This is a genomic window from Labilibaculum manganireducens, assembly GCF_002843385.1.
Lineage (GTDB): Bacteria > Bacteroidota > Bacteroidia > Bacteroidales > Marinifilaceae > Labilibaculum > Labilibaculum manganireducens.
The window spans coordinates 57,672-115,342 of record NZ_MVDE01000002.1 but is presented as its reverse complement, the minus strand read 5'-3'; the positions used below and the strand labels follow the sequence as shown (position 1 = coordinate 115,342).

The following is a 57,671-nucleotide window of genomic DNA, read 5'->3' as shown; positions in this document are numbered from 1 at the left end:
CAATAAAATTTCTGGAAAAATCACCGATTTTGATAATGGAACAGCTCTTCCCGGTGTAAGTATTTTCATTCCCGAACTGCAAAAAGGAACTGTTAGTGATTCTGATGGAAACTATGCCTTAGAAAACTTGCCCAATGGCAAAATTAAAGTGCAATTTTCATTTGTCGGTTACGAAAGTTCAATCAACACCATATCAATAACAAAAGAAAATACAGAACTAAACATTAGCATGCAGTTCACTTCGGTCACTACTCAGGACATTGTTGTTTCGGGGGGGTTTCCTTCTGCACAACACGAAAATGCAATTAAAATTTCGGTGCTTGCACAAGAAGATCTTAAAAGACTGTCGACACCTTCCTTGGGAGAAAAATTAGCAAGTATTCCCGGAGTTGATGTAATCTCCCGGAGTCCAGGAGTCAGCACTCCCGTAATTCGTGGTCTTTCCCTAAATAATATTCTTTTTCTAAACAATGGAGTTCGTTTGGAAAACTTTCAATTCTCAACTGATCATCCATTTTTAATTAACGAAGAAGGAGCTGATCATATCGAAGTAATTAAAGGTCCTGCATCTTTACTTTACGGATCGGATGCCATGGGAGGTGTAATCAATATCGTACGGGAGAAACCTGCACCTGCCAATAGTTTAAAGGCAGATATCTCAAGTGAATACCACAGCGTAACTCAGGGATTGGCAACAACTGTTGGAGTAAAAGCTTCTCAAAAAGATTGGTTCTGGATGCTGCGCGCCAACAAACAATCTCACAAAGATTACAAAGATGGCAATGGTGAATACGTTCCCAATACCCGCTTCAACTCAGATGGATTGCAGTTAGGCATGGGAATGGTTAAAGATTTTGGAAGTTTTAAAATTTACTACGATTACCTGCAGCCCAAACTTGGCATGACCAATGAGGAGTCAATAGATTTAGTGAATGCAGGGAACCGAAAAAATAATCGTTGGTACCAAAACCTGACTCAACATTTAATTTCATCGAGGAACAAATTGTTTTTGGGAAACTATAAATTAGAATTGAATGCAGCTTATCAATTCAACCAACGAAGATTGAACGGAAACCCTGAATCAACTGTTTTCCGATTGGTGGATATGGATTTAAATACCTTTACATATGATAGTAAATTATATTTCCCAAGCTCTGAAACAACCGAATTCCTTATCGGAATTCAGGGAATGCATCAATCCAATACCAATCACGAAGCACCAAATCATATCATTCCAAACGCTCAAATTGATGATTTCTCGACATTTGCTCTTTTAAAGAAGGAGATTAATACTGTAGGAATTCAATTAGGACTAAGATATGATCACCGGTCATTATATGTTCCCGAACAAGAGGCCGGCGGACATTCACATGCTGAACCGGGAGTACATGATGACCATGAAGAAGAAACAGTTCACATCAACCGACAATTTGACAATCTAAATGCATCAGTGGGAGCAACATTTCATCTGTCAGAAAAATTACTTATGCGAACAAACTTTGCGACCGGTTATCGGGTACCAAATTTAGCAGAACTAACTCAACATGGCCTACACGGAAACCGATTTGAGGAAGGAAATGCAAATCTTGATCCACAAAAAAGTCTGGAATCCGATTTGGGAATTCATTACCATACTCGTAATCACAATATCGATTTTTCTGTTTTTTACAACAAGATTTATGATTATATGTATTTGGCACCGACCGATGAACCTGCTCCCGAAGGAACAGGCTTTGTATATTCTTATTCACAACAGGATGCCAAATTATATGGCGGAGAACTTGCAATAAATGCAGCTCCAGCTTCCTTTATGAAATTTCATACCGACTATGCCATGGTAATTGCAAAACAAGATAATGGAGAACGCTTACCATTTATTCCTCAGCACAAGCTAAATACTTCTGTTCGATTATTTGCTAAAGGAAATGAAGTTTTCGATGCTCCTTTTATCAGCTTAAGCTGGAAACATTCTTTCGGGCAAAAACATCCAGCTAAATTCGAAAGCAAAACATCTGCTTATGATTTAATCGCCATTCAAACCGGTACAGATATTAAATTAGGCAAATACCAAACAAGTTTACTATTTAGCGTAAATAATATTTTCAACGAGGTTTACATAGATCATTTATCAAGCTTAAAAGCATTAAACTTCTATAATCCAGGAAGAAATGCCAGTGTAAAATTTACTGTTCATTTTTAGAATAAAAATAAGAGGTGAGCTAATGAATAAAGTTCACCTCTTTAAAATTATAAATCCGCTCTGTACCATTAGCCTTAATTCGCAGCTGCCCATACTCTGTGATGCCAACAATTTGTCCCTCAAACGCACCATTTTCATCCGAAAACCGGTGCATTTCACTCATCCAATACATAGATTGCAGATAATCCTTTTCCAGCAGGTCTGACTTTTGATCCACCAACTGAAAATAACGATTTTCAATGCAGGCTAACAATTTTGTCAGTTCTTCGTCCAAATTGTATTCTTTATTGGTACAAATTGCCAGTGAAGTTGGATTTGGCGCATCTGATACAAATTCTAACTGATTAATATTTAAACCTAAACCACAAATACTGTGACTTAAGGCTGATCCCATAATGGAATGTTCTATTAATATGCCGGCAATCTTCTCATTTCCAACATAAATATCATTAGGCCATTTTATAGAAACATTCTTTAAATATCCACTCAAATAATCGTAAACACCCAAAGAAATAACCATAGAAATTTGGAATTGATGTGGTATTGGTAGAAATTCCGGTGTAAGAATGATACTTATGGTAAGGTTTTTGCCTTCTTCACTTTCCCAAATATTTGCACGCTGTCCTCGGCCTTTTGTCTGACTTAATGTCAAAACGACAGTTCCAGCTGACGGTTTTTGAGTTTTTATCAACTCCAAAGCAAAATCATTTGTTGAATGCATTTCGTTTTTGCGAATTAATAAATGGGGAGAAAATAAACATCTGTTCATGAATGAAAATTATTAGTTTCAACGAGACAATACTGTTCTGTTAACAATTGATATTTTGGTAATCTTTGGTGAAATTAATCATTACCTTGCATAATGAAAGACAAATGTAAAACTTTGAATTCGCTTAATCACTCTTGAAAACTAGGGATACAAGAATCATTTAACAGACATTACAATCGATTAAAACGAAATAAAAAGCAAGATCAATAAAAATAAATGACTGGTTTCTATTGAATTAGATACGAATTAAAGATTTTAAAAGCTTATTTCAATCAAATTGAAAAACAAATTTTATTCATTTGAAAAAAAATTATCTTTGTAATTAAAATAGTAATAATGGCAGAAAAACAAGGAAATACAACAGAAGAACTCGTTGAGTCCTTAATTGAGGGATTGCAAAAAAATAAAGCAGTAGAAATTGTTAAGATTGACTTAAGAAATATTGATAGTTCCGTTTGCAAGTATTTCCTTATTTGCCATGGAACATCATCCACTCACGTAAACGGAATCGCCGCATCGGCAGAAGAATATGTGAGAGAAAAAATCAATGAAAAATTATGGCGAATAGAAGGATATCAAAATTCTCAATGGATTTTATTGGATTATGCTGATGTAGTAGTTCATATTTTTCAAAAAGAATACAGAGATTTTTATCGACTTGAAAGTTTATGGGCAGATGCTGCTGTAACTAAAATTCAGAATGCTTAGCCAATACAATAACCTTTAACTAAAAAGAATGGCAGAAAATAATGATCAAAATAAATCTCCTTACCAAAAAGGAAAGAATGGCAACAGTATGCTTAAACCCCCAAAATTTAACGCATACTGGGTTTACGGATTAATTGCCGTAGCATTTATTGCTCTTAATCTTCTAAACATTGGCCAAAAACCACAGGAAACCAGCTGGCAAAAGGTGAAAAATGATATGATTCGCAACTCTGATGTTGAACGAATTGTTGTGATCCGGAATCTTCTTGCTGTGAATGTTTATCTTAAACAGGAAAGTCTGGACAAATATCCAGCTCTTTTCGAAAGTAGTTTTGATTCTCCTTCAAAAACAGGTCCGCATTATACTTTCCCAATTGGTTCTATTGAGCAATTTGCTGATCAATTAGAAAGTGCTCAGGAAGGGGTTTCTGATTTAAACCGGATTGAACCTGAGTATACAACTCAAGAAAATTATTTCGGTGATTTTATTGGATGGATACTTCCATTTGCCTTAATTATTGGTATTTGGTTTTATGTGTTCCGCCGGATGAGTAAAGGTGCCGGCGGAGGTGGCGGAGGTGGTAACATCTTTAATGTTGGTAAATCGAAAGCCAAAGTATTCGATAAGGAATCTAACATTAGCATCAATTTTAAAGATGTTGCAGGCTTAGCGGAAGCAAAACAGGAAGTGGAAGAAATTGTTGAATTTCTTAAACATCCGCAAAGATACACCAAATTGGGAGGTAAAATCCCTAAAGGAGCTCTACTTGTAGGACCTCCTGGAACTGGTAAAACCTTATTGGCAAAAGCCGTTGCAGGTGAAGCAAATGTTCCTTTCTTTAGCATGTCGGGTTCCGATTTTGTGGAGATGTTTGTTGGTGTTGGAGCGAGTCGTGTTCGTGATTTGTTTAAGCAGGCAAAAGAAAAATCGCCTTGTATTGTATTTATCGATGAGATAGATGCAATTGGTAGAGCACGTGGTAAAAATCCTAACATGGGTTCGAACGACGAACGTGAAAATACATTGAATCAGCTGCTAACTGAAATGGATGGTTTTGACACCAATTCAGGTGTAATTATTTTAGCCGCAACCAACCGCGCTGATATTTTGGACCGCGCCTTGATGCGTGCAGGTCGTTTCGATCGTCAGATTCATGTTGAACTGCCTGATTTAAATGAACGCAGAGAAATTTTTGGTGTTCACTTACGTCCTCTAAAATTAGATCCAAATCTTGATAAGGAATTTTTGGCCAAGCAAACTCCGGGGTTCTCGGGTGCTGATATTGCAAATGTGTGTAATGAATCAGCTTTGATTGCGGCAAGGAAAAAGAAAGAAATTATTGAGAAACAAGATTTCTTAGATGCAATTGACCGTATTATTGGTGGATTGGAAAAGAAAAATAAAATCATATCACTTCAGGAAAAGAAGACCATTGCTTATCACGAAGCTGGTCATGCCACTATTTCCTGGATACTGGAACATGCTCATCCTTTAGTGAAAGTAACAATTGTGCCACGTGGAAAAGCCTTGGGTGCAGCTTGGTATTTACCTGAAGAAAGAAGCATTACAACCAAAGAACAAATGCTGGACGAAATGTGTTCTACATTGGGTGGACGTGCTGCGGAAGAAATAACTTTTGCTAAAATTTCAACTGGTGCTCAAAACGATTTGGAAAAAGTAACCAAGCAAGCAATGGCGATGGTTTCAATATTCGGTATGAGTGAGAAAGTGGGAAATGTTAGTTATTACGACTCATCAGGACAATCAGATTATGGGTTTTCAAAACCATACAGTGAGAAAACTGCTGAACTAATTGATTCTGAAATTAAAATCTTAATCGAAACAAGTTACAAAAGAGCCAAACAAGTTCTTTTAGACAATATGTCGAAACACAAAAAACTTGCAGAATTACTTTTGGAACGTGAAGTTATCTTCAGTGAAGATTTAGAAGCAATTTTTGGCAAACGAAAATTTGGAGAGCCTCAAGGTTTAGGTGAAAAGAAAATTACTCCAACTACTGAAGCTGAAAACACAACTAAAGACAATGAAAGTCAGGCTGTTTAATCAGTCCTTACCATCATAACTTAAATTGCTAAATTATTGAGGAAACTCAATAATTTAGCTTTTTTTTAACCTCTTTTTTTCTTATCCACTCCTAAAAGATTCGCTTAAGATACCCGATTGTAATAAGTGCTGAAAAAACACTATTTTTGGGATCGAATAATTACAAAAGCAAAATCTGCAGGTTAGGGTCAGATTCAACTATATAAAATATATCAAGTGGGGAACTTTATCAAGAGAACATTATCAGCTGCAATTTTTGCAATTGTTTTAATAGCGGGAATTACCCTGCACCCAATTGGCTTTTTAGTCGTTTTTCTTGGAATTACCCTATTAGGTACTTTTGAATTTTACAAATTGGCTAAAAAAGCAAACAGCACACCACAATGTTATACTGGTATGTTTGCTGCTGGAATATTATTTTTAGCCTGTTTCGCGAACACTTACTTAAACAACTCTGGTATTTTTCTTTTGTTCGCAGTAACGGTTGTGATGATCCCCATTATTGAATTGTACCGAAAAAAAGAAAATCCATTTGTGAATATCGCATTTACATTGTTGGGTTTACTATATGTGGCACTACCCTTCTCATTATTGAATTATATGGTTTTTCCATTTAATAGTCACCAATTTCATTACGAAATAATTCTGGGTGTTTTTGTGATGATTTGGGCGAATGATACAGGAGCTTATTTAGTAGGTGTTAATTTTGGAAAACACAGACTTTTTGAGCGCATTTCGCCGAAAAAATCATGGGAAGGAAGCATTGGCGGTGCAATTATAACACTGGGAATTGCTTGGTTATACTCCAATTACTCCAACGACTTAACTCTGATTCAATGGTTGGTAACCGGAGTAATCGTTGTTGTTTTCGGATCAATTGGTGATTTAGTCGAATCTCTTTTCAAGCGGAGTATCAACATTAAAGATTCAGGAAATATCCTGCCTGGACACGGTGGCATTCTTGATCGCTTTGATGCCATTTTGTTAGTATCTCCTATGGTTTTTGTATTCTTGCAAACAATCAAAGAATTTTTTCATTAAATTTGCCAAAATTTAAATTCAAAATATGACAATTCACAAGGAAGGATTCGGAATTATTGCAGTATTTTTTATCGCTATTGCAGTTATAGATGCAATACTGTTTTTCACCATTGGTTCCGGACTTTTATTCGATATCTTCTTAGCGGTAAGCATCGCATTTTTCTTGTTGGTTGTATCTTTTTTCAGGGTTCCTAAACGTACCCCTGTTATTGGAGATAATTTGATTATTGCTCCTGCAGATGGAAAAGTGGTTGTGATAGAAGAAACAGAAGAATCGGAGTATTTTAAAGATAGAAGACTTCAGGTTTCTATCTTTATGTCACCCTTAAACGTTCATATTAACTGGTATCCTGTACAAGGATTGATAAAATATTGCAAACACCATAGTGGCTTATTCTTAAAAGCCTGGTTGCCTAAATCTTCTACCGAAAACGAAAGAACTACAATCGTAATCGAGAAAGACAAGAACATCACCATTTTAATGAGACAAATTGCCGGTGCTGTTGCCCGTAGAATCGTGTCTTACTCGGTAGAAGGCGAAAAAGTAGAGCAATGTGAGCAGGAAGGATTCATTAAATTTGGTTCAAGAGTTGATCTTTACCTTCCCTTGGGAACAAAAATTGATGTGAAATTAAACCAGAAAGTAACTGGTTCTCAAACTATCATTGGCCGTTTCTCCGATTAAATTAACAGTAACATATCCTTATCGCGAATAATATTTCAGGTCTGATCTGTAAAAAGTCGTAACTTCACGTTTGCGAACTTTTAACCAATATATCATGACAAAAATTATTCAGTTTACAGCCATCGCCCTAATTTGCATACAAAGCTCTGCAAGTTTTGGACAGCAAACAGATGTTCCCGCGTTTCTCAGCCCGGAACTTGAATTTGTTTGGGAAAGTGAAAACACTCTTGAAGTTCCTGAATCGGTATTTTTCGATGCTGACAATTCCTGCATATATGTTTCGAATATAAAAGGAACGCCCAGCAATCAGGATGGTAATGGATACATTTCCAAGCTTAACCTAAAAGGTGAAATTACTACACACAAATGGATTACCGGACTTGACGCTCCTAAAGGAATGGCCAAATACGGCAATTTCCTTTTTGTTAGTGATATTAACGATTTGGCAGTAATTGATATTGCAAAAGGTGAAATTGTAAAGAAATATCCTGCCCCAACGGCCATTTTTCTAAATGATGTTGCAGTAAATCCTAAAACCGGAACTGTTTATGTTTCCGATAATATGACAGGGAGTATTCACCGTCTGAAAAATGGAAATTTTACAGTCTGGTTAAAAGACGATCAACTGGATCATGTAAACGGCTTAACCTTTAAGGATGATTATCTTTGTGCCGGTGTTCTCAACAAAATTATTAAAATTGAGACAGACACTAAATCGATTAAAACTCTTGCTGATAACACAGGAAGCATAGATGGATTGATAAGTATTGATGACAACACCTGGATAATATCAGATTGGGTGGGCAACATACAGATGATTAAATCGGGAAAAGCTAAAAAGCTGCTAAGCTCGGCCGAACAGCAAATAAACGCAGCCGATTTAGGCTATATTCCCGAACAAAAAATAATTTTAGTTCCTACATTTCATAACAATAGGGTAATTGCCTATCAGTTAAAAAAATAATTTTATGGATTTACACATTAAAAATCAACTCTTTGTGGTTTGTGGCGCCACATCGGGATTCGGGAGTGCCGTATTAAAAAATTTAGTCGCTGATGGTGCTAATGTAATTGCCATTGCCCGCGGACAAGAGAAACTGGATGAATTGCAACATTCCAATCCAGATCAAATAGAAAGCTTTTGCGGTGATATCACTCAATCGGAAACCGTCCGTCTGTTATTGGAAAAAATAGGCAATAGAAAGCTCTCTGGTGCTTTTGTAAATGCCGGCGGTCCACCGGCAATGAAAACCTTGGAGACAAAACTTGACGATTGGGATAATGCCTATCATCAGCTATTGCGTTGGAAAGTAGAATTGACCCAGACTCTTGTTCCTTTGATGATGAAAGAAGGTTACGGAAGAATGGTTTTTTTAGAAAGTTCGTCGGTAAAACAACCCATTGATAATTTGGTATTGAGTACCTCACTGCGTCTTTCGGTTGTTGGTTTTGTAAAAACCCTTTCGCAGGAAATTGCCGAATCGGGAGTAACACTAAACATTGTTGGCCCGGGATATCATGAAACACCTGCCATTAATAGATTATTAGAGAAAAAAGCTGAACAGGAAAATATCACTTCACAGGAAGCTAAAGATAAAATTGCCTCGGGCATCAGAATGAAACGAATGGGAAATCCTGAAGATTTGGGTCAACTGGCCGCTTGGTTGCTTTCTCCTTCCTCAGGCTACATCACCGGGCAAACCATCAGCGTTGACGGCGGACAAATATTAGGAATTCACGGATAAAAACAAACCCCAAAGAATAAAATTCTTTGGGGTTATTATTTTTTCCTTCGTATGTTATTTCCATATCCCAAGGGGAAAATTTAATGTACTACATTAGCAACAATACTAGACAGCCAGACAATCAAAACTGACAAAACCAAAATAAAGAGTAATTCTTGAAATTGCATAACATAGGGTGTTCTTTTAACACAGGTTATGCTGAATTCCCGCAAACAACATATGGAATTCCAACACTTACATTTTCATTTCCTTGGTCTACATTCAGATTCCCAAAAGAAACATTTACGATCCCTTTATCAACATTCAAATTCCCGGAAGCAACATTGGAAGTGTTTTGACTTACATTTTCGCTCCCGAAGACTACAATCACATTCCCCACAGCTGCAATTCTTACTCATTCATGCAAAATTGACAGTGTGCGTTGCATGTTAGGTCAGGTAAAATCAACATCATATAATGTAGTCAGTAAAATTTTTCTTATCTCTTTCTGCGAAACCACGATCGAACTTTCCTTTTCTGAATAGAAAATTTCAGTTTGGTTATTTTAAAGTATTTATTTGTTCTTCCAACTAATTTTTCTTTGAATGTTAAGCGTTCGGAGAGAATGAACCCATTCAGTATTTTGGAAAATTCGGGCGTACGCAAATAACCATAGGATTTATGAGGATTAGCGACACCATTTATTTCATAGTTGTTTACAACTAAAAAATCGACAGGTTTTACGCCAAATTTATTCTCAGAAAAATCATCAGCCAATTCATAGTTTAAAGCTACTTTATCCAAAATATCAGAAAAGTTGTACCAATTGTTCTTAACACCTTCAGGTGTAATCATGAAACTTTGTCCGTTTAATTTTTGCCTTTGTTCTGCGGCAATTTTACTAACAACTATTGGCAAACCCAGAGGAGAACCAATGGAAATTAAAGTATGAATCTTAATTTGATCAGCTAAAAAAGTCAGAACATCAAAAGCCACTATCGATCCCATTGAATGAGCGATCAACATGATATTATCCTTCTGATATTTTTCGAGTACTTTTAATAATCTCTCTCTTATCAGATCTTTTATTTTGGTGGTGGATGCTGCTTCTACAGTAGTTTCCTCTTTGTAGTAAGTCTCCAGATCTGTAAAGTAATTACTTAAAATACTGTCCGTTATAAAAGAATAATTTAAAGAGAAGTCTTCGTTTAGGAAAATCCGGTTTAGTTGCCGGTTCAAAAATCCAATGATCTTTTTTCTTGTATCATGATTTTCGGGCAAGAGCTCTTTGCTTGGTTTTGCATAAATTTCATCCAGGTAATAAGGACTTTCTTTATCTTTTTCGAACTGATTTAACGGTTTATCGTGCAGAATATCGGCCCAATAAACCATTTCATGTTTTGGTAAATCAGTTTTGTAATTGTTGTTTTTTAAGCCTTCAATCATGGCTCGTTCCCACCAACGTTCCAATAAGTCCTTAGGTGGTTTATTGCCTAAACCATGAATTTGGATAATAACATTTGCCATGCGTTATTGTAATTCTATTAAAATGATTGTAAGTCTTATCTAATCAAAAGCATAAGACAAGGAAAATACGTTGGAATATTTAGCTATTGACTGATCTCCAATATCCGTTAAGGCATAATCCAATCTGAAATTTTTATAACGAATCCCCAAACCTAAATTGGGTTGAAAAGTCCACGACTTAGTTTGGTCAAAATCGGTTTCTTCCTGAAAATTACTTAGTCCGGCACGAAGAAATATAAACTGTTTGTAGGAAGCTTCCAAACCAAAGTGAGGATCGATACTGATTGGATCTCCCTGAATCAAAACATTTCTCTGTCCGTCGAAAGTCATATCCATATCGAGCTCCGTTAACAATGAAAATTTGTCTGAAATGGTAAATTCCCGGCTTACTGCAAGAATCAATCTTGGCAAAGTAATTTCCGTAGAATTCTCAGGTATTTCGTTGCCTGTTAGTTCAAACACTTTTTCAAGATCTCCGGTTTTAAACACCCATGCATTAAAAGTGCTTGTGGCATCTCTAAGAACAGCCCCCATTCGCCATTTCCCTTTTCGGTATGTTCCTGCAATATCAAATCCAAAGCCGTAAGCCGAAGCAAAATCACCAGTGTGCCGATAAATTAATTTCAGATTTCCACCTATGCTCAATCCTTCTATTTCTGTTTTTCGGGAATATGAAAAAAGAAATGCATAATCGGCTGCCGAGAAGGTCGTTACCAAATCGTAGCGGATGTTTCCATCTTTGTCAATTAATTCCAGTGTATTCGGAATATCATCAACCCCGTAACGCAGCAAACTTAAACCAACCGCACTTTTCTCATTTATTTTCATGCCAAAACCCAAATAATCGTATGCTGATAAGCCTCCGAAATATTCGGCATGCATCGCCGAAACATCAAACTTTGTTCTTAACTCCACTAAATTAGCAGGATTCCAATAAGACGATTCAACATCATTTTGAGAAGCAATGGTGGCATTTCCCATTCCAAAAGATCTTGCACCTACTCCAATAGACAGAAATTCATTACTATATGTTGGAGCTGAAGTCTGTCCGAATGCAAGCTCAGCAAGACATAAGCAAATAAAAAATGCAATAATTCTGGACATATAGTTAATTTTCATTGACAGGTAAAAATACTATGCTTTTTTTAAACTTATGCATCGAAGCAAAAGAAATCATAAGTTTCGAAAAAATCCATTATTTTTGTGGCGTACCATACAAAATCAAAATTCATGTCAGAAGCAAAAGGGATTATCAAACACATTCCAAATTCAATTACTTGTTTAAACTTACTATCAGGATGCACTGCGAGCCTTATGGCGATGGAAGGCTATTTAGTAAATGCCGCTTTTCTGATTCTTTTAGCTGCTGTATTCGACTTTTTTGACGGCTTAGCGGCCCGAGTGCTTAAAGCTTATTCTCCTATGGGCAAGGAACTAGACTCACTTGCCGACATGGTTAGTTTTGGTTTTGCTCCGGGGGTTATTGCTTTGGCTTATTTAAAAAATGCTGTTTTAGGCAGTCCTTCTGCCGATTTTGTGCCCGCAGAATTAAGTTATCCGCAAATTGCTCTCTTGTTATCGGCATTTATTATCCCAATATTTTCAGCCCTGCGATTGGCTAAATTTAATATTGACACCCGGCAAACTTCCTCATTTATTGGTGTACCAACTCCGGCAAATGCAATGTTTTGGGCCTCGCTTCCATTGGTGCTATTCTATGGAAATTATCCATTAATTGAGGAATGGCTTTCAAACGAATTCGTTATTATCGGAGCTATCCTTATAACATCATTTTTATTGGTAACAGAAATCCCAATGTTTGCCCTTAAAGTAAAAAGCTTAGCCTGGAAAGAAAATAAAATCCGCTACCTATTTCTGATTACCTTACTTGTTCTTGCTATTCTTTTAAAATCGCTGGTGATTCCAATGATTCTGTTTGTTTACATTATCTTCTCGTTGATTAACAACCTGATCAGTAAAAAATAAACAACTGCTTTTGGCAGTTATAAGGTAAAAAGAAGAGGGTGTTCAAAAATGGATGCCCTCTTTTCTTATTTTTTGATTGGTACTATTTTCGATTCATTACCTCATTCTGTTTCAAAATGGCTTCCTTATGAATCATTCGCAGTAGTTGCGCAACGAATGGCTCAGATAAACCTAAGGATTTCCCCAATTCAATTCCTTTTTCACGCACCTTTTCCCATCGTTGAAGCTGAAGAATTGTCATATTCTTCTCTGCCTTGTATTTCCCAATCCCCTCAACAATATTCATTCGCTGGGCAAGTAATTCTATCAACTGCGAATCCACCGAATCTATTTGATCGCGGTACTTTTCAAGCCGGTTCTCTTCAATATCTTCAACAGAAGGCAATCGGCAAATCAACTTTCTTAAAACTTGATTTAAATCTGAAGGAGTTAATTGTCGCTCCTGATCACTTATCCCTTCAGCTGCATTAAAATGGCTTTCAAACATCAATCCATCCATATTCAGATCCATTGCCTTTTGTGCCATTTCCTGCACATATTTATTTGCTCCGGCGATATGACTAGGATCGCAGATAATAGGAAGGTTATGAAATCGTGATTTTAATTCGATAGGAATTTCCCATTTTGGAATATTATGAAGCCTCGTTTTCTCGAAAGGGTAAAATCCTCTGTGAATTGCAGCCAATCTGGAAATACCAGCTTTATTAATGGTTTCCAAAGCTTCAATCCATAAATTAATATCAGGGTTTATTGGATTCTTTACCATAACAGGAACACTCATTCCTTGAAGAGCACTGGCCAGTTCCTGAACGGAAAATGGGTTGGATGTAGTTCTGGCGCCAATCCATAATATATCAACATTGTGCCTTAAACACATTTCCACATGCTTTGGCGATGCAACCTCCACCATAGTAAGCAAACCAGTTTCGAGCTTAACCTGATTCAGCCATTGCAGAATATCCAAACCACGGTCACCAAAAGACTTTGCAGTTGTCTGTGGTTTCCATGCTCCGGCCTTAAAAATCTTTACCTGTTCTACTTTTTTTAATTCTCTGGCAGTACTCAATAATTGTTCCTCCGACTCTACTATCGAAGGACCACTTATCACTATTGGTCTTGTATCCAACTTCTTAAACCAAGTATTCATTGGTTTACAATTCTCCAATCCGCTCATATCTTCATTTTAAGACTGTCTAATACCAAAACTGATATTAGTCACACAAAAATACACTTTTAAATGACATCGGGAAATGTGCGCAATTAGAATTGGCATCCTAAAACAGGATGCCAATCAAATAATTATTATTCTTTTTCTATTTGAGTTTTCAATTTCTTAAGTGCAAACCGAATGGTTTTGTAACAAATAAAAATCAAAAGTGGCCAGGTTAACAGCCATATTATAGATGATGTGTACATGTCTTACGATTTAAATTAATACAAATGATCTTCCGAACTGATTTCCTGAGCATCAATCTTTTTACTATTCATAGCTCGCCATGCCCAAACAATATAGGCAATTACAAAAGGAACCATCAAAGAAACATAACTCATCGCTGTTAATGTATAGTGCGACGATGATGCATTCTGAATGGTTAATGATGATTGCAAATCAGCCAAAGAAGGATAAAATGAAGTGTTATTTAATCCTGCCAAAAGAAATAAGGAGAAAACTACAAAAACTGTTCCTCCGCCGGCAAACCAGATTCCTTTTGTGTATTTTTCAAGCAAATAAGATTTTGCCAATCCAAACAATACTCCTACTACACCTGCTAAAAATAAAACGGCCACAACAGGCATAGCGATAAGATTATGAAGATATTTAAAGGACTCCATACTTACGATACTTGTTTGTGGATCGACAGCAAATCCATTTATTATCAACAAACGAACAGCGAAAAACAGAAAAAATACCAGGAATGGAATTCCTGAAACCAGCAATTGCTTTTTTGACCGGGCAAATATTTGATCATTTTCTATACTGTTCATAAAATAAAGACTTCCCAATACTCTTGCCAGAAAAAAGACTGTTAATCCCAAGGCTACATTGTGTAAATTAAGTACTGCCTCCAATCCACCGTAAGGTGTTGCCCATTTGGATTGATTGAAATCATTAACTGTAAACTCCGCTCCATTAAAAAAGGTTCCAACGGCTGTTCCAATAAGTATGGTTCCCAATAATCCGTTAATAAACAAGAAAGCCTCGAAAGTTTTAGCTCCCCAAACATTATTGGGTTTACTTCTAAATTCGTAAGCTACGGCCTGAATGATAAAACAAAAAAGAATTGCCATCCAAACCCAATAGGCACCTCCAAACGAGGTAGAATAAAACAGAGGAAAAGATGCAAACATGGCACCACCAAAAGTTACCAAGGTTGTGAAAGTGAATTCCCATTTCCTACCCAGTGCATTAACTACCATGGTTCTTTCCAATTCTGATTTTCCTATTCGATAGATTAGCGTCTGTCCTCCCTGAACAAACATCAGAAATACCAGCAAACTACCTAGTAATGAATCAATAATCCACCAATACTGCTGCAATGCTAAATGCGATAAATTTTCAAACATGATTAGTTTCCTCCGTGATTAGGTCCGATTTTAATTTGCTTTAACATGATTTTGATTTCTGCAATCAATAGTCCGGTAAATACAAGCAAGAAAAGGAAGAATGTAATTATTACAGACATACTATCAATACTTGAAACTGCGGCCATTGTAGGCATCAAATCCTGAATCACCCATGGCTGGCGTCCCATCTCGGCCAGAATCCACCCACACTCAGAAGCTAAATATGCCAGCGGAATACTCCAAATCGCCATACGTAAAAACCATTTTTTATTAACTACGTTTCCTTTATAGATATATACCAAACACAATACAAACAACAAAATAAAATACATTCCCAGTCCAACCATAATATGGAAACTGTAAAAGGATATTGAAACCGGAGGAACCACTTCATACGGATCAGAAAAATAACCGTACCCAAAATATTTAAAATTAGCTTTCAGCTCTTTTTCAGCTTCGTTTGCACCAACTGTATCATCAATTTTCTTCGCCGCTTTATACGCTTTTAACGCGGCAATGGCTTTGCGCCCCATTTCCATCTTTTCAGTTACAGGCGGATGAACTTCACCATCGTTATCGGTATATCCTTTAATGATATCATTCACTCCGGGAACAAAAGCATTTCCATCCAGATAAGCCATATAAGAAAGCATGTTTGGAATTTCAATTTTAAAATTAAAATCCTTCATATTTTCATTGGTTCCATCTCCTTCACTTGTTGACATAATTCCCAATGCAACCAAACCAGCTCCTTTCGATCCATTATACAAACCCTCAAAAGCAGCAAATTTCATTGGTTGATCGCGAACAATTTCTCTCGCCGAATTATCGCCGGTCATAACCGTAAATAAAGAGGTAAGCAATCCAAAAACAGCAGCCACAACAATACTTCTTTTTGCAAAAACCACATTCGTTTTTTTCAAAATATACCAGGCACTTACACCTATCACGAAAACTGACGCAAGAATATAAGCTGAAGAAATTGTATGCAAAAATTTATTAACCGCGGTTGGTGAAAACAGGACATCCCAAAAGTTATCCATTTCGTTGCGTGCCGTGTCCGGATTAAATTTCATCCCAACAGGATTCTGCATCCAGCCATTGGCAACTAAAATCCACAAAGCAGACAGATTGGAACCAATTGCAACTAACCATGTAGAAATTAAATGAAACTTTTTACTTACTTTATTCCAGCCAAAAAACATCACTGCAATAAATGTAGATTCCATAAAAAAGGCCATAATTCCTTCTATAGCAAGAGGTGCTCCAAATATATCACCCACGAACCATGAATAATTCGACCAATTGGTACCAAACTCAAATTCAAGAATAATTCCTGTTGCAACACCAATCGCAAAATTAATTCCAAAAAGAGTCATCCAAAACTTGGTAATCTTTTTCCATGCCGGATCATTGGTTTTCACATAAATGGTTTCCATGATAGCAATAATGAAAGCCATACCTAACGTTAAAGGGACAAAAATCCAGTGATACATCGCAGTAAGTGCAAACTGCGCCCTGGACCAATCCACTAAAGAAAGATCTAAATTTTCGATCATTTTATTGATTTTTTAGGATTAGTTAATTGATCAATCACATAATCACTACGCTCCTGATCGCTGTCATATTTTGTTTTTAAGAAATTTGGAAAGAATAACAACTTTAAAATAAAAAACATAACAAATAGCTTTATCAAAATAATAAGCCAAAGCTGACGACTCCATTTACTTTGATTTCGAAAACCTTCATAATAGAATTCCCAAATAGTTTTTGGCAATTTCACTAATCTGTTGAGGACATTATTCATTGTAATAAGAACTAATGTATTTTATTCTTTGATATTTATTTTGAAATAATAAAAGACTAAGACCTCTTATACTGTTTATCAAAATATCTTACAAAGGTAAGCTTATTTGAGAGCCATTAACTAAATTGTTTATAGATAGATTTTATGTAGCCATATAGAAAATCAATAAATATTTAATTTACAATTAGTTGAAACACCAGCCACCAAACTAAACACCTTCAAACATACTGATTTTAAAGGTATCCGATAATTTACTGCCTCTTGTAATAAATTCCAGTGTTTTATCTCACAAAACATTAGAAACTTAAAAAGAAAGTGTTAAAATTCATATTATCAAGCCATTACACTTCAACAACTCAAAAGAATGATAAAAACACATTGAGATCTGTTTATTAGCTTCTCTATTTGACAGGTCATTACAAATGAAAATATTTATTTATATTTGAGTTAGTTCGTAATCGTTTGTAAAGCATAATACAATTAAACAAACATAGGACAAAAGCCCTGTTAATAAGGAATCTATCTCCTTATTTAGAATTGTTTTAAAAAGTATTTTCAGCTCTTATTTCAATTACTCCCATTTGATAAAATGGACGTACTTAAATAGAAAACTAACCTAATTGCATAATGAAAGAAGAAACATCAAACAACAGCAGACGAAAGTTCCTTAAAAGCGTTGGACTTACCGTTGGCGCAGCAGGTGTTGTTAGTGGATTTTCTCTTCTTGGTGCGGCTAAAGCTGCAGCACAAGAACCTGGAGAAACAGTAAATCTGTTAACACAAGATGGACAACTCGTTCAAGTTGATAAAAATCAATTGCGCCCAACAGTAACAGGACCACTTACCGAATTGCAAAAAAGAGGACGTGAAGGTATTGCCGGAAAGTCGTTTGTAATGGTTATTGATCTTAGTAAATGCAGAAATGCCCGAAAATGTATGGATGCATGTCAAAATCATCACCAATTAAGACCGGATCAACACCATATTAATGTTCTTCAAATGCAGGATGCTGAACATACGGCTCCTTATTTTATGCCCAAACCTTGTCAGCATTGCGACAATCCTCCGTGTACCAAAGTTTGTCCGGTAGATGCAACTTTCAAACGTCAGGATGGAATTGTACTAATAGATAATGAAAGATGTATTGGTTGTCGGTTTTGTATAGCAGCCTGTCCTTACTCTGCACGTATTTTCCAATGGACAGAACCTAAGGATGCAGAAAAATACAAAAATCTCACTTACAATATCGAAGCTAACGTTCCTCAAAAGAAAGGTACAGTAAGTAAATGTTTATTTAGTGCCGACAGACTTCGCGAAAACAAACTTCCTTCCTGCGTTTCTTCTTGTCCGAATGGCGTTTACTATTTTGGAGATCAAAATGAGGATGCTGTTACCAACGGTACAACTCACGAAACAGTTCGTTTTTCGAAGTTGATTGAAGAAAATGCAGGATATACATTAATGCCGGAATTAGGAACAAAACCCCGCGTTTATTACCTGCCTCCAAAAAACAGAGCTTTTGAGTTTAATGGTGATCTTTTAAACGAAGAAAATCTTCATTAAAGCATTGTTTCAATCATCAATAAAAAAATAATAAACAGATTTTATTTGCCCTAAATAATTTAGTCTTATGAAACGTCCATATATAAAGCTTTCTGCACACAAGAAAATGATTGTAAGGTAAGTTCTCCCGAAACAAGTTCGGGACAGGTTATATGGCAAAAACTTAAAATAATAAACATATGAATGACTTACAAGAACAGAAAGAAACGACTCTTTCGTTTGAGAAAATAAAAAAAGACATTCTTCGTCCGATGCAAAACCACAAAGGTCTGGAACTTTGGATTGCGTTTCTAATAACAGTAATAAGTGTTTGTGCTTGGGCCTACTACGTACAATTACGTGACGGATTGGGAGTTACCGGCATGCGCGATTACGTATCCTGGGGACTGTACATTGCCAACTTTGTATTTTTTGTTGCCGTGAGTTTAGTTGGAATGCTTATTTCGTCGATTCTGGGTTTGCTCCGAATCGATTGGATAACACCAATATCGAGAATTGCTGAGATAATAGCAGTTGCCTTTGTTGCCGTTGCCGGTCTGGTAATTATTATGGATATGGGGCGTCCCGACAGAGTAGTTAATGTGCTTATCCATGGTCGTTTTCAATCTCCAATTCTTTGGGATATAACCGTAGTAACAACCTATCTGACAATAAGTCTTCTGTTACTGATTTTACCAATGATTCCAGATTTGGCGATCTGCAAAAATGAATTAAAGAAAGCTTCTCCTATTCTGAAAAAGCTGTACAATATCCTATCATTTGGTTACATCAATACTCCCAGTCAATACAAGCACTTACACAAAATGATCCGGACATTAATGGTTCTTATTGTTCCGGTAGGTTTGGCAATTCATACCGTCACCTCGTGGTTGTTTGCTGCAACCTTGCGAAATGGTTGGGATACTACAATTTTTGGTCCCTACTTCGTTGCAGGAGCATTTGTAGCAGGTTCGGCAGGATTAATCGTAGCTATGTATTTTTTTCGCGTTAGTTATAAACTGAAGGATTACATTACCGACGTCCAGTTCGATAAAATGGGAAAACTGATGGTGGCTGTATGTTTGGTATATTTATATTTCAATTTAAATGAGTTCTTGGTTCCCGGGTACAAAATGAAAACCGGAGATGATATTCATTTAACGGAATTATTCGCCGGCCATTGGGCAATCATGTTCTGGTCGTCTCAATTGTTGGGTAATGTGATTCCAATTATGCTATTGGTTACCAAAAAATTCAGAAAGCCTTTTCCTATCATGATTATTTCATTATTTATTTTAGCAGGAGCCTGGATCAAAAGATATGTAATTGTTATCCCAACATTACTTCATCCTCATTTACCCATTCAGAATGTACCACAAAACTTTGTACACTACTATCCTAGTGCGATAGAAATTTCTGTAACCGTTTTAAGTTTTGCTTTAGCACTCTTAATCATCACCGTTTTATCAAAAATATTCCCGGTAGTTCCCATATGTGAAATTGCCGAACAAAAAGGAATCGAAGTGAAAATTGAAGCTTAAAAACATGCAAACAATGAAAAATGCTATCAAAATAATTGCCAGTTTGTTTCTACTTTTTGTATTCACCGCCTCTGTTGTAAATGCCCAAAAATGGCAGGCACCAGTATCGTCGAAAAAGAAACAAAATCCTTACGAGGCCAGCACAAGAAATATTAGTTCTGGTAAAAAGATTTACAATATTAATTGCAAGTCCTGTCATGGTGATGCTGCCATGGGAAACATGCTGCCTCTTCAACCAGTTGCTCCTTCCGATCTAGGATCGCAGGCATTTTTAATCCAAACAGATGGAGAAATCTATTACAAGGTTAACAAAGGCAATGGCGCAATGCCCACTTTCGAAAAAACTTTAAGTGACGAGGACAAATGGATGGTTATTACCTATCTGCGCTCTTTCGATCAGAATAAAAAGGAAAGCAAGAAAATTGCAGAGGTGAAAAATCCTGAAGTAACTGATGTGAAACTTCTTTTAGACATCAATAATGAGAACAAAAGAATATTAGCTAACCTAACAGGTGTTACTGCAAAAGGTGATCGTGTTGCCTTGCAAGGCATTGAACTAAGCGTTAAGGTGAAAAGAAACTTTGGCTATTTAGATATTTCGGGCGACGATGCATACACAAACGAAAAAGGGGAAGTCAGTGTTCAATTTCCGGAAGATTTACCCGGCGATCGTGAAGGACATGTGAATCTTTTAGCCAAAGTAACCGATGATGCCTACTATGGAGAAGTAATTGTTGATAGAATTGCCAGCCTTGGTATACCGACCAACCCGGTAAATCCTTTGGATGAAAGAGCTATGTGGGGAACCCGGGCAAATGCTCCGATATGGATTATTTTCAGCTATGTTGGTGGAGTCATCTGCATTTGGGGAGTTATCTTTCTGATACTATTTCAACTAATTCAACTACCTAAACTCGCAAAAAACAAAGAATAAAAACTACTCGGAATCATTCTCTTTCTTCTTTTTTGATGGTGCACCTAATTTATACAAAAGGTATCCCATCCCCACTAAAAAGTGAAGAGCTGTAATTCCAGCTATAATGTAAACAAGAGTTGAATCAGATTTCATATCAAATAATCTAAGACTGTAAGGTCTGCAAGTTGGTGAAAATGCAGGAAGAATCAAAAAAACACATTTGTGTACACTGTGGCGACGACTGTGGTTCACATCCCGTAATTTGGGATGAGAAGCCATTTTGCTGCAATGGTTGTTCTACTGTATATCAGATTTTGCACGAAAATGAACTTTGTACCTACTACGATTTTGAATCAAACCCTGGAATTAAAATTGAAGCCGGAAAATACAAAGAGAAATTTGCTTTTTTAGATGACAACGAAATTGCAGAGCAACTTTATGAATTCGCAGAAGGAAATATCAGAAAAATAACTCTTTATATCCCAAGCATACATTGTAGTTCTTGTATTTGGCTGTTGGAACATCTCAATATTTTAAATCAGGGAGTTATTAAGTCGATGGTCAATTTCGTTAAGAAAGAAGTGGCCATTACATTTAATTCCGATGAAATATCAATTAGAGAATTGGCTGAATTACTTTCTTCCATTCATTATATTCCTGAGATTACTCTTGATAAATTACAATTAAAACAAAATGAAGAAGTAAACAAAAGTCTTCTTTACAAAATCGGTATTGCCGGATTTTGTTTTGGAAACATCATGCTTTTAAGCTTGCCCGAATACGTTCCGGGTCATGAGTATTTGGAAACTCATTTCAAAGAATTTTTTGGGATGATGAATTTCTTCCTTGTTTTACCTGTTTTCTTTTACAGCGGAAGTGATTATCTGCTATCTGCCGGAAAGGCAATAAAACACAAATTTATTAATATTGATGTTCCTATTTCGATGGGAATACTGATGCTCTTTATTCAAAGTAGTATTGAGATTTTCAGCGGTTCGGGAGCTGGTTATATGGATTCCCTTACCGGATTAATTTTCTTTCTCTTAATAGGAAAGTGGTATCAAAACAGAACATATCAGGCACTCTCGTTCGAACGGGATTATCGATCTTACTTTCCGGTTGCGGTAAGTAAATTGGAAAACGGAATTGAGATAAGTACTCCTATCGAAAAACTGGAAAAAGGCGACATCATATTAATCCGTAATCAGGAATTGATTCCTGCCGATGGTATTTTAATGAAGGGAGAAGCCCAAATTGATTACAGCTTTGTAACCGGTGAATCGAAACCTGTATTTAAAGAAAGCGGCGACGCCGTTTTTGCAGGGGGAAAACAAATGGGAAGCGCCATTGAACTGACAATCGAAAAAGATGTAATTCAAAGTCGTTTGACCCAATTGTGGAATCAATTTGAAGGTGAGGATTCTTCAAATACCAAACTAAACTCATTAATCGATCAGATCAGCAAATATTTCACCATTGTAATTATTGCAATTGGACTGTTTGCAGGAATCTACTGGCTGATAAATGATTCAGGCAAAGCTGTTTTTGCCTTTACTTCGGTTCTGATTGTTGCCTGTCCGTGCGCACTGGCTCTCTCCGCTCCTTTCGCTATGGGAAACACCATGCGATTGATGGGCAGAATGGGAATCTATCTAAAAAGCTCGGCAGTGGTCGAAAAATTGAATTCAATCACCACCATCGTTTTTGACAAAACAGGAACGATAACACAAGCCGATGAGGTAAAGGTTAAATTTCATGGAGATGCATTAAGTGATGATGACAAAATCGCAGTAAAATCATTAACCAGACATTCTACTCATGTTCTAAGTTCTACTTTGTACGAATTTTACAAAAGTATTCCGCCCGAAACGGTTGCTGACTATACTGAATTGCCATCAATGGGAATTTCGGGTACAATTAATGGCCGGAAAATTAAGTTGGGCTCTGCAAAATTTATTCGGGAAGGAAAAACAGAAACCAGTTCTTTAAACACTGAAGTTTACCTTTCGGCAGATGGAAAAATAAAGGGACATTTCTCTTTGAGTAATCAATACAGAACCGGTTTGTCAGAATTAATAAACGAACTGGCTCCTAAATACGATCTGCACATTTTATCGGGTGATAATGATTCGGAAATGGAAAATCTGAAACAGATATTTCCAACAACATCAATTATCAGGTTCAATCAGTCGCCAAATGATAAATTGGAATACATCAATAATTTAAAAAAACAAAACAAGTGTGTGTTAATGATTGGTGATGGATTAAATGATGCCGGAGCATTAAAAACCAGCGATGTTGGTATTTCAATTGCCGATGACATTTACCATTTTTCGCCTGCATGCGATGCTATTTTGGAAGCTTCAAAATTTCAAGAGTTAAAGTACTTCCTAAAAATATCAGCAAAAAGTGTTTGGATAGTAAAACTAAGTTTCATACTCTCCTTTCTTTACAATTTATTTGGATTGTATTTCGCAGTACAAGGAATCTTATCGCCTATTGTTGCGGCTCTGCTAATGCCAATCAGTTCCATCTCGGTGGTGGCTTTTGCAACTTTTACAACCAATTACATTGCTAAATCGAAAGAGATAAATAATAAAACCAAATCGAATATTAAAGAAGCAAAAACATCTGTTTTTCTAAAAAAATCGGTTCAACTAAATTAAATAGTAAATGAGTGTATTGTTCGTTTTGATAGGTGTTAGCATGCTTGTAGCAGGAGGATTTCTTGTCGGATTCCTTTGGGCTGTAAAGAAAGGACAATATGATGATTCTTATTCCCCATCTGTTCGAATTTTATTCGACGATCAGGAAAATGAAGCGCAAAAAGAAGAAAAAAAACAAATAGAAAAGGATACAACTAAGAAAAACCATAAATCTTAATTTAATGGAAACACAACATTTTTCGTACGATAACAAAATCGTGAAATTTTTCGCCTACGCAACCATTCTTTGGGGAGTAGTTGGAATGCTGGTAGGGCTTTTGGCAGCACTGCAATTGGCATTCCCGATTTTTAATTTCAATCTGGCTTATACCTCTTTTGGTAGAATTCGTCCGATTCACACCAATGCAGTAATTTTTGCATTTGTTGGGAATGGAATATTTACCGCAGTTTATTATTCACTTCAGCGCTTATTGAAAGCCAGAATGTTTAATGACAGACTTAGTTGGATCCATTTCTGGGGATGGCAGGCCATAATTGTTTCGGCGGCTGTCACCTTTGTTTTAGGAATCACTACCAGTAAAGAATATGCTGAGTTGGAATGGCCGATCGATATTGCCATTACTATTATTTGGGTTGTGTTTGGCTGGAACATGTTTGGTACCATTCTAAGAAGAAGAGCCGATCACCTTTATGTTGCCATATGGTTTTATATCGCAACTTTTGTAACAGTTGCCGTTCTTCATATAGGTAATTCAATCTCCCTGCCTTACAGCTGGATTCAGTCATATCCTGTTTATGCCGGTGTGCAGGATGCTTTGGTGCAGTGGTGGTATGGTCACAATGCAGTTGCATTTTTCCTGACTACACCCTATTTAGGTTTAATGTACTATTTCCTGCCCAAAGCAGCCAATCGTCCGGTGTATTCCTACCGACTTTCGATTATTCACTTCTGGGCATTGGTTTTTCTTTATATCTGGGCCGGACCTCATCACTTACTTTATACCTCGTTACCGGATTGGGCGCAATCTTTAGGTGTTGTTTTCTCAATCATGTTACTTGCTCCTTCGTGGGGAGGAATGTTTAACGGACTGCTTACACTTCGCGGTGCCTGGGATAAAGTTCGCGACAGTGCAACTCTAAAATTTATGGTGGTTGCTGTAACTTGTTACGGAATGTCGACCTTTGAAGGCCCGATGATGTCTCTTAAATGGGTAAATTCACTGACACACTATACCGACTGGACGATTGCTCACGTTCACATTGGAGCAATGGGCTGGAATGGCTTCCTTACTTTTGGAATGTTGTACTACTTGTTCCCAAAAATGTGGAATACCAAACTGTACTCTGAAAAATTAGCCAATGCACACTTCTGGGTTGGAACATTAGGAATGATTTTTTATGCGCTTCCATTGTATTGGGGTGCCATTGTTCAAACCCTAATGTGGAAAGAATTCACTCCGGACGGATTGTTGGCTTATCCTAATTTCTTAGAAACTGTCACTCAGATTCTGCCAATGTATCACGTCAGAGTTTTAGGAGGACTTCTTTACTTCTCCGGACTGTTCTTAATGGTTTATAATCTATTAAAAACTGCCGCATCCGGTAAATGCACAGACAATGAAGAAGCTTCGGCTCCTGCTATTGTTACCGACACAAAACGCAGCAATAGTGAAGGTTTACACCGTTGGCTGGAAAGAAAACCTGTTCAGTTTATGATTTTGGCTACAGTTGCGATCTTAATTGGTGGTGCTTTTGAAATTATCCCAACGTACCTGATCAAATCAAATATCCCGACCATCGAGAGTGTAAAACCTTATACTCCTCTTGAGTTGCAGGGTAGAGATATTTATATCCGTGAAGGCTGTAATACTTGTCACTCCCAAATGGTTCGTCCGTTCCGTTCAGAAACAGAACGATATGGTGAGTATTCAAAAGCAGGCGAATCGGTTTACGATCATCCGCACTTGTGGGGATCGAAACGTACTGGTCCGGATTTGGCCCGCGAAGGTGTTCCCGGTGGAAAAATGTACAAAACTAATGTTTGGCATTTTAACCATATGTTGGATCCGCAAAAAATGAATGCTCAATCCATTATGCCTAAATATCCCTGGCTGATAAAAGACGTATTGGATACTTCATCAACTCCGGCAAAAATTCGGGCGATGACCACTTTAGGTGTGCCATATGCTGAAGGATACGATCAAATTGCCAATGACGATTTGAAGAAACAAGCAGAAGAAATTGCTGCCGATCTTAAAAAATCGGGTATTGAAGTAGCTAGTGATAAAGAAATATTAGCTGTAATTGCGTATCTGCAACGCTTGGGCAGAGATATTTCGGTGCAAAAATAGATATCAGATATTAGGTGTGAGAAATGAGAAAAATACTTTTATAGTGATTTTACCTCACTTCTCAGATCACCTATCTAAAAAAAAATAAATGAAACGTCCATGTATAAAGCTTTCTACACACAGGGAAATGATTATAATGGTAAGTTCTCCCGAAACAAGTTCGGGACAGGCTATATGACAAAAACTTAAAATTATAAACACATGAAAATAGTTAGTCATTATTTACAAGGCATTGCTGATGTTGGTTTTTTCCCAAGCATCTCATTACTGATTTTCTTCCTGTTCTTCGCAGGAATGCTTTGGTGGACTTTCAAAAAAAGCAACAAAGAATTCTTTACGGAAATGGAAAGTTATGCTCTTGACGAGGATGGTGTAAATCCATCATCGGAAGCAAAAGAATAAACAGGCCCAAAAATCAAGATAAAATGGAGAAAAAAGATAAATTCTTAGAAGAAAACGAGCATCTGATCAGCGATCATGATTATGATGGGATTAGAGAATTAAACAACCCAATGCCAACTTGGTGGCGTTACTTGTTTTATATCACAATTGTTTTTGCCGCAGTATACATGTTTCGTTATCATGTTTTTGGTGATGATTTACAAATTGCAGAGTACAATAAGGAAATGGCTCTTGCCGAAGCAAATAAACCGAAAACTGCTTTTGACGAGAATGCTCTTGTTTTAATGACTGCGCCGGCAGATTTGGACAATGGAAAAGCCATCTACGACAAAAACTGCATTGCATGTCACGGAGCCTTGGGAGAAGGGAATGCAATTGGACCTAACCTTACCGATAAATATTGGTTGAATGGCGGCAGTCTTAAAGATGTTTATCAAATCATTAAAGTAGGAAAACCTATGAAGGGGATGTTAGCCTGGCAAAATCAATTGGCGCCTGAACAAATGCTGCAGGTTGCCAGTTATATAATGGGACTGCAGGGAACAAATCCTCCTAATGCAAAAGACGCTCAGGGTGAATTGGTTGAATAATATTTAAGCTTCAAGCTGTTAGTTACAAGTTTCAAGTAATTCAGCTTGAGACTTGAAGCTCGTAACTAATCCATAAACAAAACAACAATGGCTCCTAAAAATCCATACACAGGTTATCGTGACCAACTTGCGACTCTTAATGAGACAGGAAAACGCAGATGGGTATACGCACAAAAACCAAAAGGGAAATTATATAACTATCGGAATATTGTTAGCTATACCTTACTATTTTTGTTATTTGCCATTCCTTTTGTGAAGTTAAATGGTGAGCCATTTCTGATGTTGAATATTTTAGAGCGAAAATTCATTTTATTTGGTGTTCATTTTTGGCCCCAGGATTTTCATCTTTTCCTGTATTCCATGATTACTCTTTTTGTATTTGTGGTACTATTTACCGTTAGCTATGGTCGAATATGGTGTGGCTGGACCTGTCCGCAAACTGTTTTTTTAGAATTTATTTTCAGAAGAATTGAGTACTTAATTGAAGGAAATCCAAGCCAACAGCGCAAATTGGATTCCCAACCAATGAATTTCACTAAATTCTGGAAAAAGAGCTTGAAAATCATTCTTTTTTATGCAATATGCTTTTTAATCACCAATGCCTTTTTATCCTACATTATTGGAATTGACCAATTGCTGGAAATAATGAAAGCCCCAATATCCGAACATAGCGTTGGATTTACTGTGGCAGTTTTGTTCTCGGGCGTTATGTTCTTTGTTTTTACAAAATTGCGAGAGCAGGTATGCTCGATGATTTGCCCTTATGGGAGACTACAGGGTGTACTATTAGACTCCAATTCGATAGTTGTTGCTTACGATTACAAACGAGGCGAAGAAAGAGCTCCGCTGGAGGCTGGCGAAGATCGAAAAAAAGATGGCAAAGGAGATTGTATTGACTGTTATCAGTGTGTTGATGTTTGTCCTACCGGAATTGATGTGCGCGATGGGACTCAATTGGAATGCATCAACTGTACTGCATGCATAGATGAATGCAATTCTGTAATGGAGTGGATAGGAAAACCAAAAGGTTTAATTCGATTCGATTCTGAAAAAAATATCGCCGAAGGCAAAAAACAAAAATGGCCTGCCCGTAAAATTGCTTATACCATAGTTCTGTGCATTCTGCTGGGAATTGTTGCTGCTTTATTTGCTTCCAGAAGCGATTTGGAAGCCGTTATCCTGCGAACTCCAGGCTTAATGTATCAACCTCAGGAAGGCGGTATTAGTAATATGTACAGCTTTAAAGTTGTTAACAAAACGGTTGCCGAGGTTCCTATTCATTTTAAGATTATGAATCACGAAGGTGTTATTAGAGTAATTGGAGAAGAATTAAAAGCCAAAGCAAGTTCAATAAAAGAAGGTGTATTCTTCGCAATTTTACCACAAAAAGAAATTACAAGCGATAACATTCCAATTACCATTGGTGTGTATGCCGATAAACGATTAATAGAAGAAGTTAAACTAACTTTTGTAGGACCAAACTAAAGTAAAAGTAATAAGGATAAAGTAGAGAGGATCAAAATGAAAAAGATGAGTTGGGGGACAAAACTAGCAATAGGAGCTTCGATATATGTTATCGGGATTCTTACTTTTGTTGCATTTAGTACAACGCAAAAAATCAATTTAGTATCAAAAGATTACTATCCTAAAGAGGTGGAATATCAACAACAAATTGATAAATTAAATAATGCCAAAAAATTAAATGAGACGATCCTTATCTCGCAGGAAAATGGGAAATTACAATTACAGTTTCCGGCCAATATGCACGATCAGGTAAAAGGCGAAATCATATTTTATCGTCCTGCCGATTATGAATCAGATTTTAAAACTTCAATTGAGCTTGACGAAAACGGATTGCAGGAACTTAATACAGACCAACTTTTAAAAGGCATGTACACCGTCAAAATAGATTGGGAACACGGTGGCAAAGGATATTATAAAGAAGAGGCTGTTTACTTGAATAAATAAGTGTTTAACCACGAAGGTAATGAAGTCCTGCACGAAGTAACACCAAGAAAAAAATAAGATCTTAAAGTAAATGAAAGACTTAGAAATAGTTTACAAGAAAGTATTAGATTGTGCATTTAGGGTGCATACCGAACTCGGCCCAGGACTATTAGAGAGTGCTTATGAAGAATGCCTTTACTATGAACTTTCTCAAGAAGGACTCAAAGTTGAGAAACAAAAAGAACTACCTCTAATTTATAAAGAAATTAGATTAGAATCTGGCTACAGACTTGATCTATTAGTTGAAGATTCAGTAATAGTTGAGATTAAAGCAATAGAAACTTTAAACGATAAGCATCTGGCACAGATTTTAACCTACATGAAACTGTCAAAGTGTAAACTGGGTTTACTGGTTAACTTCAATGTCAAATCACTTAAATATGGCATTAAAAGAGTAATATTTTAAACCTTAGTGTCCTTTGTGAAAATACTTTGTGCACTTTGTGGTTAGATAAAAAAGAAAAACATGGTATATCTATCAGCATTAATACTTGGACTTATGGGCAGTTTTCACTGTGTGGGAATGTGTGGTCCTATTGCACTGGCAATTCCATTAAAAACAACTTCATGGCTGACAAGAATTTCGGGCGGTGTGATTTACAACATCGGACGTGCCCTTACCTATGCAATAATGGGAGCCATATTTGGTTTACTGGGAAGAGGTTTGGTTATGAGTGGATTTCAGCAATGGGTTTCTGTTATCATGGGTGTTATCATGATTCTATCCGTAATTACTCCTTCCATTTATAAGAATCGCTTTAACGCTGAAAAAGGGATATTCTCCTTTGTGGGAAAAGTAAAACTTTCCTTGGGAAAACTGTTCACTCAACGAAGTTATGGTTCTCTTTTTCTGATCGGATTATTAAATGGACTACTTCCGTGCGGATTGGTTTACGTTGCTATCGCAGCAGCAATTGCCACAGGATCATCTGTTGGCGGCGGACTTTTCATGTTCATTTTTGGTTTGGGAACTCTTCCCATGATGTTGGCGATTTCACTAATTGGTAATTTAATCACTCTTGAATTGAGAAAGAAAATTACCCGGTTGATTCCTTATGCCATTGTATTTATCGGTATTCTGTTCGTGCTTCGCGGATTGAGTTTAGGAATTCCTTTCCTAAGTCCACCCGAAAAAGCTATGCATGTTCCAACCGAACAAGTGGATGTAAGCAAACCAAAACCAGATTGCTGTCATTAAAAATTCACTTATTTGCTCAAAACTTTACTCAAATTACACACTAAAAACGAACTCTTCAGCTGATAACTTATTTTAATTGTTTCCAATCAGGATATCTTGTAAATTAAGGGGAACCTAACTTTTACTAAAGATATTCCAGCACTATGAAAAAAATACTTAACAATTTGTTGACATTTTTCAACACTGAAAATGACGATACCTTTTATTATGTAAGAATTGAACGTAACGATAAATGTTTCTGCAACAGCGGTAAAAAATACAAAGCCTGCCATTATCCTGATCATCAGAAAAAAAGTAGAGTTGCCGTTAAAAAAATTAGTGAAACTACCGGAGAAGAACAAATTAAGGTTCTAAGTGTAAAACGCCTTCGTAAAGAATATTATCGTGTAAAATCGAATGTAAATTAAACGATCTGTGCTTTTGGCTCATGGCTTTACCTATTCCCTATAACTCAAATACCATAGCCAAAAGCTCATTTATCTTTCCACTGCCTCAATCTGTTCCAAAGAAACCTGACCGTAATTGTTTCCCCAGGAATTCAGAATATAATTAAACACTGCGACCAATTCCTTATCGGTTAAACCGGATGCTGGCATTAAACTATTGTATTTAATACCATTTACTTTAATGGGTTTATTGCTTCCGAATTTTACCATTTTTATGGCATCTTCCGTATGTTTCTTCAAGTAATCGGAATTAGCCAGGGGTGGATAAAATTTCTCAATACCACTACCCGTTTTCATATGACAGTTCATGCACTTGGCTCTATACAATTGAGCACCATTTTCCATTTCAGATGCTGGTATTTCGGCACTCACAACTTCTTTCTTTGCCGGTTTCTTATCCGATCCTACGCAGGAGGTTAAAAAAAATACAATTATCAAAAATATTACGTTCAATTTATTCATATTCATTATTCTTTTTTAGATCCAGTAAAAATAGTAAACACACAGTGCATTTTCAAAATTATTTCACATTCTAAATAGCTAACTACCGCAAAAAAAGCCAATTAACCATAAGAACCCATCAAATATTTTTATATATTTATAAAGACCTGAGTAATGATTACCATATAATTACCCCAATTATCTCCTTAACTCTAAAACATGGAGGACTATTTATGAAACGACCATGCAAAAAGCCTTACAACGAGAGAATGAGTGTAATTTGGGAGTTCCATATGACAAAAACTTAAAATTATAATCATATGAAATTAAAACTTACTGTTTCTTTTCTGCTAATCTTGATTACTTCATTGTCCTTTAGCCAAGGTGTCAAGGATTTGTATTACGACATGGAAGTTGGAGTTATAGAAAATCTTAACGACACCGTTCCGCAGAACATACAATTAACCAACGAAGCCGGTGAATTGGTCTTTTTAAAAGATCAGATTGATAAACCTACAGCAATTGTATTTGTCTATTTCCGTTGCCCGGGAATCTGCAGCCCTCTTATGGACGGTTTGGCTGATGTCATTCAAAAAAGTGATTTGGAAATCGCCAAAGATTATCAAGTCATCACAATTAGTTTTGATCCTGCAGAAACTTATGATTTGGCAGTTAAAAAGAAAAACAATTACAAGTCCTTAATTAAAGGTAAAAACACGCAAGAGGGCTGGAAATTCTATACCGGCGACAGCCTGAATATTGCTAAAGCAACAAAAGCATTGGGCTTTAGATATAAAAAAGTAGGCAACGAATACACACACGCTGCTACTGTTATTGTGACAAGTCCCGATGGAAAAATCACCCGCTATTTAAATGGCACCTACTTTTTGCCTTTTGAGTTTAAACTGGCTATTATGGAAGCTTCTAAAGGCCAGGCAGGACCAACTATCAACAAAATACTTCAATATTGCTATTCCTACGATCCGGTAGGACAAGCCTACGTTTTAAATATTACCAAAATAACCGGAGCCATTATATTGATAATGGGATTGATTGTTTTTCTATTATTGGTGTTTGTGAAAACAAAAAGAAAACAACAATAATACAAACCACAAATCCTCAGATCAATACAAATACGATCTGTCAGAATTTGTGAAATCTTTGCTTCTAATTAAGATAAAAAATTAACACAATACATATGTCTGATACCGTAATTCAAAACCCTGAACCAAATTACCTTGAATATCAAGGACGGTACAAAGGAATATTTGCATGGATTTTCTCAACAGATCACAAACGAATTGGCTTATTGTATTTATACAGTATGCTGGTGCTTTTTAGTGTTGCAGCTATTCTGGGTCTGTTAATGAAAATAGAGCTGATTGCACCCGGAAAAACCATTATGGATGCCCAGACTTACAACAGCTTTTTTACCCTTCACGGGATAACCATGATTTTTTTAATTGTAGTTCCCGGCTTACCTGCTGTGTTTGGAAATTTTTTTCTGCCTCTGATGATTGGAGCGAAAGATGTGGCATTTCCCAAGCTCAATCTTTTGTCGTGGTGGATCTATATTTTAGGTGCGGCCGTTGCTCTTTCGGCTCAGTTTTTTGGTGATGGACCTCCGGATACCGGCTGGACATTTTACGCTCCCTACAGTTTTAGAACAGGAACAAATATGCTCCCTGCAGTTACCGGAGCGTTTATCCTGGGATTTTCCTCTATTGCTACAGGACTCAACTTTATCGTAACTATTCACAGAATGAGGGCACCAGGTATGGCTTGGATGAAAATGCCTCTTTTCCCATGGGCTATATACGGAACAAGCTGGATTCAAGTACTGGCAACACCAATTGTAGGTATTACATTATTAATGATTGTACTGGAACGTACCCTGCAAATCGGTTTTTTCGATCCTGCTTTGGGTGGCGATCCAATCTTATATCAGCATTTATTCTGGATTTACTCCCACCCTGCCGTTTACATCATGATATTGCCGGCAATGGGCGTCATTTCAGAAATTATTCCAACATTTGCGCGAAAAACTATTTTTGGTTACAAAGCAATTGTTGTATCTACTTTAGCAATTGCATTTGTAGGCTACTTTGTTTGGGGACATCACATGTTTACATCCGGAATGAGTGGAACGGCCTTGTATACATTTTCGATTCTTACATTTTTGGTAGCCATACCCAGTGCTATTAAAATATTCAATTGGGTGGCTACCCTTCATAAAGCGTCCATCGATATTCAAACGCCTTTCTTATGGGCTCTTTGTTTTCTTTTTGTTTTTATGATTGGCGGACTGTCCGGAATGGTGCTTGGTGCTTTATCGGCGAATGTTCATTTGCACGATACTGCATTTGTTGTTGCTCACTTTCACTTTATTGTTTTTGGAGGTACCGGATATGCATTTTTTGGAGCTCTGCACTATTGGTATCCTAAAATGTTTGGAAGAATGTACGACAAAGGCTGGGCAAATATTGGTTTGGCAGTATTCTTTACTGGCTTTAACACTCTTTATCTTCCGATGTTTTATTTAGGAATGATTGGAATGCCCCGCAGGTATTACGACTATGTTGAAGAATTTCACGGACCAAATATTGTATCCTCATTTGGAGCCATGCTCATGATTTCCGGTTTAATCATTATCATCACCAATCTGGTTCGATCGGCCCGAAAAGGAGAAATTGCAGAAGCCGATCCCTGGAAAGGAAAAACACTTGAATGGACAGTTGCCAGTCCTCCGCCTTTAGAGAATTTTGCGGAAATACCAGTAGTAACGAAACGACCATACGACTATGAGTAATCACGCACACATTGATGAACACCGGGACGATGAAGGTGCTAAAACAGGAATGTGGATCTTCATATTTACTGAATTGATCCTTTTTGGCGGACTGTTTATTGTTTATTCGGTATACCGTTACTTAAACCCGGCGGCTTTTCATTTGGCTGCCGAAGAGCTGGATACTTTTATTGGCACAGCAAATACTGTAATTCTACTTATCAGCAGTATGACAATTGCCATGTCTATCAGTGCCATACAATATCAGAATAAAAAACTTACGTTGATATTAATGGGTGTTACCATTTTACTGGCTGTGGCATTTATGGTGAATAAATATTTTGAATGGAGTGGAAAAATATCACATGGAATTTATCCCGGCAGCCCAACACTGATGGAAGCCAGCCAGGGAGAAATCCTCTTTTTTGGTTTGTACTATGCCATGACCGGTCTTCATGCCCTGCACATTATTATTGGCGTAGCTTTTATTGCCTATGTTATGAGACTGGTAGTAAAAGATGAAGTTCAACACGACAATTTCACAATACTTGAAAACAGTGGTTTGTATTGGCATTTGGTCGATTTAATCTGGATTTTCCTTTTCCCCTTATTCTACCTAATCACTTAATTGTACTGCTATGGAAAAAGAACAACACACCCACATTGTAAAATACAAAACCTATGTATTTGTTTTGATTGCTTTGCTTTTCATGACGTTTACATCAGTTGCCATAACCAGTCTTAATTTAGGTCCGTACACAGTTTCAGCAGCTTTACTGCTGGCTGGTTGTAAATCCTTATTGGTATTACTGATTTTCATGCATCTTAAATTCGATAAAAAGTTCTATGCCATAATGGCAGCCAGCGTATTTTTACTGCTGGGCTGTGTTATTTTTATTACATTCTTAGACTACTTATACCGATAGCTTATGACTTCTAAAGCAATACCCGATGCTTCTAATTTTGTGAAAGGTGTAGATACTTCTTTCGAAGTGATATTGGGAATCATTTTCTTTTTCCTCATCGCCATCACAGCTACCATGATTTACTTTGTATTTCGATACCGCAAAGAAAAAAATCCGGTCGCTACTCAAATCCACGGAAGTGTAAGTCTTGAAATAATATGGACCGTGATCCCAACAATATTGGTGATGGTGATGTTCTACTACGGCTGGATGGGTTACAAACCAATGAAGGAAGTTCCTGACGATGCTTTTGTAGTTAAAAGCGTTGGCAGAATGTGGAACTGGCAATTCGAATACGAAAACGGCAAAAGAACAGACACTCTGTATGTTCCTTTAAATCGTGCTGTAAAATTGGATTTGAAGGCTCTGGATGTAATACATAGTTTGTACATTCCTTCGTTTAGACTAAAGCAGGATGTTGTTCCCGGAAAAAAACAAATGATGTGGTTCATACCCGGCCGCGAAGGCGAATACGATTTGTTTTGCACAGAATATTGCGGCTTGAGACATTCCTCTATGCAAACATCTGTGATTGTAATGCCACAGGATAAATTCGACAGCTGGTATATTGACACAACTAAAACCGCTCCTCTTATTTCTGATAAACCCGGGGCTTTAGGCTTAATCATTGTAAAAAAGAATGGTTGTCTGGCCTGTCACTCGCTCGATGGATCGAAGTTGGTTGGCCCCAGCTGGAAAGGTTTATTCGGCAAAACAGAAACGGTTATTACCAACGGACAATCACGAGAAATAAATGTAGACACTGCCTATGTAATCAACTCCGTTTACAATCCTAACGATGATGTTGTAAAGGGTTTTAATAAAGGCTTGATGCTGTCCTATAAAAATGAATTAACAGAAGATGATATCGGCGAAATAATTGAATTTATGAAGACTCTAAGTGATTAACAAAAGCCAGCACATGAACATATCCTCTAAAATATCTACCCTTTTTGAATTAGGAAAAATTAAAATTGCTGTTCCAATAGCCATTTCCTGTTTCACGGGATATTTATTGTATGCGCCGGAATTTTCATTGAATATGGCTTATGTGGTGTTGGGTATTTTTTTGATTGTGGCCGGTGCATCTGCCTTAAATCACATTCAGGAACACAAAAAAGATGCATTAATGAACCGCACCAAATTCCGGCCAATCCCCTCAGGAAAAATCAGCATTTCGGAAGCAGTAAAATGGAGTGTTTTCTTTTTACTTTCGGGTTGCGGTTTACTAGCATTAGGAGGAACTACCGAAAGTTTATGGCTGGCCATTTTCTCCATCTTTTGGTACAATCTGGTATATACTCCATTAAAACAAATTTCGGCATTTGCCGTTGTTCCCGGAGCGTTAAGCGGTGCATTTCCACCAATGATTGGTTACGCAGCAGCAGGCGGTAATTTTTTAGACTGGCCAATTTTAGCCCTGTCGTTTTTCTTCTTTATTGGTCAGATTCCGCACTTTTGGCTCTTGTTGCTGCTCTATGGCGAAGATTATAAAAAAGGAGGCTTTAAAGTACTGACTGATGTGTTTAGCGTAAAACAAATTCACAACATCACATTAATATGGATGCTGGCAACAATAATGGTTGCTTTGCTGCTTCCCATCTTTGATGTTCTCTCATCGAAAATTCTGATTTGGTCTCTACTGGCCCTATCCTTATGGATTATTCCAAACAGTTTTATCCTTTTAAAAAACTACGACAGAATAACGGTTCGAAAATTATTTTTGCGCCTGAATCTATATTTCCTGATCATCATGATCCTAATCAGCATCGATAAACTTTACTTTTAGAACTACTCTTAACACTCAAATATTACATTTCTTGCTCAAAAGTTTTATTGTAAACATAAAGCACCCCTCTGTCCTTCGGACATCTCCCATTAAAATGGGAGAAAACTTCACAACCGAGACCTTCCCATCTTGAGGGGAAGTGCCGATCCCGACACGTCGGGAAAAGGGTGTTAAATCTTGAAATTATTTTTTTCACTCCACTAGATGTAAATTAAAGAGTAGCCTTTTGAGGAGAAACCCGGCAGGGAGAGGGGTGCAATCAGAAACTAAAAACACAGCTATGCAAAACTACAGCCCCATTATTGTTATCGCAACCTATAAACTAGACATTTACATCAATCCTTTTTATATTTACAATTCAACTAAACCCTGTTAAAATGAGAAAAATTCTAATAGTAGTATTTGCAGTTGGTTTTTTAACTGCTTGTCAGTCGAATACTAAAAAAGCAGAGAGTACAAAAACAGAAACAACACAAGTTGTTGACTATGAAACAATGGAACTAACCGTAACCGGGATGACCTGCACGGGCTGCGAAAACACAATTAAAAATGGTTTGAAACAAATTGATGGTGTTGTTGAAGTGGAAGCTTCCCATACAAACAATAAGGTTACCATTAAGGTGGAAAAAGATAAAGTTACCCATGAAGAAATAGCCCAGCAAATTGAAGCCATTGGCTATAGTGTTGAGAAGTAAAATAAGATGCTGCGAATCTGTATTACAAAAACATCTTTGAGGACAAAGATGTTTTTTCTTTTACCCATTTAGGGAAAGCATGAAAAATTGAGTTTTTGCCCCATGCTAATTGTAGCAAAGCCTGAAAACCTCAGTTTTGACACAATGTACTCAGTACAAAGCTTAAAAACCTGGGTTTTGACTCAATGTACTCAGTACAAAGCTTAAAAACTTGGGTTTTGACTCAATGTACTGAGTACAAAGCCTAAAAACTTGGGTTTTGACTCAATGTACTGAGTACAAAGCCTAAAAACTTGAGTTTTCACTCTATAACTATTTAGTGAAAGTACGAAAACTTGAGTTTTAACCCCATGACTATTTAGTGAAAGCATGAAAACTTGAGCTTTCACTCAATAACTATTTAGTGAAAGCATGAAAACTTGAGTTTTCACTCTATAACTATTTAGTGAAAGCACGAAATGAAATTTTGAAAACTCAATAAATACAAAAACAAATCAGTCTCTGGATTATTTTAATTTCAGTGGCCTAAAGCCAAACTGCAATAGATAAAAAAATACAAAGCTTTTGCTGATTAAAAGAGAAAAGTTCAGCATCTATTGCTTTGCTTTTTTCAAATTCAACTCTGACAGGACCTTCGGACTCTGTCAGGATTTCATTTACTTAAAATAACCTGTCAGAGTCGATAGACCTGACAGAGTTTCAGGCAACTGATAATTGAAAATACAAATGATTGAAGAAGTGAAATCAAACAAATGCAAAACATCTATTGCTGTTGCTTTTAAGCAACTGATATTATAAAAGTAATAAACAGGCTTTAGTCACATAAAATAAATAATACCGCAAGATGCTGAAACAACACAAAGCAAATAGGAAAAAGCAGTTCCCTTTTTGATTCTCGCCCCAGATAAAAAAGCCTTTTTTAGGCAATTATTCTTTAGGCCTGCAAGTTGGCAGCTTTGACAGCCTGAATCATCAGTTCGATTTACTACTTTAGTAAAGCTTTTACCGATGAGATGTATTAAGATCGATAAAAGAAATATAAATGTACATAGACATTCAAAAACGTTATGCCTCATTCTAGGGGAAAGGTGAATAAGTATTAATTGTAAATAATATGAGCCAAAATAATGTCATTCACGCAGAATTTGATTGCCATTAGAAATTCAAAATAATAAATGATACCAAAACATATAAAGAAACAAACATTCGATAAAGTATTGAGTCTACCCACCTTTTTGGGTAATTATGATGATAGAATTATAAATTTTCTAGAAAAAATATGGGACTTACGTTCTATGCCTTCAGAAGATTCTCGTTATAAAGACGCTAAGGGTGATGCCTACCAGCATTTAGTAAATAATGATGATTGGACATTGGAAGAAACTTTTATTGACAGATTTCGGTTAATTGATGATGATGAAATGTACTTTATTTCATTTCTAGAATTAGTTGTATCTCCTGAAGTTCGTATTGACAAAGATGATATCGAATTATATGTTGGAAATTTAAATTACATTTTATCTAGAGCAACTCTTAAATTAGTTATATCTGATTATTTTGAGAATCTTCCAGTTTATAAAATTAAAGAAGGCCTAGATACAATAGGTTTACCTGTAGATATTAAGGAGAATTCTATCCCTTTTTATTTATCAAGTTTCCAAAAAGAGAAAACATTTCCTTGTTTTGTATTAGATAATGGTTTTTGGAATGATTATGACTATTATAGTCAATTTTATCTTGATTATTGTGCAGATGATAGATCATCAATTAGGATTGGTGAAGTTAAGATTCACAAAAAAGGTGAAATGATTACTAACGAACATTTATCTGAAAAATTTTATACATTATCTAAAGATTTTTGTTCCTTAGGCCAGTCATTTAATTACTACTCAAATTTACAGAAGACTATAGGTAATCAATATCAAAGTGTATTTCTTGCATTGCGTGATTCAGCATTATTTCCGAAAATTGCTGAAGAGTTTGAAGAAGAGAGAGGTTTTGTTAAATCTTTAATTAGAGTCAACACTGCAGAAAAAATATTACGTACTGTTAGATTTTCAATAGCAGGTATTGATATAAAAGATAGATATAAATTCACTTATGACATTACTCTTCCATATGCAACGAATAGTATTGATTTAAGTTTTCACTTTGAAGATGATAACCCTTGGAATACAAATAGAGTTTACGCACTAATTGGAAAAAATGGTTCCGGTAAAACTACGTTTCTTACCGAGTTAGCAAACGAATTATCACTTACTGAACCTAAAAATATAAGCCCACACAAACCTTTATTTGCTAAAATATTTACAATTTCTTATAGCTTTTTTGATCATTTCAAATTACCAGAAGCTAATCTTGCATACAATTATTCTTACTGTGGACTAAAGAAAAGCGATGGGATTTGGTTAACTGAAGAAGAACTTAAACAACGTTTTTTAGAATCAGTAAATATTATAAATGAAAGAGATTTAGATACAATTTGGTACAGAATATTAAAATCATTTCTTACGGTAGACATGTTAGATTTAGCATTCGAAGATACTCACGAATTCAATGTTTCTAATTTTTCAATATTTTATAGGCAATTAAGTTCTGGTCAGAATATCCTATTATTTGTGTTAACTGAAGTTATTGCACAGATCAGATTAAACTCATTGATTCTTTTTGATGAACCAGAAACACATTTACATCCTAATGCTATAAGTCAATTAATGAATACAATTTTTAAATTGACTGAAAAATTTGAATCATTTTGTATAATAGGAACACATTCACCATTAGTTGTTCAGGAGATACCATCTCGAAATGTAATTATAATTGAAAGAAATGAATCCATAGCTCAAATTAGACATCTTGAACAGGAATCATTTGGTGAGAACCTAACTGTTATAACTGAAGAAGTATTTGGTCGTAGAGAAGTTGATAAATATCATACGTCATTATTAAAAGATATGATCTCAAGTGGTAAGTCATTTGAAGACATTATTTCTCATATAGAATCTGATGATGTGCCTATTAGTCTAAATCTGAGGTTATTTATTAAAGCATTAATTCAACAAAAACATGAAAAATCTTAAATCTTATCCTCATAATTCCATAGATGTTCATTTAAATGCTGTTAAAAGGAAGAATGCTAGTGATTCGAAAGAAAATTTAATCCATATTGAAAATAATGTGCGTAAAGATTATTTAGACTACGATGTACACTTTAGTGAAAATGATATAGAAAATATTCCTAAGCGTCAATTCTATATTCCGTTTAAACTCGATTTACAAAGTCTTTATAATTTTCAAAGCAAAACAATAATCGACGTAAGAGGTCATATTGAGAAATTACAAGAAAGGACTATACGATATACTTGCCAAAACTGTACAATTAATAGCGCTAATACCTTAGATCATGTTCTGCCACAAGGTGAGTTTCCTGAATTCATTGTAAATCCCAAAAATTTATTCCCCTGTTGTTCTCAATGTAATTCATACAAGAATAAATATTTAGAGAGTAATGGTATAAAACTGTTTCTAAACTTGTATTTAGATAATCTTCCCAATGAGCAATACCTTTTTGTAAAGTTTGAATTTGATGATAATAATGAAATTGACTTTGAATATTTTCTTTTTAATAAATATGAGATAAATGTTGACACGTTCGCATTAATAAAAAGTCATTTCGAAAAGCTTTATTTATTGGAGAGAATGAGACTAAAAGCAAATGAAGATTATTCTGAGATTGAAAATTTAATTTTATGTGGTCTCAATAAATTATCAATAGATTTCATTTTTGATGAGATCAAGCAAAACATTATTAACGATCAAAAAGCATATGGTTTCAATCATTGGAAGTGTGTTTTGAAGCTTGCATTAATCAATGATGATAGATTTAAAAAATATATACAAGAAAAAAGAACGAAGGCATAATCGAGTAAATGGTCCCGACTAATATAGTTGGGATGCACCTCTCCCACGACTAAACACTTCGCGTGCTCAGCCTAAACCAAGTGTGCTTATTCCTAAAATAAATCTCAAGCTAATTCATAAGATCCCGCCCTACTTTTGTCCTTGCAGATCCACTTTTATGTACTCAATAATTTTCCATCTGTCGGCTTGCTTAATTTGAGCGCCATGAGCGCCCATAACCCCAAAACCAACGGTTATTACATGGAAAATCTCGCCACGGGGAGTTGTTTTCATCACATCAGTAACCAAGCTTCTGGGCTGAAATGGATATTTGCCGCTCGTAAACAGATATCCTTGTCCATCGCCTTTCTCACCATGACAATGGATGCAGTAAATCCCGAAAAGTTTCTTTCCTCTCTGCACATCATCAGCGGTCATTTCGTTGAGATTAAAGATATTTTCGCCCGCCCAAATTCTTTCTTCCGGCGTTTTTTCAAAATGGTAAGGAATCATTTCTCTGGGAATAGTTCCCTCTGCCGGCAAACGCAAACTCGAACCGTCTTCAAAATTTGGATTCTCGGAATAAGGTTCAAAAGCACGCGATTGTACCATATCCGGGAAATAGGAATAACCCGGATGGTTCCGGTCTTTATCGCAGGATGCCAACAAAACCACAACTACCAATAAAGCACTACAACAGGATACGAATTTTTGCATAACAATTTCTTTTTGGGGTCATGAATCAGGTTTCGTAATGAAAGCTTTCTTCGAGTAAAGGATCATTTTTACTTAACAGCGTCGCTTTGGCTAAAGAGCTTAAGACGACAAACAAGAAGCCTCCCAGATACAAACACACAAATCCAATTTCCGTTAAACCAATTTGAGCAGTTTTACCGATTGTTCCGGGAATTACCAGTAAATAGATATTCAACCATTGCCCAATCAAGACTATCACCGCCATAATCGATAACCACTTTAAATTTCGTTTCGAATTCCGGGTCATTAATCCCAGAAATGGAATTACAAAATTAAGAACCAAAATGGTGAAAAACAGAATGGTATGATCGTGTAGTCGTGGTGCAAAATAGGCCGTTTCTTCAGGAATGTGACTGTACCAGATTAACAGATACTGAGAGAACCACAAATACATCCAAAATATACTAAATGCAAACAGGTATTTTCCCATGTCGTGAATGTGTTCTTTGTTGATAAATTCCAAATGGCCTTTCCATTTCAGAAAACTGATAAAAAGGACAATGGCAGCAATGCCAATCTCAAAAAGACCAATAAAAATAAACCATCCGTAAAGGGTACTGTACCAATGTGCATCAATAGACATTAACCAATCCCAGCTCATGGCAGAACTTGATACGGCAAAGAAAACCATAAATAATGCGCCCAGTAACTTTCCCTTTTTATAGTATTTGATATCTGTAGATAAATCCTGCTGCAAGGAATTTTTTCGCAGCAAGCGCGTCAGCCATATCCAAACACCAAAATAAACCGCCATTCGGATGAAAAAGAACGGGATATTTAAATAGGCAGCTTTCCCCTCCAATACCGGATCGTGTAATCCCTCGTGGGACCAATGATAGATATCATGCATGCCGAAGTACAAAAGGAACATTAAAATTGCTGATACCGGCAGAAATGATGCGAAGGCCTCGGGAATACGCTGCAATGCGGTATGCCATCCGGAATAAGCTATTTTGTGCAATGCCTGAAAAACACCTCCAAACAAAGCAATGAACAGGAAAAACAGGTTGTTAATTAAAATATTTGTCCAAAATCGCTGACCGTTGGGGGCTTCTATTAAATACCCAAGCAGCAACAATAGAATTCCGAATCCTCCTGCTGCAAGCAGTGCAATTTGCGCTTTTCGGGAAAATGTATAATTCTTGTCCATCACCATATGGTTTATGCGGTTTACAATTCAATCTCCTTAACTTGTATGTTCATTGCGTCTTCCTTCTCCAAAATGCCTTTCACAACAGCATCCTGACTGCCTGCCTCATCCAGATCTACTATAATCACAAAACGATCGTTGGTACTTCGTTCGTCGTGAATCACATTGTTCGCTCCGGGTCCGAGTTTCGAACGAATAAAGAATGCTGCTGCCATTCCAAAAGAGGCAAACAAAACCGTCAGTTCAAAAGTGATCGGGATAAAGGAAGGAATCGCGAAATGAGGCTTTCCTCCAATAAATAAGGGATAATCAACCGTAAAAGCCCAGGTTTGAAAGCCAAAAGCTACGGCCAGACCTATTCCCCCGCAAATAAATGCCACAGTTGGCAAATTTGATCGTTTGAATCCCAATGCATGATCCAAGCCATGAACCGGGAAAGGAGTTAAAACATCCTGAATGGAAACATCCTGAGCCCGCAATTCCCTAGTCGCGCGGAGAAGATTCTCCTCATCTTCAAAATAGGCTGAAATATATCTTTTCATCTGTTTATAATTTTTATGCAGTTGTCAGATGGAACTTACCATACAATCATCTCCCTGTGTGTAGAAAGCTTTATAAATGGACGTTTCATCTGTTCATAATTTTAAGTTTTTGCCATATAGCCTGTCCCGAACTTGTTTCGGGAGAACTCGCCAAATAATCATCTCCCTGTGCGGAAAGCTTTATACATGGACGTTTCATGATGATTCGTTTTTATCCATATTTATAAATTTCTCTCCTGAACTTTTCATTACAGTCTTCACCTCGGCAATTGCAATTACCGGGAATACCCGAATAAACAGCAGGAAACAAGTAAAAAACAAACCTAATGTTCCGATAAATATTCCTACTTCCACAATAGTCGGACTGTACATCGACCAACTTGACGGCAGATAATCGCGGTGCAAAGAGGTTACGATAATTACAAACCGTTCGAACCACATACCAATGTTGATGAAAATGGAAAGAACAAAGGTAAATGCCAGATTCCGTCTCAGTTTTTTGAACCAAAGCAGTTGGGGCGAAATCACATTACAGGTCATCATGATTGCGTAGGCCCACCAATAAGGCCCGGTTGCCCGGTTCAGAAATGCATACTGCTCATATTCCACGCCCGAATACCAGGCAATAAATAGTTCGGTGATGTAGGCAATCCCCACAATAGATCCGGTTGCGATAATAATTTTATTCATCGATTCAACATGCCCAACCGTAATGTAGCTTTCCAGATTTAGTACTTTCCGTGTAATGATTAATAGTGTGAGCACCATCGCAAAGCCAGAAAATATGGCTCCGGAAACAAAATAGGGCGGGAAAATTGTTGTGTGCCATCCCGGAATTATCGAAGTTGCAAAATCGGCACTTACAATACTGTGAACCGAAAGTACAAGCGGTGCAGCCAATCCTGCCAGTACCAAACTCATGGTTTCGTGCCTGCTCCAGTGTCTGGCAGATCCTGTCCATCCAAAACTTAAAAATCCGTAAACCGCTTTCTTAAATTTCGATTTCACTTTGTCGCGGATGGTTCCGATATCAGGTATTAAACCAACATACCAAAACAAAAGAGAAACACTAAAATAAGTACTGATTGCAAATACATCCCACAGCAGTGGTGAGTTGAAATTTACCCAAAGACCACGCGTATTTGGATAAGGAAACACAAAGAAACCCAGCAGCGGACGGCCCATATGAATTAAGGGAAACAAACCGGCACACATTACAGCAAAAAGAGTCATTGCCTCGGCAGACCGATTGATACTTGTTCTCCATTTTTGGCGAAACAATAATAGAATGGCTGAAATAAACGTGCCTGCATGACCGATTCCTACCCACCACACAAAATTGGTAATTCCCCAACCCCATCCTATGGTTTTGTTCAATCCCCACGTTCCGATTCCCTGCCAAATGGTCCAACCCATCATGGCTAAGCCGAAAAACAAGGCCGATAAAGTAATTGCAATTCCAGCATACCAAGCCTTCCCCGCCTTTCCTTCAATTGGAGCAGAAATTTCGTCGGTAATCTTTTGATACGTTTTTTTCCCCGTGATTAATGGTTCACGAATTGGCGACACATACATAAGCGTGGTTTTATGAATTGTTCGTTTCTTTATTTCTAATCTTTGTTAGATAACTTACCGATGGCAGTGTATGAATCTCCTCCAGCAAATGGTAATTTCGCTTGCCCGAAGTTTCTTTTACTACCTGACTGTCCTTATCGTTTAAATCTCCAAATATGATTGCTCCGGCAGGACAGGCTTGCTGACAAGCTGTTTTTATTTCGCCGTCCCGAGGCCTTCTTCCGTCAATTTTTGCATTCAATTTCCCTTCCTGAATTCGCTGCACGCACATAGAGCATTTCTCAATCACTCCTTTTGCCCGCACGGTAACGTCCGGATTCAAAACCATTCGTTTTAAATCGATCGTCATGTCAGCCACATCGTGCAGGTTATTTGGAATCGAATCTGCTTTCGTAAAATCAAACCAATTGAACCGACGCACTTTATACGGACAGTTATTTCCGCAGTAACGAGTCCCGATGCAACGGTTATAGATCATTTGATTCAGTCCTTCGCTGCTGTGAGTGGTGGCCGCTACCGGACAAACATTCTCGCAAGGTGCATTGTCGCAATGCTGACACATTACCGGTTGAAAAGAAACGTCCGGATTCAATTCACTGCCTGAAAAATATCTGTCGATACGAATCCATGACATTTCATGTGCCCGAATCACCTCTTTTTTACCAACTACAGGCACATTATTTTCTGCCTGACAGGCAATGGAACAGGCACCGCAGCCAACACATGAATTTAAATCGACAACCAATCCCCAATGATGATTTGGAAAATTTGGTTTCTTATAGATACCTGCATTCTCATATTCCTGATGCGATTCATTTCCGGCCGCCGGATCTTTTAAATATTCGCCTAATGAAGCTTCACGAACAATTGCTCTTCCCTCCATCGAATGATGAGTTTGAGTCATTGCCAATTCATACTTTTCTTCTGTTTTTGTTAGTTCAACCCCCGTCGAAAAATCTACTCTGTAATTATCTTTTATATGAGATAATCCAGAAACATTAACTCCTACATTCTTACCAACTACTCCGCAATCTGTCCTGCCATAACCTAAAGCAACTGCAGCAGTATTGTATGCTTGTCCCGGTAAAATATATACAGGCAGCTTTACTCCTGAATTCAACTCCACCACATCACCTGTTTCTAAACGCATTTCTTCCGCTTGTTTTGGTGATACAGTCAAATAATTGTCCCAACAAATTTTCGTTACCGGATCGGGAAGTTCCTGAATCCATGGATTGTTTGCCATTTTTCCATCGCCCATGGCTGAGCTTTCATATACCTGAAGCTCAAAACCAGAAGATTTTGGTGCATTTGCAATGCTATTAATCAATTCGCCAATGCCATCCAACTTAAATTTGGTATCGAAAACCGATTTTGTTTTGGGTTCAAAAACTCCTTGTTGTAAGCTGTTGTTCCAAAAACCGGTAAAGTTTGGATAGACCGTTTGCAACGGATATAATTTCTCTTCCCAGTAATTCTTTATAAATTTTAAATAGTCAGTTTCCTGCCCCGACCATGCAAGCAAAGTAGATTGAAATTGCCGGGTATTGAATAACGGACGAATTCCCGGCTGCATCAGACTGTAACGGCTTGTTTTAGGTTCCAAATCATTCCAGCTTTCTATAAAATGATTATCAGGAGCTGCATATTTAAAACGACCACTGGTTTCATTGGGAGCCATATCCAGTGACACCGAAAATGGCACTTTATCTATTGCCTTTCCGAATTCCTCCCCCTTAAAATAATCGTATACCGGATTTACACCGTAAGAGAACAAAGCTTTCACCTTACCCGAATTCAGATCAGTAAGCAATTGCTCCATATCCGGATCAACCGCTTGTTTGGTCAGTATTTGTTTATCAATCCGCAAGGTTGTTCCGTAATTTTCCAACTCGTAATTAATCCCATTGATTAAGATCTGAATATTCAAATCATTCTCACCTGCAACAACCAATGATTTCCCTTTATTTGCCCACAGTTCTTTTGCCAATTCATGAATATCTTCGTTGGTGTCAATTATAGAATAGGAATCCAGACCTTTCAATTTGAGTATTTCATTGTACAATTGAGCAACAAGCAAAGTTTGTTCGGAAGGTTTTACCGGAATCCGATAATCAGCATTACTGCCGGTTAAGGACAAACGCGATTCAAACTGAATGTGTCGTGACATATTCGTATTTCCATCGCTCAATTTGCGTTTTTTGGTGTACTGACGAATGTGTTCAACAGGCATCAGCCAATTTCCCAAAAAATCAGCATCAAAACTCACAATTACATCTGCATAATCGAAACGGTAATCGCAAACACCTGCTTTCCCAAAACACATTTCGTTCGCCTTTATCAATGCAGATGCAGATCGGTTATCGTACTGTATCCATTTCACATTGGGATAAGATTTTAAAAATGTATTGATCACAGCCTTTGTGGATGGACTGTAAATAGTTGGTGTAAGCAATACAGCCTCCCCGTTACTTTCTTTTAGCTGATTTAATTGCTGAATAATGTCTTGATCCAACTCCTCCCAGGAAATTTTGGTATCGCCTTTCATCGGATTTTTATAACGGCTGGTATCGTACAATCCCAAAATGGAAGCCTGAACCCTTGCACTTGTGCCTCCATAAGTAACCGACGACAAATCGTTGCCTTCAATTTTTATTGGACGGCCTTCTCGGGTTTTAATCAGAATACTGCAATATTCACTGCCATTTACATAGGATGATGCATAATAATTTGCTTTCCCCGGAGTGATTTCTTCAGGTTTAATCAGGTATGGAATGGCCTTTTGAACAGAATTTTCGCAACTTGCCAACACGGTACTTATTGCCAGACTGTATCCGCAAAGCTTCAGAAAATCACGACGGTTCGATTGTGATTTTTCATTCCCGTTATCAAATATATCGAGTATTTGTTCCAGATTCCCCTTAGGCAAAATTTGCTTTTCGGAAGTTTCTGATCCATTTTTACGTTCGGCAAGACTTTTCCAATGTTTCTTCATAGATAAACGGTTATCAATAGGTAAAATGCAATGCAACAGGGCAATAATTGGCTTCTACAATCCTAATAATGACATCGGGCACATTCCCTTCCTCCAATATCAGTAACTCTAACACTGTCAATAACTCCTGCTGCCAAATCTTCGTGCAGTTTTTTAAAGCCATTGGAATAATATCCATTGGCCTGAAAATCAACAGCTGTTTTATCATGACAATCCAAACACCAGCCCATCGACAAATCTTCAACTTGCTTAATTACATCCATCTCTTCAACAGGGCCATGGCATTCCTGACATTCTCTTTTTCCCACATTAGCATGCTGGGCATGACTGAAAAAAACATGATCGGGCAACTGATGAATCCGAACCCATTCTACAGAAGTATTATTTTCTACTGCCTTGATAATTTTGTTAATTTCGAATTTCCCTGAATTAGGTCCTTCCCTTACAATAATATGGCAGTTCATACAAAGGTTTACATGAGGAATTCCTGCAGATTTGCTTTCGTCGGCTGTTGTATGACAATATCTGCAATCAATTTTATTCCCGGTAACATGAACTTTATGAGAAAACTTAATGGGCTGTGCCGGTTGGTAATTTTGTTTGCGTCCCAAAGCCATAGCTCCATCAGCCAACATATTTATCTGGTATCCAAAAGCAAGTACAAAAATTAGTATTGGAATAAATTTATATTTGATTTTTTTTGTGAAGAACAAATCAATTAAAGCCATAGTAAGTAAGGCACCCAAAAAGAAAAAAACAATCAGGTTATTTACCTTAGGTTTGGCTTCATGGAGAGTATCCTCTTTTAATTGAACGAGATATGATTTTATATATCCCAGTTCCTCATCCGAATAAGTATATCCTACATGCGATGCCTCCATTTTCTTCCCCAACGGGCTCATCAATACAGACTTGAATTCTGCAATTGATTTATCAGCATAGGTTCCGGCAATATCCATCGCGGAAGGATTCCAATTCAGCGTATCGATGTATTCAATATTGTGACAGGAAACACAGGATGTTACATCCGTTTTAATTCTGGTTAAGCCTTTAAAAAGACGTTCTCCCCTTTTCCCGGAGTTTAGAAAATAGTTAAAATGATGATGATCATTTTCAGCAACATGAGTGCTGTCGGCTTCAATTGCAAGAAGCGCAGGAGGACTAAATAACAGAAAAAGTATAATCAGGGCATAAAAAAATCCGTAGGGTCTACTCATAAGTAAGGTATTTGATACAGATTAGGGTTATATAACAGCCAATAATGAAAATACAAATCAAAATACGAAACCCTTATCTGACAAATCCTACTGCAATCCAACCATTCTATATTAAGGTAGCTGAGCTCACTTTCTTCGTAACTTCCTCGCTCTCTACCAAATATAATAATTTAAACGAATAAATCATATTCATTCACATAATGAAACACAAATAGAAGCAACAATAGATAGGGATTTAAATGTCTTTTTATTAATGTTTATAAATGGTACATGAATTCTGAAAAAAAAACAGAATTGGCCTAATTCAGAAATGATTTGAATATGAATGAAATTTTACCTCTTTTATACTAAAATCCGAAATGGAATAAAGAGCCGTTTTAATTTCAGAACACCTTTAACACGACTTTGAATCATTTAATAAATAAACATTGCAATTAATTATTGCAAAACTACATCCCGCTTATGGTATCATGTAATTATTTTTCATAAATTTGATTTTTATTAAAAATATAGTTTATACTATTAACCAGCAGAATGATTTTAATCAAAAAAAATGTCAGGAAAATTAAATAATTTGCAACAGTTTGTTCAAAATGCTGCTGATACAGCCTGGAGAGCAAGCCAGAACAATTCACAATATGACCCAAATCCTACTGGATTTGGACAGCACCTTGAATTTACATTGCAAGCAAGAAGCGGAGAATTATCTCGACTTTTAAACGAAATTGCAGAAGATGAACTCAATCAGGTAGACAAATCACCTGAACCTATTGACTTTACCAAATTCGTTCGGATTTCTAATCGTGAATTTAATCACAAGGAGGTATTTGTAGGTGATAAATGGGTGCTGGTTCCTAATGATGCCAACATCCGTTTTGATGCAAGAACAGATAGTTATGCAGGTACTGTTCAGGCTTCCTTCAATCTAACAATTAGTCACAATGGAGATACTGCTACTTATACCTCGAGTGAAACTTACCAGCAATACCAAAGCAACAAACCATTAGTAGACAACGAACAACTATTGGTTAAGGGCCAAAACCTAAGACTAAATGATGGTGAACTAGATTGGATGCGGTTAGGTGCAGGAGTTTACGGAGTCGCCGACAAAAGCGCGAATACTGCAAATAATTTCAGATCGTTATATGATTGTCGCACTAAAGATTTTAAACGAAAATACACTTACAAACTATCAAAAATAGCCCCAAAAGCAGGAAAGTCTGGAGAAATATTTCAGAGCTTAGAAAAATTTGCTAAAAAAACAAAACATCTAGGTAAATTATGTAATATTATAACATTCGGAACACTCCTATATGAATATAATACAGACACGTGGGATGCACACTCTTTCGTAAATGCAGGTTTATTAGCTGTGAGTATTATTGCAGTATCCGCTGCATCCGCTCCTATTGTAACAGGAATTGCCATTTACGGATTACTTGACCTTGTTTTTGATGTAAGTGGAGGTATTGATGATATTTTTGGCCGAGACTCCAATTTTTGGAACAATCAAGCAATCGAAAGCTATCCAACTGAACTTTTACCCTTATTTAATGAAGCTCGAATTGACAATACATATGTAGCTCCACAATTCATTAAACCTCTAAATTTTAAAGACTGATGATGAAAATTCTATTTAAACCATTACTCGCCGCCAATTATTGCGCTGCCAAATGGATTGTTAACAAAAAATTACCCAAACGAGTAATTCCTACTGCTCTACATACCTTTACAACTCCTTTTGCTTTTTTATCTGCAGGAATATATTGTGTCGTTATAGGATCTATTGAGTTTAAATTTAAAACCTTCACACCAATCTTCATTGGACTAGCAATTGTAATGCTTAGTGTTTCCCTTTACATAGAAAAAAAAGCGAAAAATTCTATTGAAAGATGGGGGATTAAAAAAGAATACAAAAGCTTAAGTAAAAATCAACGACAAAACAGAAATACTTTTGCATTTCTATTCTTTTGGGCAAGCATTATTTTGTCTTTTTATTTGGGAGTAACGTTTACTGGAGGATATTTAGTAAAATAATGAAATTGCTATTTAAATATTTATTATCAGCAAATTACAGTTTTGCCAAAAGATGGGTCAATAAAAAAATGACTCAACAAATACTTCCTGCTACAATACATACTTTTACTACTCCATTTGCATTTATAGCTGCAGGCTTATACTGCACTGTTATAGGCACAATTGATTATAAATTTAAAACTTTCCTACCTATATTTATTGGATTAGGAATAGTAATGCTAGGAGTTTCCTTTTACATCGAAAAAAAAGCAAAAAAAGCAATTTACAAATGGGATATAGAGAAAGAATATAAATCTCTAAACAAAAGCCAACGATCCAATAGAAATACTTTTGCATTTCTATTCTTTTGGGCAGGCTTTGCTTTGTCTGTTTATTTAATAATAACTTTTACTGAAGGATATTTAGTAAAATGATGAAATTTCTATTTAAACCATTACTCGCCGCCAATTATTGCGCTGCCAAATGGATCGTTAACAAAAATTTACCACAACGAGTAATTCCTACTGCCCTACATACCTTCACCTCACCTTTTGCTTTTTTATCTGCAGGAATATATTGTGTCATCTTAGGATCTATTGATTATAAATTTAAAACATTCACTCCAATCTTCATTGGATTAGGAATTGTTATGCTTAGTGTTTCCTTTTTTGTGGAAAAAAAGGCAAAAAATTCTATAGAAAGATGGGGGATTAAAAAAGAATACAAAAGCTTAAGTAAAAATCAACGACAAAACAGAAATACTTTTGCATTCCTCTTCTTTTGGGCAGGCTTTGCTTTGTCTGTTTATTTAATAATAACTTTTACTGAAGGATATTTAGTAAAATGATGAAATTTCTATTTAAATATTTGTTATCCGCAAACTACAGTTTTGCCAAAAGATGGGTGAATGAAAAAATGCCCCAACAAATACTTCCTGCTGCAATACATACTTTTACAACTCCATTTACATTTGTCCTTGGTGGCTTGTATTTCGCTTTTATTGGGTCTATTAATTACAAATTTGAGACCTACACCCCAATTTTCATTGGACTACTGATTGTTCTACTCCCAACTTCTATTCCGATAGAGAGAAAAGCAAAAAAGGCAATTTCTAAATGGGGATTAGAAAAAGAATATAAATCTCTAAACAAAACCCAACGATCCAATAGAAATACTTTTGCATTCCTATTCTTCTTTGGAGGACTTGCTCTTTTCTTTTATCTAGGCGTAACATATTTTAGTGGATATTCATTGAAATAAAGACTAATGATGAAATTTCTATTTAAACCATTACTCACGGCCAACTATTTTCCGATAATAACCTGAATAACACCAAAAAAAAGTACGACAATAAAAAACATAACGAACAAAATAATTGCATTTTTTTTTCGAACCCATTATAAAAAACAAAAAATATGGCATTTGGATTTCCACCTAAACACAAAGAAATTTTTCAGCTTGATAATATTGACAAAGAGCATTATTTACTATTTGCCATAGAAACAGCCAAGCAACTTAATTGGGATGTAAGTTTTATAAATGAAAGTGGATTTGTTGCTTACACAAACTTTTCGATGGTTTCGTGGAGCGAGGAGGTAAATATAACTATTGAAGAAAAATCAGTAACAATCAAAAGTGCATGCACGAGTATACAGATTTTCGACTGGGGAAAAAACAAGAAAAATATAAATCTTTTTGTGTCAAAATTCGAAGAGGTAAAAAATACAATGTCACAGGAAGATATTAATTCTAAATTAATAGAACTATGGCAAAAGAATCCGAGAACAGAAAACAATGCCCTAAGCAAACCGCCATCTACATCTAAAAATAAACTAACTGGTTTCTTTTCTGTTTTTAAGCCTACCAAAGATTATTTTGTTACTCCAATATTGCTTCTTACTACCATCTCTATTTTCCTGATCATGGTATTATCCGGCGTTAATTTTTTTGCCCCTAGCGGCGAAAGTCTTTTAAATTGGGGTGCTAATTTTAAACCGATGACCTTAGATGGACAATGGTGGAGATTATTCACAGCTATTTTTTTACACATTGGAATCTTCCATTTACTGATGAATATGTACGCATTAGTCTACATTGGCCTTTTATTAGAGCCTTATCTTGGCAAAACCAGGTTTATTGGCGCATACCTACTCACAGGTATTGCTTCAAGCATAGCAAGTCTATGGTATCACGACATCACGATTAGTGCAGGAGCTTCAGGAGCAATTTTTGGATTATACGGTGTTTTTCTTGCTCTTCTCACTACCAATCTTCTTGATAAATCAGTGAAAAAGGCATTCATGACAAGTATTTTAGTATTTGTGGGTTACAATATAGTAAACGGATTAAAGCCCGATAGTGGCATTGACAATGCCGCACATATTGGAGGTCTTCTTAGCGGATTCATAATTGGATACGCCTTTGTTCCAAGCCTAAAAAACTTCGAATCTAAAAAGTTGAAACTTTCTACAATTACTGCATTGACAGTTATAACTCTACTTTCATCTATATTGGTGTACAAAATCCTGCCTAATGATATTGGTAAGTATGAAAAAGAAATACAGCAATTTGTAAGTATGGAAGCAAAAGCATTAGAAGTCTTTAATTTACCAGATGACACATCTGAAGAGCAATATATTGATGAGTTTACAAAGCATGGAATTTACTATTGGAATGAAAATATAAAATTGCTTGACAGCTTTAAAGAATTAGACTTGCCAGCACACATCAGAACCCGAAATTTGATACTAAGAGAATATTGCGAACTTAGAATAAAAAGTTATGAATTTGTATGTAAATCTATTGAAGAAGATACTGATGCATATGAAATTGCAATAGATGACTGCAACAAAAAAATGGAAAAAATAATCTCAACCTTGACCAATTTGCAATAGAAAAAACATTCCAAAATAGAATCTTAATGACATCCAAAAAGGGCATCCTCCTAAAAGAATGCCCTTTTATTTTCAATATTTTTCTAGTTCAAACTCTCAACTAATCTATCAAACTCAAGTTGATTGCCTTTATTTGCTTCCAACTGAACAGCAGCCTGACCCGTTATTAGTTTTATTTGATATTCAACATCTTCTACAACGAGTAGTTCCGTCATATTTTCCATTCCTTTAAGAGTGTTCTGTAATCGTAGTATGTACCTATCATCACTACTGTTTTTAAATATCCACCCCTCGCGTGTAAGGAAGTTTTTCTGATTAGTTAGCTTAGTTAATGGCAAAAGTCTTATGGAGTTTGCATCTTTCCAATAAACCAATACGATACCATTTTCGTACACATCTTGGTTTAGAGCAGGAAAGTCAATATCATCAATAATCGTTTTTGTATAACTAGTAGCGATATTGCTATACACGGTCCAATTAGAAACACTGGCAGTATATTTAAATGTTTTTACATTGGCATTTCCATCAGCACCTTTCAATTCTAAACCAGCTCCCCAGCTTGTATCGCCTTCCTCATCGGTTACCGCAGGGCCATAAAGCACACAGGTTGCTTTGTCAAGGTAAAAATCACCTGTGTTTCCGATAGTATTACCGGGAACACCTTCACCGGAAAGTATTTTTGAACCATTTGTTCCATTGGTTCCATTGGTTCCATTGATACCATCAACACCATTGGTTCCATTGGTTCCATTGATACCATCAACACCGTTCGTTCCATTGGTTCCATCAGCTCCGTTAGTACCATTTGTGCCTTTCAAAGAAAACCCATCTGTATCTGTCCAATTATCTGCATTTACTTTAGGGCCATACAACATTCCTGTTGCAACGTCCAGATAATAATCACTAACTGCACCAACTGCAGCTGCAGGCTCGCCTTCACCGCTATAAATAATACTGCCATCGGTTCCAGCTGGTCCAACTTCTCCTGCTGCACCTTGTTCTCCTTTATCACCTTTAGGACCTAATAATCCGACCTCACCATCATCACCACTACACGAAACCATCGAAATACTTAACGCCATAAAAGCGACTGCGAAAAAATAAAGTTTACTCGTTTTCATTTTTTTTGTAAATTTGAAATGATTAATAATTTGGAATTAAAGAGATCTTGCGTGATGTTTAATTCCTTTTAATTGTATTCTTCCGGAGGCTGTAACCTCCGGATTTTTTTAATATGTTTGTAAACCTGCTGAAATTAGTATTACCCCAATTACAAAGGAGACCAAAACGGACACTCCAATGACTAAAATCAGGCTGACAATAAAGTAGTTGGTCTTTTTTTCCTCGCTTACCTTCGTTATGGGAACAAAACCAATATATAAAATATACAAACTGTATAAGCCAGCCAGTAAAGCCAAGATGGTTAGACTTGGAAGAATGTAAAAAACTCCCGCAAGCCATATTGGCGTATAAGAATAGGCTACCAGTTTAATTGCATTATCCAGGCTTACCTGAGTACCGAAATTAGTTGCTAACTTATGAATACAGAACGCACTAATAAAAACACCTAAAAATGCGCCTAAAAAAGCAAGAATCGCCTGATGAAGTCCCCAGCTAAAAGAAGCTACTTTAAAATAACTCCCCAGACCAATCAATCCGTAACCAATAAAAGAGGCTATGGTAGGAATCAAAACCAAAGGAAGCACGTAAGACAGTAAGAAATCCTTCAGGTCTATTTGCTCATCACTAATTTTCGCCCATGCTTCTTTCGGCTGAAGGGTAACCAGTTTTACTCTATCGATTAAATATTCAATATTTATCATGATTTCAGGATTTTATTATGATTCCAATAGACTCTGTAAAATCCCGTTACTACCTTCTTTTCGACTATTGGAACCTCCTGTTGATAATTGATTGATTAACTTGCTAATCGGCATGGATTGCAACCACACTTTTCCTGTTCCCTGAAGAGTTGCCAGAAATAAACCTTCCCCTCCAAAAACCATCGATTTTAAATTACCGGCCTGTTGAATACTAAAATCAATACCTTCCTGAAAACCGACAACGCAGCCTGTATCCACTCTTATTGTTTCTCCCTTTAAATCATGCTCGATAAGTGTTCCTCCGGCATGAATAAAAGCATTTCCATCGCCTTGCAGTTTCTGAAGAATAAAACCTTCGCCTCCAAAGAAACCAGCACCCAATTTCCGGTTAAAATGCATACTGATTTTTGTTCCTAATGCAGCGCACAAAAAAGCATCACGCTGCACAATCACAGTTCCACCTAATTGCTCTAAATCGATAGGAACAATGGTTCCTGGATAGGGTGCGGCAAAAGCAACCTGACTTTTTCCTGTTCCCCGGTGTGTAAAATGAGTTATAAATATTGACTCTCCGGTAATTTTTCTGGATGCCGCCGAGAGCAATTTTCCAAAAAGCCCCTTGTCCGGCTCTGAACCATCTCCCATCTTTGCTTGAAAATCTATCCCTTCTTTCATATATAACATTGCTCCTGCTTCGGCTATAACTGTTTCATTGGGATCCAATTCAATCTCTACCAACTGAATATCATGTCCTATAATCTTATAATCTATTTCGTGTGATTTCATGATTTATAATTTATGATTGTTACTTTTTTCAAACTATTCTATTTTAATTTCTTGAGCCTACGAATAAGGCCAAAACAAACACTCCAATTTTTTTAACAAACTGCCACAACATCAGGAATCCAATTAAACAAAACAGTAAAGGTCCGTAAGTAATCAAATAAGTAAAAAAATTGGGGCCGGGTTCAAGCAGGGCAGCATCAGGCAATTCCGGATCATAATAAACAGTAACCGAACTTCCTTCCGCATATTTCTGAATATCTTTTTTTGCACCTGATGCACTACTGCTACTTCCATCAACAGTAGAAATCCGGGTTCCTGAATACTCCTTATCCTCAACAACATATTTGTAAACAATGTTGGAAGCATACATTTTTGTTCCATCACTTATCGATGTGCTGATATCCGCTAAAGTAACCTTGCCCTCTACAGCAGGCCATGACTTTGAAGCATTTGCCTCTTCAACAATAGTTTGGCTGATATTTTTATAAAAAAACCAACCTCCGATAATAAATGCAATTGCGAAAATGAGTAAGGCAATTGGCGAACTTTGCTTGTTTTCCATAGTCTGTCTTTTTTAAAAATTAAACGCATCCATTAGTTGAA

General features: G+C 36.6%; 57 protein-coding genes (2 of these 57 cut by a window edge). 36 read left to right on the top strand and 21 right to left on the bottom strand.

The window, feature by feature from the left end; genetic code table 11:
- Window positions 1-2,200, top strand: partial view of a TonB-dependent receptor gene (locus tag BZG01_RS01865; RefSeq protein ID WP_101308129.1) — the 3' portion only. The gene continues 71 nt to the left of window position 1, outside the view; 2,200 of the gene's 2,271 nt are visible here — the last part of the coding sequence; its start codon lies beyond the left edge, outside the window; it ends in the stop codon at window positions 2,198-2,200.
- A gap of 19 nt (window positions 2,201-2,219) precedes the next feature.
- On the opposite strand, the gene BZG01_RS01860 is transcribed toward BZG01_RS01865, so the two are convergent.
- Complete coding sequence (locus BZG01_RS01860; protein WP_101308128.1) at window positions 2,220-2,969, bottom strand: biotin--[acetyl-CoA-carboxylase] ligase; 750 nt, start codon at window positions 2,967-2,969, stop codon at window positions 2,220-2,222.
- A 336-nt stretch (window positions 2,970-3,305) separates the two neighbouring features.
- On the opposite strand from BZG01_RS01860, the gene rsfS reads away from it, so the two are divergent.
- The 6 genes from rsfS (at window position 3,306) to BZG01_RS01830 (ending at window position 9,213) form a co-directional block, all read left to right on the top strand.
- Entirely contained in the window at window positions 3,306-3,677 is a 372-nt protein-coding gene (gene rsfS, locus BZG01_RS01855) for a ribosome silencing factor (protein WP_101308127.1), read from the top strand.
- Between the two features lie 28 nt (window positions 3,678-3,705).
- The gene (gene ftsH / locus BZG01_RS01850) at window positions 3,706-5,742 is read left to right on the top strand and encodes an ATP-dependent zinc metalloprotease FtsH (protein ID WP_101308126.1); all 2,037 of its coding nucleotides are present in this window, start codon (window positions 3,706-3,708) and stop codon (window positions 5,740-5,742) included.
- A gap of 216 nt (window positions 5,743-5,958) precedes the next feature.
- Entirely contained in the window at window positions 5,959-6,783 is an 825-nt protein-coding gene (locus tag BZG01_RS01845; protein ID WP_180327173.1) for a phosphatidate cytidylyltransferase, read from the top strand.
- 25 nt (window positions 6,784-6,808) lie between these two features.
- Window positions 6,809-7,468, top strand: a complete 660-nt coding sequence (locus BZG01_RS01840) for a phosphatidylserine decarboxylase family protein (protein ID WP_101308124.1) — start codon at window positions 6,809-6,811, stop codon at window positions 7,466-7,468.
- Between the two features lie 94 nt (window positions 7,469-7,562).
- The gene (locus tag BZG01_RS01835; protein WP_101308123.1) at window positions 7,563-8,432 is read left to right on the top strand and encodes a YncE family protein; all 870 of its coding nucleotides are present in this window, start codon (window positions 7,563-7,565) and stop codon (window positions 8,430-8,432) included.
- Window positions 8,433-8,436: 4 nt separating this feature from the next.
- Window positions 8,437-9,213 carry an SDR family oxidoreductase gene (locus BZG01_RS01830; RefSeq protein ID WP_101308122.1) on the top strand — a complete coding sequence of 259 codons (777 nt, stop codon included), beginning with the start codon at window positions 8,437-8,439 and terminating at the stop codon, window positions 9,211-9,213.
- Window positions 9,214-9,406: 193 nt separating this feature from the next.
- Here the strand turns inward: BZG01_RS01830 and BZG01_RS01825 are convergent, their stop codons facing one another.
- The 3 genes from BZG01_RS01825 to BZG01_RS01815 form a co-directional block, all read right to left on the bottom strand.
- Window positions 9,407-9,592 (bottom strand): hypothetical protein, encoded by a 186-nt coding sequence (locus tag BZG01_RS01825; protein ID WP_101308121.1) that lies wholly within the window; start codon window positions 9,590-9,592, stop codon window positions 9,407-9,409.
- A 98-nt stretch (window positions 9,593-9,690) separates the two neighbouring features.
- On the bottom strand, window positions 9,691-10,719 hold the full coding sequence (locus tag BZG01_RS01820; RefSeq protein ID WP_101308120.1) for a PGAP1-like alpha/beta domain-containing protein: 1,029 nt from the start codon (window positions 10,717-10,719) through the stop codon (window positions 9,691-9,693).
- 39 nt (window positions 10,720-10,758) lie between these two features.
- On the bottom strand, window positions 10,759-11,823 hold the full coding sequence (locus tag BZG01_RS01815) for a putative type IX sorting system protein PorV2 (RefSeq protein ID WP_101308119.1): 1,065 nt from the start codon (window positions 11,821-11,823) through the stop codon (window positions 10,759-10,761).
- Window positions 11,824-11,949: 126 nt separating this feature from the next.
- On the opposite strand from BZG01_RS01815, the gene BZG01_RS01810 reads away from it, so the two are divergent.
- A complete protein-coding gene (locus BZG01_RS01810; protein WP_101308118.1) occupies window positions 11,950-12,705 on the top strand; it encodes a CDP-alcohol phosphatidyltransferase family protein in 756 nt (251 codons plus the stop codon).
- An 82-nt stretch (window positions 12,706-12,787) separates the two neighbouring features.
- On the opposite strand, the gene BZG01_RS01805 is transcribed toward BZG01_RS01810, so the two are convergent.
- The 4 genes from BZG01_RS01805 to BZG01_RS01790 form a co-directional block, all read right to left on the bottom strand.
- Window positions 12,788-13,879 carry a chorismate mutase gene (locus BZG01_RS01805; protein ID WP_218972980.1) on the bottom strand — a complete coding sequence of 364 codons (1,092 nt, stop codon included), beginning with the start codon at window positions 13,877-13,879 and terminating at the stop codon, window positions 12,788-12,790.
- Between the two features lie 257 nt (window positions 13,880-14,136).
- Window positions 14,137-15,270, bottom strand: coding sequence for a cytochrome d ubiquinol oxidase subunit II (gene cydB, locus BZG01_RS01800; protein WP_101308117.1), 1,134 nt, complete (start codon window positions 15,268-15,270; stop codon window positions 14,137-14,139).
- Window positions 15,271-15,272: 2 nt separating this feature from the next.
- On the bottom strand, window positions 15,273-16,829 hold the full coding sequence (locus BZG01_RS01795; RefSeq protein ID WP_101308116.1) for a cytochrome ubiquinol oxidase subunit I: 1,557 nt from the start codon (window positions 16,827-16,829) through the stop codon (window positions 15,273-15,275).
- Window positions 16,826-17,077 (bottom strand): DUF4492 domain-containing protein, encoded by a 252-nt coding sequence (locus BZG01_RS01790; RefSeq protein ID WP_101308115.1) that lies wholly within the window; start codon window positions 17,075-17,077, stop codon window positions 16,826-16,828. The genes BZG01_RS01795 and BZG01_RS01790 overlap by 4 nt, the downstream gene beginning before the upstream one ends.
- A 627-nt stretch (window positions 17,078-17,704) precedes the next feature.
- Between BZG01_RS01790 and BZG01_RS01785 the strand changes: the two genes are divergently transcribed.
- The 3 genes from BZG01_RS01785 (at window position 17,705) to BZG01_RS01775 (ending at window position 21,094) form a co-directional block, all read left to right on the top strand.
- Window positions 17,705-18,640, top strand: coding sequence for a 4Fe-4S dicluster domain-containing protein (locus BZG01_RS01785; protein ID WP_101308114.1), 936 nt, complete (start codon window positions 17,705-17,707; stop codon window positions 18,638-18,640).
- 179 nt (window positions 18,641-18,819) lie between these two features.
- Complete coding sequence (gene nrfD, locus BZG01_RS01780) at window positions 18,820-20,160, top strand: NrfD/PsrC family molybdoenzyme membrane anchor subunit (protein WP_101308113.1); 1,341 nt, start codon at window positions 18,820-18,822, stop codon at window positions 20,158-20,160.
- 13 nt (window positions 20,161-20,173) lie between these two features.
- The gene (locus BZG01_RS01775; RefSeq protein WP_180327172.1) at window positions 20,174-21,094 is read left to right on the top strand and encodes a c-type cytochrome; all 921 of its coding nucleotides are present in this window, start codon (window positions 20,174-20,176) and stop codon (window positions 21,092-21,094) included.
- A 3-nt stretch (window positions 21,095-21,097) separates the two neighbouring features.
- Here BZG01_RS01775 and BZG01_RS21950 read toward each other — a convergent pair whose 3' ends face one another.
- Window positions 21,098-21,229: a hypothetical protein gene (locus tag BZG01_RS21950; protein WP_262885054.1), complete on the bottom strand. Its 132-nt coding sequence runs from the start codon at window positions 21,227-21,229 to the stop codon at window positions 21,098-21,100.
- A 41-nt stretch (window positions 21,230-21,270) separates the two neighbouring features.
- On the opposite strand from BZG01_RS21950, the gene BZG01_RS01770 reads away from it, so the two are divergent.
- The 10 genes from BZG01_RS01770 (at window position 21,271) to BZG01_RS01725 (ending at window position 30,697) form a co-directional block, all read left to right on the top strand.
- Window positions 21,271-23,742 carry a heavy metal translocating P-type ATPase gene (locus BZG01_RS01770; RefSeq protein WP_101308111.1) on the top strand — a complete coding sequence of 824 codons (2,472 nt, stop codon included), beginning with the start codon at window positions 21,271-21,273 and terminating at the stop codon, window positions 23,740-23,742.
- A 7-nt stretch (window positions 23,743-23,749) separates the two neighbouring features.
- Window positions 23,750-23,959 (top strand): cbb3-type cytochrome oxidase assembly protein CcoS, encoded by a 210-nt coding sequence (ccoS, locus tag BZG01_RS01765; RefSeq protein ID WP_101308110.1) that lies wholly within the window; start codon window positions 23,750-23,752, stop codon window positions 23,957-23,959.
- Window positions 23,960-23,963: 4 nt separating this feature from the next.
- Window positions 23,964-26,093 (top strand): cytochrome-c oxidase, cbb3-type subunit I, encoded by a 2,130-nt coding sequence (gene ccoN / locus BZG01_RS01760; RefSeq protein WP_101308109.1) that lies wholly within the window; start codon window positions 23,964-23,966, stop codon window positions 26,091-26,093.
- Window positions 26,094-26,294: 201 nt separating this feature from the next.
- A complete protein-coding gene (locus tag BZG01_RS01755) occupies window positions 26,295-26,495 on the top strand; it encodes a cbb3-type cytochrome oxidase subunit 3 (protein WP_101308108.1) in 201 nt (66 codons plus the stop codon).
- Between the two features lie 23 nt (window positions 26,496-26,518).
- A complete protein-coding gene (locus BZG01_RS01750; protein WP_101308107.1) occupies window positions 26,519-27,085 on the top strand; it encodes a cbb3-type cytochrome c oxidase N-terminal domain-containing protein in 567 nt (188 codons plus the stop codon).
- 87 nt (window positions 27,086-27,172) lie between these two features.
- A complete protein-coding gene (ccoG, locus tag BZG01_RS01745; RefSeq protein WP_101308106.1) occupies window positions 27,173-28,570 on the top strand; it encodes a cytochrome c oxidase accessory protein CcoG in 1,398 nt (465 codons plus the stop codon).
- Between the two features lie 45 nt (window positions 28,571-28,615).
- Window positions 28,616-29,053: a FixH family protein gene (locus BZG01_RS01740; protein ID WP_180327171.1), complete on the top strand. Its 438-nt coding sequence runs from the start codon at window positions 28,616-28,618 to the stop codon at window positions 29,051-29,053.
- A 70-nt stretch (window positions 29,054-29,123) separates the two neighbouring features.
- Window positions 29,124-29,498 carry a GxxExxY protein gene (locus BZG01_RS01735; protein WP_101308104.1) on the top strand — a complete coding sequence of 125 codons (375 nt, stop codon included), beginning with the start codon at window positions 29,124-29,126 and terminating at the stop codon, window positions 29,496-29,498.
- 60 nt (window positions 29,499-29,558) lie between these two features.
- Window positions 29,559-30,290, top strand: coding sequence for a sulfite exporter TauE/SafE family protein (locus BZG01_RS01730; RefSeq protein ID WP_101308103.1), 732 nt, complete (start codon window positions 29,559-29,561; stop codon window positions 30,288-30,290).
- Window positions 30,291-30,433: 143 nt separating this feature from the next.
- Window positions 30,434-30,697 (top strand): SEC-C metal-binding domain-containing protein, encoded by a 264-nt coding sequence (locus BZG01_RS01725; protein WP_101308102.1) that lies wholly within the window; start codon window positions 30,434-30,436, stop codon window positions 30,695-30,697.
- A gap of 69 nt (window positions 30,698-30,766) precedes the next feature.
- On the opposite strand, the gene BZG01_RS01720 is transcribed toward BZG01_RS01725, so the two are convergent.
- The gene (locus tag BZG01_RS01720) at window positions 30,767-31,198 is read right to left on the bottom strand and encodes a c-type cytochrome (protein ID WP_180327170.1); all 432 of its coding nucleotides are present in this window, start codon (window positions 31,196-31,198) and stop codon (window positions 30,767-30,769) included.
- A 299-nt stretch (window positions 31,199-31,497) separates the two neighbouring features.
- Between BZG01_RS01720 and BZG01_RS01715 the strand changes: the two genes are divergently transcribed.
- The 9 genes from BZG01_RS01715 (at window position 31,498) to BZG01_RS01675 (ending at window position 41,335) form a co-directional block, all read left to right on the top strand.
- Window positions 31,498-32,280 (top strand): SCO family protein, encoded by a 783-nt coding sequence (locus BZG01_RS01715; protein WP_101308100.1) that lies wholly within the window; start codon window positions 31,498-31,500, stop codon window positions 32,278-32,280.
- 95 nt (window positions 32,281-32,375) lie between these two features.
- Window positions 32,376-33,986: a cytochrome c oxidase subunit I gene (locus BZG01_RS01710; protein ID WP_101308099.1), complete on the top strand. Its 1,611-nt coding sequence runs from the start codon at window positions 32,376-32,378 to the stop codon at window positions 33,984-33,986.
- The gene (locus BZG01_RS01705) at window positions 33,979-34,593 is read left to right on the top strand and encodes a cytochrome c oxidase subunit 3 family protein (protein ID WP_101308098.1); all 615 of its coding nucleotides are present in this window, start codon (window positions 33,979-33,981) and stop codon (window positions 34,591-34,593) included. Before BZG01_RS01710 ends, BZG01_RS01705 begins: the two co-directional genes overlap by 8 nt.
- A 10-nt stretch (window positions 34,594-34,603) precedes the next feature.
- Window positions 34,604-34,891 (top strand): cytochrome C oxidase subunit IV family protein, encoded by a 288-nt coding sequence (locus BZG01_RS01700; RefSeq protein WP_101308097.1) that lies wholly within the window; start codon window positions 34,604-34,606, stop codon window positions 34,889-34,891.
- A gap of 3 nt (window positions 34,892-34,894) precedes the next feature.
- Window positions 34,895-35,839, top strand: a complete 945-nt coding sequence (gene coxB, locus BZG01_RS01695; RefSeq protein ID WP_101308096.1) for a cytochrome c oxidase subunit II — start codon at window positions 34,895-34,897, stop codon at window positions 35,837-35,839.
- Window positions 35,840-35,852: 13 nt separating this feature from the next.
- Window positions 35,853-36,719, top strand: coding sequence for a protoheme IX farnesyltransferase (locus BZG01_RS01690; RefSeq protein WP_143470809.1), 867 nt, complete (start codon window positions 35,853-35,855; stop codon window positions 36,717-36,719).
- A 377-nt stretch (window positions 36,720-37,096) separates the two neighbouring features.
- On the top strand, window positions 37,097-37,414 hold the full coding sequence (locus BZG01_RS21745) for a cation transporter (RefSeq protein ID WP_218972979.1): 318 nt from the start codon (window positions 37,097-37,099) through the stop codon (window positions 37,412-37,414).
- Window positions 37,415-38,589: 1,175 nt separating this feature from the next.
- Window positions 38,590-40,494 (top strand): AbiJ-related protein, encoded by a 1,905-nt coding sequence (locus BZG01_RS01680; protein ID WP_101308094.1) that lies wholly within the window; start codon window positions 38,590-38,592, stop codon window positions 40,492-40,494.
- Window positions 40,481-41,335 carry a hypothetical protein gene (locus BZG01_RS01675; RefSeq protein ID WP_101308093.1) on the top strand — a complete coding sequence of 285 codons (855 nt, stop codon included), beginning with the start codon at window positions 40,481-40,483 and terminating at the stop codon, window positions 41,333-41,335. Before BZG01_RS01680 ends, BZG01_RS01675 begins: the two co-directional genes overlap by 14 nt.
- 129 nt (window positions 41,336-41,464) lie before the next feature.
- On the opposite strand, the gene BZG01_RS01670 is transcribed toward BZG01_RS01675, so the two are convergent.
- From BZG01_RS01670 to BZG01_RS01645, 6 genes are all read right to left on the bottom strand, one after another.
- Entirely contained in the window at window positions 41,465-42,031 is a 567-nt protein-coding gene (locus BZG01_RS01670; protein ID WP_101308092.1) for a c-type cytochrome, read from the bottom strand.
- Between the two features lie 25 nt (window positions 42,032-42,056).
- The gene (locus BZG01_RS01665) at window positions 42,057-43,220 is read right to left on the bottom strand and encodes a V-type ATP synthase subunit I domain-containing protein (RefSeq protein ID WP_143470808.1); all 1,164 of its coding nucleotides are present in this window, start codon (window positions 43,218-43,220) and stop codon (window positions 42,057-42,059) included.
- A gap of 20 nt (window positions 43,221-43,240) precedes the next feature.
- Window positions 43,241-43,762, bottom strand: a complete 522-nt coding sequence (locus BZG01_RS01660; protein WP_101308090.1) for a DUF3341 domain-containing protein — start codon at window positions 43,760-43,762, stop codon at window positions 43,241-43,243.
- Window positions 43,763-43,957: 195 nt separating this feature from the next.
- Complete coding sequence (nrfD, locus tag BZG01_RS01655; RefSeq protein WP_101308089.1) at window positions 43,958-45,337, bottom strand: NrfD/PsrC family molybdoenzyme membrane anchor subunit; 1,380 nt, start codon at window positions 45,335-45,337, stop codon at window positions 43,958-43,960.
- Between the two features lie 10 nt (window positions 45,338-45,347).
- The gene (locus BZG01_RS01650) at window positions 45,348-48,332 is read right to left on the bottom strand and encodes a Fe-S-cluster-containing hydrogenase (RefSeq protein ID WP_101308088.1); all 2,985 of its coding nucleotides are present in this window, start codon (window positions 48,330-48,332) and stop codon (window positions 45,348-45,350) included.
- 62 nt (window positions 48,333-48,394) lie between these two features.
- A complete protein-coding gene (locus BZG01_RS01645) occupies window positions 48,395-49,549 on the bottom strand; it encodes a cytochrome c3 family protein (protein WP_101308087.1) in 1,155 nt (384 codons plus the stop codon).
- A gap of 553 nt (window positions 49,550-50,102) precedes the next feature.
- On the opposite strand from BZG01_RS01645, the gene BZG01_RS01640 reads away from it, so the two are divergent.
- The 6 genes from BZG01_RS01640 to BZG01_RS01615 all read left to right on the top strand — a co-directional run bounded on the left by BZG01_RS01640 (window position 50,103) and on the right by BZG01_RS01615 (window position 54,459).
- The gene (locus BZG01_RS01640) at window positions 50,103-51,170 is read left to right on the top strand and encodes a hypothetical protein (protein WP_101308086.1); all 1,068 of its coding nucleotides are present in this window, start codon (window positions 50,103-50,105) and stop codon (window positions 51,168-51,170) included.
- Complete coding sequence (locus tag BZG01_RS01635) at window positions 51,170-51,586, top strand: hypothetical protein (RefSeq protein ID WP_101308085.1); 417 nt, start codon at window positions 51,170-51,172, stop codon at window positions 51,584-51,586. Before BZG01_RS01640 ends, BZG01_RS01635 begins: the two co-directional genes overlap by 1 nt.
- On the top strand, window positions 51,586-51,999 hold the full coding sequence (locus BZG01_RS01630; RefSeq protein WP_101308084.1) for a hypothetical protein: 414 nt from the start codon (window positions 51,586-51,588) through the stop codon (window positions 51,997-51,999). Before BZG01_RS01635 ends, BZG01_RS01630 begins: the two co-directional genes overlap by 1 nt.
- The gene (locus BZG01_RS01625) at window positions 51,999-52,412 is read left to right on the top strand and encodes a hypothetical protein (RefSeq protein ID WP_180327169.1); all 414 of its coding nucleotides are present in this window, start codon (window positions 51,999-52,001) and stop codon (window positions 52,410-52,412) included. Before BZG01_RS01630 ends, BZG01_RS01625 begins: the two co-directional genes overlap by 1 nt.
- Window positions 52,412-52,825, top strand: a complete 414-nt coding sequence (locus BZG01_RS01620) for a hypothetical protein (RefSeq protein WP_143470807.1) — start codon at window positions 52,412-52,414, stop codon at window positions 52,823-52,825. The genes BZG01_RS01625 and BZG01_RS01620 overlap by 1 nt, the downstream gene beginning before the upstream one ends.
- A 155-nt stretch (window positions 52,826-52,980) precedes the next feature.
- Window positions 52,981-54,459: a rhomboid family intramembrane serine protease gene (locus BZG01_RS01615; RefSeq protein WP_101308081.1), complete on the top strand. Its 1,479-nt coding sequence runs from the start codon at window positions 52,981-52,983 to the stop codon at window positions 54,457-54,459.
- 83 nt (window positions 54,460-54,542) lie between these two features.
- Here the strand turns inward: BZG01_RS01615 and BZG01_RS01610 are convergent, their stop codons facing one another.
- The 5 genes from BZG01_RS01610 to BZG01_RS01590 form a co-directional block, all read right to left on the bottom strand.
- Window positions 54,543-55,580 (bottom strand): collagen-like domain-containing protein, encoded by a 1,038-nt coding sequence (locus BZG01_RS01610; RefSeq protein ID WP_143470806.1) that lies wholly within the window; start codon window positions 55,578-55,580, stop codon window positions 54,543-54,545.
- A gap of 108 nt (window positions 55,581-55,688) precedes the next feature.
- Window positions 55,689-56,282 carry a Yip1 family protein gene (locus BZG01_RS01605; protein ID WP_101308079.1) on the bottom strand — a complete coding sequence of 198 codons (594 nt, stop codon included), beginning with the start codon at window positions 56,280-56,282 and terminating at the stop codon, window positions 55,689-55,691.
- 15 nt (window positions 56,283-56,297) lie between these two features.
- Window positions 56,298-57,068 (bottom strand): TIGR00266 family protein, encoded by a 771-nt coding sequence (locus BZG01_RS01600; RefSeq protein ID WP_180327168.1) that lies wholly within the window; start codon window positions 57,066-57,068, stop codon window positions 56,298-56,300.
- A gap of 43 nt (window positions 57,069-57,111) precedes the next feature.
- Window positions 57,112-57,630 carry a DUF3592 domain-containing protein gene (locus BZG01_RS01595; protein WP_101308077.1) on the bottom strand — a complete coding sequence of 173 codons (519 nt, stop codon included), beginning with the start codon at window positions 57,628-57,630 and terminating at the stop codon, window positions 57,112-57,114.
- Window positions 57,631-57,642: 12 nt separating this feature from the next.
- On the bottom strand, window positions 57,643-57,671 hold the end of the coding sequence (locus BZG01_RS01590) for a hypothetical protein (protein WP_143470805.1). The gene runs 1,018 nt beyond the window's last position; 29 of the gene's 1,047 nt are visible here — the last part of the coding sequence; its start codon lies off the right edge, out of view — the gene reads right to left on this strand; it ends in the stop codon at window positions 57,643-57,645.

Coding starts and splice junctions, on each gene's coding strand:
- BZG01_RS01680 (WP_101308094.1), top strand. CDS start 38,590: ATGATACCAAAACATATAAAGAAACAAACATTCGATAAAGTATTGAGT.
- BZG01_RS01755 (WP_101308108.1), top strand. CDS start 26,295: ATGAAAATAGTTAGTCATTATTTACAAGGCATTGCTGATGTTGGTTTT.
- BZG01_RS01710 (WP_101308099.1), top strand. CDS start 32,376: ATGTCTGATACCGTAATTCAAAACCCTGAACCAAATTACCTTGAATAT.
- BZG01_RS01730 (WP_101308103.1), top strand. CDS start 29,559: ATGGTATATCTATCAGCATTAATACTTGGACTTATGGGCAGTTTTCAC.
- ccoS (WP_101308110.1), top strand. CDS start 23,750: ATGAGTGTATTGTTCGTTTTGATAGGTGTTAGCATGCTTGTAGCAGGA.
- nrfD (WP_101308089.1), bottom strand. CDS start 45,337: ATGTATGTGTCGCCAATTCGTGAACCATTAATCACGGGGAAAAAAACG.
- BZG01_RS01635 (WP_101308085.1), top strand. CDS start 51,170: ATGATGAAAATTCTATTTAAACCATTACTCGCCGCCAATTATTGCGCT.
- BZG01_RS01785 (WP_101308114.1), top strand. CDS start 17,705: ATGAAAGAAGAAACATCAAACAACAGCAGACGAAAGTTCCTTAAAAGC.
- coxB (WP_101308096.1), top strand. CDS start 34,895: ATGACTTCTAAAGCAATACCCGATGCTTCTAATTTTGTGAAAGGTGTA.
- BZG01_RS01805 (WP_218972980.1), bottom strand. CDS start 13,879: ATGAGCGGATTGGAGAATTGTAAACCAATGAATACTTGGTTTAAGAAG.
- ccoG (WP_101308106.1), top strand. CDS start 27,173: ATGGCTCCTAAAAATCCATACACAGGTTATCGTGACCAACTTGCGACT.
- BZG01_RS01860 (WP_101308128.1), bottom strand. CDS start 2,969: ATGAACAGATGTTTATTTTCTCCCCATTTATTAATTCGCAAAAACGAA.
- BZG01_RS01795 (WP_101308116.1), bottom strand. CDS start 16,829: ATGATCGAAAATTTAGATCTTTCTTTAGTGGATTGGTCCAGGGCGCAG.
- BZG01_RS01775 (WP_180327172.1), top strand. CDS start 20,174: ATGAAAAATGCTATCAAAATAATTGCCAGTTTGTTTCTACTTTTTGTA.
- BZG01_RS01675 (WP_101308093.1), top strand. CDS start 40,481: ATGAAAAATCTTAAATCTTATCCTCATAATTCCATAGATGTTCATTTA.
- BZG01_RS01820 (WP_101308120.1), bottom strand. CDS start 10,719: ATGGCAAATGTTATTATCCAAATTCATGGTTTAGGCAATAAACCACCT.
- BZG01_RS01665 (WP_143470808.1), bottom strand. CDS start 43,220: ATGGACAAGAATTATACATTTTCCCGAAAAGCGCAAATTGCACTGCTT.
- ftsH (WP_101308126.1), top strand. CDS start 3,706: ATGGCAGAAAATAATGATCAAAATAAATCTCCTTACCAAAAAGGAAAG.
- BZG01_RS01840 (WP_101308124.1), top strand. CDS start 6,809: ATGACAATTCACAAGGAAGGATTCGGAATTATTGCAGTATTTTTTATC.
- ccoN (WP_101308109.1), top strand. CDS start 23,964: ATGGAAACACAACATTTTTCGTACGATAACAAAATCGTGAAATTTTTC.
- BZG01_RS21950 (WP_262885054.1), bottom strand. CDS start 21,229: ATGAAATCTGATTCAACTCTTGTTTACATTATAGCTGGAATTACAGCT.
- BZG01_RS01725 (WP_101308102.1), top strand. CDS start 30,434: ATGAAAAAAATACTTAACAATTTGTTGACATTTTTCAACACTGAAAAT.
- BZG01_RS01595 (WP_101308077.1), bottom strand. CDS start 57,630: ATGGAAAACAAGCAAAGTTCGCCAATTGCCTTACTCATTTTCGCAATT.
- BZG01_RS21745 (WP_218972979.1), top strand. CDS start 37,097: ATGAGAAAAATTCTAATAGTAGTATTTGCAGTTGGTTTTTTAACTGCT.
- BZG01_RS01830 (WP_101308122.1), top strand. CDS start 8,437: ATGGATTTACACATTAAAAATCAACTCTTTGTGGTTTGTGGCGCCACA.
- BZG01_RS01740 (WP_180327171.1), top strand. CDS start 28,616: ATGAGTTGGGGGACAAAACTAGCAATAGGAGCTTCGATATATGTTATC.
- BZG01_RS01770 (WP_101308111.1), top strand. CDS start 21,271: ATGCAGGAAGAATCAAAAAAACACATTTGTGTACACTGTGGCGACGAC.
- BZG01_RS01615 (WP_101308081.1), top strand. CDS start 52,981: ATGGCATTTGGATTTCCACCTAAACACAAAGAAATTTTTCAGCTTGAT.
- BZG01_RS01790 (WP_101308115.1), bottom strand. CDS start 17,077: ATGAATAATGTCCTCAACAGATTAGTGAAATTGCCAAAAACTATTTGG.
- nrfD (WP_101308113.1), top strand. CDS start 18,820: ATGAATGACTTACAAGAACAGAAAGAAACGACTCTTTCGTTTGAGAAA.
- BZG01_RS01605 (WP_101308079.1), bottom strand. CDS start 56,282: ATGATAAATATTGAATATTTAATCGATAGAGTAAAACTGGTTACCCTT.
- BZG01_RS01660 (WP_101308090.1), bottom strand. CDS start 43,762: ATGAAAAGATATATTTCAGCCTATTTTGAAGATGAGGAGAATCTTCTC.
- cydB (WP_101308117.1), bottom strand. CDS start 15,270: ATGTTTGAAAATTTATCGCATTTAGCATTGCAGCAGTATTGGTGGATT.
- BZG01_RS01700 (WP_101308097.1), top strand. CDS start 34,604: ATGGAAAAAGAACAACACACCCACATTGTAAAATACAAAACCTATGTA.
- BZG01_RS01640 (WP_101308086.1), top strand. CDS start 50,103: ATGTCAGGAAAATTAAATAATTTGCAACAGTTTGTTCAAAATGCTGCT.
- BZG01_RS01610 (WP_143470806.1), bottom strand. CDS start 55,580: ATGAAAACGAGTAAACTTTATTTTTTCGCAGTCGCTTTTATGGCGTTA.
- BZG01_RS01815 (WP_101308119.1), bottom strand. CDS start 11,823: ATGTCCAGAATTATTGCATTTTTTATTTGCTTATGTCTTGCTGAGCTT.
- BZG01_RS01650 (WP_101308088.1), bottom strand. CDS start 48,332: ATGAAGAAACATTGGAAAAGTCTTGCCGAACGTAAAAATGGATCAGAA.
- BZG01_RS01750 (WP_101308107.1), top strand. CDS start 26,519: ATGGAGAAAAAAGATAAATTCTTAGAAGAAAACGAGCATCTGATCAGC.
- BZG01_RS01625 (WP_180327169.1), top strand. CDS start 51,999: ATGAAATTTCTATTTAAACCATTACTCGCCGCCAATTATTGCGCTGCC.
- BZG01_RS01835 (WP_101308123.1), top strand. CDS start 7,563: ATGACAAAAATTATTCAGTTTACAGCCATCGCCCTAATTTGCATACAA.
- rsfS (WP_101308127.1), top strand. CDS start 3,306: ATGGCAGAAAAACAAGGAAATACAACAGAAGAACTCGTTGAGTCCTTA.
- BZG01_RS01735 (WP_101308104.1), top strand. CDS start 29,124: ATGAAAGACTTAGAAATAGTTTACAAGAAAGTATTAGATTGTGCATTT.
- BZG01_RS01600 (WP_180327168.1), bottom strand. CDS start 57,068: ATGAAATCACACGAAATAGATTATAAGATTATAGGACATGATATTCAG.
- BZG01_RS01810 (WP_101308118.1), top strand. CDS start 11,950: ATGTCAGAAGCAAAAGGGATTATCAAACACATTCCAAATTCAATTACT.
- BZG01_RS01720 (WP_180327170.1), bottom strand. CDS start 31,198: ATGAATAAATTGAACGTAATATTTTTGATAATTGTATTTTTTTTAACC.
- BZG01_RS01705 (WP_101308098.1), top strand. CDS start 33,979: ATGAGTAATCACGCACACATTGATGAACACCGGGACGATGAAGGTGCT.
- BZG01_RS01670 (WP_101308092.1), bottom strand. CDS start 42,031: ATGCAAAAATTCGTATCCTGTTGTAGTGCTTTATTGGTAGTTGTGGTT.
- BZG01_RS01715 (WP_101308100.1), top strand. CDS start 31,498: ATGAAATTAAAACTTACTGTTTCTTTTCTGCTAATCTTGATTACTTCA.
- BZG01_RS01630 (WP_101308084.1), top strand. CDS start 51,586: ATGAAATTGCTATTTAAATATTTATTATCAGCAAATTACAGTTTTGCC.
- BZG01_RS01620 (WP_143470807.1), top strand. CDS start 52,412: ATGAAATTTCTATTTAAATATTTGTTATCCGCAAACTACAGTTTTGCC.
- BZG01_RS01645 (WP_101308087.1), bottom strand. CDS start 49,549: ATGAGTAGACCCTACGGATTTTTTTATGCCCTGATTATACTTTTTCTG.
- BZG01_RS01690 (WP_143470809.1), top strand. CDS start 35,853: ATGAACATATCCTCTAAAATATCTACCCTTTTTGAATTAGGAAAAATT.